Source organism: Paraburkholderia sp. XV, from assembly GCF_020177535.1.
GTDB lineage: Bacteria > Pseudomonadota > Gammaproteobacteria > Burkholderiales > Burkholderiaceae > Paraburkholderia > Paraburkholderia caribensis.
The window spans coordinates 1-57671 of record NZ_JAGUUD010000037.1 but is presented as its reverse complement, the minus strand read 5'-3'; the positions used below and the strand labels follow the sequence as shown (position 1 = coordinate 57671).

Below are 57671 nucleotides of genomic sequence, written 5' to 3'. Positions count from 1 at the left end.
GCATTGGCGCGCTCGTGCGTCCTGTCGGCGGTCTGGTCGCGGATCGTATTTCGGGTGTGCGTGCGCTGGTGATTCTGCTCGCGGCGATTTCGGCGTGCGACTTCCTGTTCGCGGCATGGATGCCGCCGATGTCGGCTGGCATTGCGTTGCTGATCGCGATGTATGTGTGCTTCGGCTTGGGCAACGGCGCGACGTTTCGACTGGTGCCGCAGCGCTGGAAGGGCAAGACGGGCTTGATGTCGGGGATCGTCGGTGCGGCAGGCGGTATCGGCGGGTTTTATCTGCCTGTGATCATGGGCATCGCGAAGGAGGGTACGGGCAGCTATCAGATGGGCTTCGCGACGTTCGGCGTGCTGGCGGCGCTGGCGTTCGGGCTCGTGGTGCTGCATCGCGCGCGGTGGCTGGAATGGGCGCTGCCGAAGGAGGCACATGTGGTCGTCGAGCCGATTCGCGCGGGCGTGCGGGTAGATAGCGGAGTTTGATGCGTTGACCTAGTTTCTGTTCTCACCCGGTGACGCGGACGCCGATACGTCGTTCTGTTGTCGATTGATCCGGCGTCTGCGCAGCATGGCGACCTTCTGTGACGGGAAGGCCGCCATGTTTTTCTTGGGGCAGCCGTTTTTCATTTCCCGGGTGCGATGGTTCTTCTGCAAAGCGTCTTGCGCCCACATAGGGCGATGAAAAGTCCCGAGCTAGATTCGTCCTCTTCTATAAGTTCGTAACGTATGTGCGATAGCTAACACCGTCGCCCGATACGACATGCGATAAAGCACTCTGTTGCGCAGTTACCGGCCCTGCGGCCGGGCTGTCCGCTTTCCCGCGAAAGCGGATGGCGAGTTCCGCTCACTCTGTGGTCTGTCTTCAGTCCGACGCCGAGTCTGCCGAAATGGCATCGCGCACAATTGGTTGGGGTTCAAGCATGTCTGCCGAAACGACGCCCGCCTTGAGATTTCCGACGCCGTGCACCACGTGTGGCGGCGTGCTGTACCAGTATGTCAACTTCTGCCCCTACTGCGGCGTGAGTCGCCCGCTCGAGGCCGACCGGCCAAAGCGTGCCCAGGCGCAATTGAGGGCTGTCCCCGCGCACACTCGCCGGGCACCCGCAGTCGTCGACGACCCGACGGAATGTGCTGCGCCGAACGTCGTGTGGCAAGGGGCAGGGGAGACGGAATTTTCGCTGGACGTGGTGCCCGCGTCGCTGCCACAAGCTGTGTATCGCTGGGTCGTCACGCGGGGCGCGATACCGCTGGCAGGCCTGGTTCTGCTCGGCGTGGTCGGCTATCTGTGGCTTGGGCACGGCCATACGCGGAACACCGAGGGCGGCGAACTGTCGGCAGGCGCGGACGCACCGAGCAGCCCGATACCTCAGTACCTGCCGCCGTCGAAAGAGAGTGTGTCTTCGACGGACGTCAACGGCCAGCCCACCGTCGACAGGATCGCGCAGCCAGTCACATCTCGCGCGCCGGGCGGCGCGCAGTCGCATCGGACGATCTCCGATGCGTTGAGCGACGCAAGGGCAGGTTTCGCGCGAAACGATCTGACGCAGGCGAAAGCAGCCGTGGCGGACGCGCTGTTGCTGGCACCCGGCAACCCTGACGCATTGCGGATGCAACGCGACGTCAAAGATCGGGAAAACCAGCGGGACGTTGCGATAGGCGTGGCGAACAGCTGCGCAAACGACAAGATATGGAGTTGTGTATTCAAACTCTCCAACCAGGCGCTGGCGATCGATGCCGGCAGCGTGGAGGCTCAGGCTTTGCTTCAGCGGGCGGTTCTTTCGACAGGATGGAAGCCGCTAGGCGATAAAGCCGCACCCGCGCCGCGCAAACCGCCGCCCGTCGTTGTCAACAGTGCACCGACGAGATTGCCGACGGGATTGCCGACGCTTCCACCCTTGCCGCCGGGCACGCCAACGGACAGCGCCGCCCGTCCGTCAGCGAACAATGCGGCGCCCGCCGCCTGGGTGGCGCCAGCCCGCGATGGCGGCGATGCGCAGACGAGCGCCATGCACGCGCCGGACGGGGGAAGCGGTTCGCCCGTTGCGTCGGTGACCACGAAGTGAGGGTGTCGCGTGGGCGCAGGGAACTGCGCGCCGCGGTCGGTCTGCTCGTCGCCGCCCGGCAAGTGCGAAACGGCCGCGACGCATAGACGCGGCGCAATCAATCCTATATTTCCCAATCGAACGGCTGCGCGGTCTGACTCTCGGCCGCCAGCCGCTGCCGGCCTTCCCGCGAAATCACGACGTGACTGGACGGCTCGATCGTCATCAGATCGGCCTTTTCGACGTGCGTGCTCGCTGAGCGGCTTTGCTTTCCCTCCCGCAGATACTCCAGGAAGGGCTGAAACTGACGGACGGCATGGATGGCGTTGGTCATCATTCAACCTTTAATGGCTGTATCCGGCTGCATCCGGTTCCATCGGGAAACGGGGTTCCGAGCCGTGTCGTGACGATGTCTGGCGTTCATATGACAGCCGAAAACGGACGCTCGCCTTCCGCGCCGTTTATTTCGGATATCTACGATTTCGGGTCGATCTTATCGATTGCGGTCCGATATACCTGTGCGTCATCGCACAGTATTCGGAAGCGGGATGCGGGGCTTTTCAGACACCGGGTTGCTGGCCGATTTGCACGGTCACGTGGCTTGCATCGGCGCCACTGGCGAACGGGACTCGCGGCGCAAAACGCAGGTCTTGGCTTCGATGTGTGGGGACGGGATCGGGCGGTGAGAATGCGTCAGGCCCCGAACGACGGGCGCTTACGGGATTTCACCTAGACGCCGCTATCTGGAGAGGAGTGCGGCATCCCGGAGCCTTTCCCGCCGTGCTCACAAGCTACTGCATATCAGTAAGTCATTGTTTGTAATGAGTTATTTTTGTCTTGCCGACCTTTTCGAAGTCGGCGGCGAACCGCGCCGACCGACGCATGGGCGATATCATTCTGTCTTCCTCCGTCTCTTCTTGAATTTGTAATCCCTCGTCCATATAATTAGCACTCACCGCACGAGAGTGCTAACAACTCCGCTGGTTGGCGGCGCCAGCCGGCATACCTCAGCGTTCTTCAGTCCCAATCAAGAGAGGATCTATCCATGAACCTTCGTCCTTTGCATGATCGCGTGATCGTCAAGCGTCTGGATCAGGAAACCAAGACCGCGTCGGGCATCGTGATCCCCGAAGCCGCAGCAGAAAAGCCGGATCAAGGCGAAATCCTGGCAGTCGGCCCGGGCAAGCGTGACGACAAGGGCGGCCTGATCGCGCTCGACGTCAAGGTCGGCGATCGCGTTCTGTTCGGCAAGTACGCAGGCCAGACCGTCAAGGTCGACGGCAACGAACTGCTGGTGATGCGCGAAGAAGACATCATGGCCGTTGTCAACAAGTAATCACTTGTCCCGGTTCATTCTCAAGAATTCAAGGAGTTAGAATATGGCAGCTAAAGACGTCGTGTTCGGCGATTCCGCCCGTGCCAAGATGGTTGAAGGCGTGAATATTCTCGCCAACGCAGTGAAGGTCACGCTGGGTCCGAAGGGCCGTAACGTTGTTCTCGAACGCAGCTTCGGCGGCCCGACGGTCACCAAGGACGGTGTCTCGGTCGCGAAGGAAATCGAGCTGAAGGACAAGCTCCAGAACATGGGCGCGCAAATGGTCAAGGAAGTCGCTTCCAAGACCAGCGACAACGCCGGTGACGGTACGACGACGGCAACGGTTCTGGCCCAGTCGATCGTTCGCGAAGGCATGAAGTACGTCGCATCGGGCATGAACCCGATGGACCTGAAGCGCGGTATCGACCGTGCAGTCGCAGCAGCAATCGAAGAGCTGCGCAAGATCAGCAAGCCCTGCACGACCAACAAGGAAATCGCACAGGTTGGCGCGATCTCGGCGAACAGCGACACGTCGATCGGCGATCGCATCGCTGAAGCCATGGACAAGGTCGGCAAGGAAGGCGTCATCACCGTCGAAGACGGCAAGTCGCTGCAAGACGAGCTGGACGTTGTCGAAGGTATGCAATTCGACCGCGGCTACCTGTCGCCGTACTTCATCAACAACCCGGACAAGCAAGTCGCCGTCCTCGACAACCCGTTCGTGCTGCTGCACGACAAGAAGGTGTCGAACATCCGTGATCTGCTGCCGGTTCTGGAGCAAGTCGCGAAGGCTGGCCGTCCGCTGCTGATCATCGCTGAAGACGTCGAAGGCGAAGCACTGGCTACGCTGGTCGTCAACAACATCCGCGGCATCCTGAAGACGGTGGCTGTCAAGGCTCCGGGCTTCGGCGACCGTCGCAAGGCAATGCTGGAAGACATCGCGATCCTGACGGGTGGTCAGGTCATCGCTGAAGAAACCGGCCTGACGCTCGAAAAGGCAACGCTGAACGAACTGGGTCAAGCGAAGCGTATCGAAGTGGGCAAGGAAAACACGACGATCATCGACGGCGCTGGCGAAGCAGCAAGCATCGAAGCGCGCGTGAAGCAGGTTCGCACGCAAATCGAAGAAGCGACGTCGGACTACGACCGTGAAAAGCTGCAAGAGCGCGTGGCCAAGCTGGCTGGCGGCGTTGCAGTGATCAAGGTTGGCGCAGCGACCGAAGTCGAAATGAAGGAAAAGAAGGCACGTGTCGAAGACGCACTGCACGCAACGCGCGCAGCTGTGGAAGAAGGCATCGTGGCTGGCGGTGGTGTTGCACTGATCCGTGCACGCAGCGCGATCGCTGGCGTGAAGGGCGACAACGCTGACCAGGACGCAGGTATCAAGATCGTTCTGCGCGCAATGGAAGAGCCGCTGCGCCAGATCGTCACGAACGGCGGCGAAGAAGCCAGCGTCGTGGTGGCAGCAGTTGCAGCAGGCAAGGGCAACTACGGCTACAACGCGGCAACGGGCGAGTACGGTGACCTGGTGGAAGCTGGTGTCGTGGACCCGACCAAGGTGACGCGTACGGCACTGCAGAACGCAGCTTCGGTTGCTGGCCTGCTGCTGACGACGGACGCAGCTGTCTGCGAACTGCCGAAGGAAGATGCACCGATGCCTGGCGGCATGCCCGGCGGCATGGGCGGCATGGGCATGGACATGTAATTTCCAGGTAACTGGAATGCATGTGAGAGGCGCGCCGCGAAGTGCGCTTCTCATGCCAAAAAGAAAAACCCGCAGCAATGCGGGTTTTTCTTTTGGTGCTTCAGGTTTGGCTAACGGGCATGCAGGCGAAGCGTTCAGCGTTGCAGCAGAAAGTGCTGGCGCAAATGATCGAGCACGCGCGACACGCTATCCGTTTCAGTCAGCGTGGTGGTATCGATAAGCAAATCGGGGTGCGGCGGTGGTTCATACGGTGCCGACACGCCGGTGAACGAATTGATGGTTCCCGCCTGGGCCTTCGCGTACAGCCCTTTGGGATCACGCTTCGCGCAATCGTTTGCTGAAGCGGACACATAAGTCTCGACAAACCTGTCGGTTCCAATTATGCCGCGGGCCATTGCCCTGTCTTCGAACATCGGCGAGATCAACGCGGCGATCACGATCAGCCCCGCGTCGTTCATCAATTGCGCGACGTGCGCGACCCGGCGGATGTTTTCTCGCCGGTCTTCTTTCGAAAAGCTGAGATCGCTTGTCAGGCCGTGGCGGACGTTGTCGCCATCGAGCACGTAGCACGCGTGTCCCATCGACATCAGTTCGCGCTCGAGCCGGAACGCGATCGTCGATTTGCCCGCGCCCGACAAGCCCGTGAGCCACACGGTAACGGGCCTGTGCCCAAGCATCGAGGCGCGGTCGTGGCCGGTGATGGTGCCGTTGAAACGTTGTACAAAAGGCTGAATACGTTCGACGCACGCGCGGCCGTCCTGCTCGTCGCGAGCGACGCGGCCACTTGGCGCGCTGCTTTGCGTGCAGCAGGCGCGCGGCTCGGAAACGGCGGCCGCAGCACTGGGGGGAAGGTCTTCCAATTCGGATTGTCCGGAGGTTCCGTCAGGGGATCGACGGTCTGCCGTTGAGGCTGCCTCGTCGACTGGCGGCGAAGAGGTCTCATCAGACAGTGGTAATAATTACAATCCGTAATTGTAGTATCTAAGAAATAAGATTGCTGTAACGGATAATTACCACTGAAATACTTGATTTGCGAATTGGCGCTTGACTGGAGTCATTCTCACGCCCCTTCGCGGCCTCGCGTGCGCCGCGGGATCAATGCCGCGCCTCACCCGGCGTCGTATCCGTCCCGCCGCCCAGCGGCACCTCATCTTCGCTGCTTCTTGCCCAGAAGAAACGATCCGGGAGATATGCTCCCATCCCCGGCCGAAAGGCGGCCTGCATTGCCTGGAACAGATACTCCTGCGCTTCGCGGACCGCCTCGGCCGGTTCCTGGCCGTTGGCCAGCAGCGCGGCAATCGCGGCGCCGAGCGTATCGGTGATGCCCATGATCCGCTGTTGTCCACGGTCCCACATGTCCTGCCGCAACTGGCCGTCTTCGCTGAACAGCGTGTTGACGAGCCGATGCGTGCCCGTTTCCGTCGACAGGATGTATTCGCAACCTTGCGACAGCAGATGTGAGATCGCGGCGTCGAGACTCGGCGCTTCGGCATCGCCGTCCGGCTGCGCGAGCGCGAGCAGGGCGGTCGTGTCCGCGACCAGCAGCGTGGTTTGCGGCGCGAGCAGATCGGCGATGGCTTCACGCAGTTCGTCGGCGGCGAGCACATGTTCGTCGTCGAGCGTGAAGTCGGGCGCGAGGATGAGCGGGATGTCGTCGTAATCGGCGACCACCTCGGCGATCGCGCTGACCACTTCCGCCCGCGTGGCGGCGCCGACCTTGAAGGCGGCGATGGGCATGTCCTCTAGCAGCATCCTCGCCTGGGTCGCGACGGCTTCCGGGTCGAGTCCGGTGACCTCGTCGCAGCTCGCCGAGTCGCGCACCGTGTAGCCGGTCAGCACGGACACGCCGTGGCAACCCATGCTGGCAAGCGTCATCAGGTCGGCTTGCAATCCGGCGCCGCCTGTCGGGTCCGACAGGCCGAAGGTGAGAACGATCGGAGGGGTGTTGCTGGCCATGAAATTTTTGTGGTCGATGAGCGAAATGTTCGTGGGTCACAACCGGCGCACGACGCGCCCGCGCGGCCCACACAGACGGCTCAATTATGCGGCCTTATACGCGTGTAAGGCATTTTTTCGCATCCGCCGGCGGGTCCCGTCACACATAACGCCGCAAAGCGTCGCGGACCACCGCTCGGACCCCGCATCCGCTAGGCATCGAGGCGGCAACACGGTACCATCATGGCTCCCGTTTCCCCGGACTTTTCGACGCGACTCAAGAATGGAATATAAGAGCTGGATGTGCCTGATCTGCGGCTGGATTTACGACGAAGAAGCCGGTCTGCCAGAGGAAGGAATCGCGCCGGGCACGCGCTGGGAAGATGTTCCCATCAATTGGACCTGTCCCGAGTGCGGCGCGCGCAAGGAAGACTTCGAGATGGTGCAGATCTGATCGACCCGCCTTGCCGTCGGCGGGCATTTGTTGCCCGCCACGCAAGGTCGATCGATCGAAATGAATCGAATACGCGCGCGATGGAACATCGGCGCGCATGGGCTGTCGCAAGATGAATTGTCGCAGCGCTTGGCTTGCACGCTTATGCGTGCGATTCATCACGGTGGTCTGGCAGGTGCTGCTGCGTGAGCATGGTGCTTTCAGCATCGCGAGGTTGCGAACTTGAGCGGCGCCGTTTGCGTCATGTCGTGATCTGAGAAAGCGGCACCGTTTCGGGGCTATGCGGTCGGTGGCCCGGCAATTGCACTATTTTCGCCATAACGGCAGTTCCGGAGGCGCAGTATCGATGCCGCCGGACCATGCCGGCGTTCCTGCAACCTGCTCATGACCCTTCGATCCGCATCGCCCGATACGCTCGACGCTTTACCGAATCCCCGCGGCGGCGCCGTCCGCCCCGCGGAGCAGGCCATTGCCGATGCGCTCGATGCCTTCGAGCAGCGGCGCGACATGACCGCGCAACTGCTGATCGCCGGGCGTGCGTTGCGCGAGGCAGGCTGGCTCGCCGCCCACCGTTTCACCGATGCATTGCTGCTCGTCTCGCCGATGGCGGCAAGCGGTCTCGCCGAAGAGGCGGCCGCCCGCGCGGCGTTCGGCGCGGCGTTGCGCGCGTTTCGTGCGGCGCTCGAACGGCGAAATCTGCGCGAGCTTGGCTGCTCGGGCTCGCTTTTCGAGCATTACCGCGCGCTCAGCACGCATATCGCGCAGCACACGCCCGGCTACAGCATCACGTTCGAAGACGTCGCGCTTGCCGGCCGGCCCGTTCCGCCCGTTTCGCTGCGTTCGCAATCGGCGGCGCGCCTGGCGCATCTGCGGGCGCGTTACGAGCAGGCGCTGCTGCCCGTGCTGCGCTCGAAAGGCCATGTCAGCACGAGCGCGGTGGCGGGCGCGGTCAATGCGGCGCTCGACGATCTCGACGCCTGCCTCGTCGATCTTTCCGGTCCCGATCCATACGATTTCTGGCGTCTCGCCCTGGCGTGCTCGCGCGCGTTGCGCGCGACCGGCCGCTCCGTCGAAGATGCCGACATGCGGCGCTTCTACGCGCGTTGCAACATTGCACTTGCCGATGAAGAGCGCGGCATTCCGCTCGCGCCGCGCTCGCTCGTGCGTGCGACGCTCGCGCTGTTGTGGCGCGACTATGCGCTATTCGGCGCAGCCGCCGAAGACACCGAGCACGTCGAACTGCTGCGCGACTACGGCTTGACGGTCGACTGGCATATCGCGGGCACGCAGGCATCGGAAGCGCTGTGGGAGGCGGGCGCGCACCAGGCGGAGACGCTGGCGGCGCACGTCGCGATGACGCGCGAACTCGGCGTGCTGACGGTCAATGCCAACGCGTATGAAGACTTTTTGCAAACCGCCGACGCCGCGATCGCCGCACTCTCGGATTACGCACGCGCCGCCGACAATCCGCAAAAAGCCGACCCCAGCGCCGCGCTGCAAGCGGGCGATGCGGCCTACCGACTCGGCGCGGCTGCGTCGGCGCTCGGACTCGGGCAGGTCGCGCTGCTCGCCGACGCGTTGGGTCTTGCGTGGCGCCGCCGCGCGCATGCCGGCGTATCGACGCCCGCCGTGCGCGCGCACATCGTGGTCGAAGCGCCCGACGCGCGCTCGCTCGAAGCGGCCGCCGAGGCGTTGCGCGCGATGCTGCACAAGGTCGCGGCAGGCGTCGCGCCGCAGTCGGCGACGAACGCGCTGGCCGCGCTGACGCGCGCCATCGAACAAGGCGGCGGCGCGTAGCGAACCGTCTGGATGCAGGAGAACGGGCGGGATCCTGGCGCTATGCCGTCAGCTGCGCGATAGCGCACGCTCGTCGTTCCCGGCAAGGCGGGAGCGCGTGATAGAGTGCAGTTTCATGGACTGCGATCTCGTCGGCCGCGCGCTTGCAGACAGCCTGCCCGCAAAGACCGGCGAACAGCCCGCTGCACGATTTTTGCGCAACGCACGGGCCCCGCAGTCGCGCACCGTCTTTGCTAAAATTCGACCTATGTCCAAGAGTAACGATCGCATCAATCTGACCAACCAGTTCCTGATCGCCATGCCCAACATGGCGGACCCCACGTTTTCAGGAACGGTGGTCTACCTTTGCGATCACAGCGAGCGCGGCGCGCTCGGCCTCGTCATCAACCGGCCGACCGATATCGACCTCCAGGCGCTGTTCAATCGCATCGATCTCAAGCTCGAGATCGAGCCTCTGCTGCATGTCCCCGTGTATTTCGGCGGCCCGGTGCAAACCGAGCGCGGCTTCGTGCTGCATGACGCTTCGGAAAGCACCTATACGTCGTCGATGCAGGTGCCGGGCGGGCTGGAGATGACCACGTCGAAAGACGTGCTCGAAGCCGTCGCAAGCGGAAAGGGCCCGCAGCGTTTTCTGCTGACGCTCGGCCACGCAGGCTGGGGCGCGGGCCAGCTCGAGGACGAAATCTCGAAGAACGGCTGGCTCACGGTTCAGGCCGATCCGAAGATCGTATTCGACGTGCCCGCCGAAGAGCGCTTCGAAGCAGCGCTCGCGCTGCTCGGTATTTCCTCTTCGATGCTCTCCGGCGAAGCAGGCCACGCATGAGCGGTGTAGCCGGACGTGAAGCGACGCTGCTTGCGTTCGACTACGGCGAAAAACGTATCGGTGTTGCCGTCGGCAATTCGCTCACCCGCAGCGCACGGCCGCTCGTCGTGCTGCAAAACCGCAATCGCGAATATCGCTTCGAAGCCGTCGGCAAGCTGATCGACGAATGGAAGCCCGACGCACTCGTCGTCGGCTTGCCGATGCATCCCGATGGCACTCCGCACGAAAGAACCCAGCTCGCCAAGCGCTTCGGCAACCAGCTGAACGGGCGCTTCAATCTGCCTGTCACGTGGGTCGACGAACGCTATTCGTCGGTCGAAGCGGAGGCGGGTATCCGCGACGGGTCGAGGCAAGCCGGCATGCTCGACGCCGAAGCCGCGTGCATCATTCTTCAGCAATATCTGGACGGACTTTCCGATGAGCTCCATTGACGCTGAGGCGCTCTATCGCGCCTTGCTCGAACAGATCCGCGCTGCCTATGGCGACGCGCTGGGTGGTCCGGACGGCGCGGTGCTCGCCGGCATCTACAGTGGCGGCGCGTGGCTGGCCGAGCGTCTCGCCAAAGACCTCAACGTGCCGACCTTCGGCGTCGTCAACGTCGCGCTGCATCGCGACGACTACGCGAAGAAAGGCTTGCACACGCAGGCCAGCCCAACCTCGTTGCCTTTCGAAGTCGACAACCGCCGCATCGTGCTCGTCGACGACGTGCTGTACACCGGCCGCACCGTGCGCGCCGCGCTGAACGAACTGTATGACTACGGGCGTCCCGCGTCCGTTGAACTCGCGGTGCTCGCCGATCGCGGCGGGCGCGAGTTGCCGGTGGCGGCGCGCTTTGTCGGCGGCACGATCGAGGTGCCGGCGAATGCGACGCTCGTGCTGTCGCGCGACGGCGACAGCCTCGCGTTTCACACCGAGCCGCGCGCGGATTGAGCGCGTGCAACGCCCGCTCAGCCGCGCAACGCTGTAACGATTAGCAGCACATGCAGTCCCAAGTCTGATTCAGGAACACCATGAACACGCCCAACCCGGTTTCCCAAGGTTCCACCGTTTCGGCCGATCACGCCGCGTCAGCGGACCGTTTTCGCTACGGTTTCCTCAAGGGCAATCCGCAGCTCACGAAGAACGGCGAGCTGAAGCATCTGCTGACGATCGAAGGCCTGCCGCGCGCGATCGTCAATCACATTCTCGACACGGCCGAGCAGTTCGTCAGCGTGACCGACCGCGAGGTGAAGAAGGTGCCGCTGTTGCGCGGCAAGTCGGTATTCAACCTGTTCTTCGAAAACTCGACGCGCACGCGCACCACCTTCGAGATCGCTGCGAAGCGTCTGTCGGCGGATGTGATCAATCTCAACATCAATGCTTCGTCGACGAGCAAGGGCGAGTCGCTGCTCGACACGATCAACAACCTGTCGGCGATGCATGCCGACATGTTCGTCGTGCGGCATGCTTCGAGCGGCGCGCCTTATCTGATCGCCGAGCATTGCGCGCCGCACGTGCACGTGATCAACGCGGGCGACGGCCGTCATGCACACCCGACGCAGGGTCTGCTCGACATGTACACGATCCGCCACTACAAGAAGGATTTCACGAATCTGCGCGTGGCGATCGTCGGCGACATTCTGCATTCGCGCGTTGCGCGCTCCGACATTCACGCGCTCACCACGCTCGGCGTGCCCGAAGTGCGCGCGATCGGCCCGCGCACGCTGCTGCCGGGCGGTCTCGAGCAGATGGGCGTGCGCGTATTCCACAACCTCGACGAAGGGCTGAAGGACGTCGACGTCATCATCATGCTGCGTCTGCAGAACGAGCGGATGAGCGGCGCGTTGCTGCCGTCGGCGCAGGAGTACTTCAAGAGCTGGGGGCTGACGCCCGAGCGTCTCGCGCTCGCGAAGCCCGATGCGATCGTGATGCATCCGGGCCCGATGAATCGCGGCGTCGAAATCGACTCGCAGGTGGCGGACGGGCCGCAGTCGGTGATTCTGAATCAGGTGACGTTCGGCATCGCGGTGCGCATGGCGGTGATGGGCATCGTCGCGGGCAACAACGATTGATCCGCGCCCGAATCGGCATTCGAATCAGGCAATGAAAGCACAGGCAGGCATAAAAGGCAGCGCATGAAGATTCATATTCAAGGCGGCACGCTGATCGATCCCGTAGCGGGCACCGAGCAGCAACAGGACGTATTCATCGCGGCGGGCAAGATCGTCGCGCTCGGCAACGCGCCCGCCGATTTCAACGCGGCGAGGACGATCGACGCGAAGGGCCTTTACGTGGCGCCCGGTTTCGTCGATCTGTCGGCGCGGTTGCGCGAGCCCGGCTTCGAGCACAAGGCCACGCTCGAATCGGAGATGGCCGCGGCGCTCGCGGGCGGCGTGACGAGCCTCGTCTGTCCGCCCGACACCGATCCCGTGCTCGACGAGCCGGGCCTCGTCGAAATGCTGAAATTCCGCGCGCGGAATCTGAATCGCGCGCACGTGTATCCGCTGGGCGCGCTGACGGTTGGGCTCAAGGGACAGGTGATCACCGAGATGGTCGAGTTGACGGAGTCCGGTTGTATCGGCTTCTCGCAGGCCGATACGCCCGTCGTTGACACACAGGTCTTGCTGCGCGCGCTGCAATACGCGAACACCTACGGTTACACGGTATGGCTGCGTCCGCAGGACGCGTATCTCGCGAAGGGCGGCGTCGCGGCGAGTGGTCCGCTCGCGTCGCGTCTCGGTCTGTCGGGCGTGCCGGTGTCGGCGGAAACGATCGCGCTGCATACGATCTTTGAACTCGTCCGTGTGACGGGCGCGCGCGTGCATCTGTCGCATCTGTCGTCGGCGGCAGGTGTCGAGCTCATGCGCGCGGCGAAAGCGGAAGGCCTGCCCGTGACCTGCGATGTGACGATCAATCATGTGCATCTGATCGATATCGATATCGGCTACTTCGATGCGCAGTTCCGGCTCGATCCTCCGCTGCGTTCCCAGCGCGACCGCGAGGCGATTCGCGCGGGTCTGCTGGACGGCACGATCGACGCGATCTGCTCAGACCACACGCCCGTCGACGACGACGAGAAGCTGTTGCCGTTTGCCGAGGCGACGCCGGGCGCGACGGGGCTCGAACTGCTGCTGTCGCTTACCGTCAAGTGGGCGGACGAAGCGGGCATCTCGCTCGCGAAGGCGCTGAACCGCATCACGGCTGCGCCGGCCGACGTGCTCAAGCTGCCCGCGGGCCGCATCGAGCCAGGCGCGACGGCTGATCTGTGCGTGCTCGACCGGAACGCGCATTGGCGCATCGAGCCGCGCGCACTGAAGAGCCAGGGGCACAACACGCCGTTCCTTGGCTACGAACTGCCGGCGCGTGTTCGTGCGACGGTCGTGTCTGGGCAGATTGCGTTCGAGCAGCGTTGAGTGCGCCTGCGCATCGGCGAAGAATGAAAAGTTAAGCGGAAGGCACGCAACATGAAGCTCGCGTTACGCAAGGCTCGGCTGGTCGTGCATCTGCTGCACGGCATGTGGACCGTCTGGACACGATTTCCCCGCGCGACGCCACAGCAGCGTCTGGAACTGAACCGCGCGTGGTCGCTTCGCATGCTGCAGTTGTGCGGCATGCGTCTCGTCGTGCACAACGACGGCGCGCGGCTCGACGAAGGCGTGCTGGTCGTGGCGAACCACATTTCGTGGATCGATATTTACGTGATCAACGCGTGGCGTCCGACGCCGTTCGTGTCGAAAGCCGAAATCCGTAAATGGCCGGTGGTCGGCTGGCTCGCGCAGCAACTAGGCACCGTGTTCATTCAGCGCGAAAAACGTAGCGATGCGAAACGCATCATGCACGAACTCGCCAATCGGCTGAACGCGGGCGAACTGATGTGTGTCTTTCCGGAAGGCACGACGTCCGACGGCGTTCAACTGTTGCCGTTTCACGCGAACATGTTTCAGGCGGCGGTGTCGGCGTCGCGTCCGGTGCAGCCCGTGTGCATGATGTACGAGGACGCGCAGGGCCGACAGTCGACGGCGCCGGCGTATATCGGCGAGCTGTCGCTTGGCGAGTCGCTCGATGCGCTGTTGCGCGCGGGTCCGCTGACGGCGCATGTGCATGTCGGTGCGCCGCTCGCGCCGGGTGCGGATCGGCGTTTGCTGGCGGCGGAGGCGCAGGCTTCCGTTGGGGCGGCGCTCGCCGCGCTGCAGGACCCCGAGGCGCGCCGTTCAGGCCAGATCGCGGATCGGACCCAGCAGTTCATCGACGCCGCAGCGGCAGCGAAAAATCCGCAAGAGCCGCTAGCCGATCCGGACGCCGACATGACGCGCCACGCATAGCACTGCATAGCACGTCAGTCAGCCTTCATTCTTCGCGTTCAAGCGACGGCGCGGCAACCTTCGCATTCCACCTGCGTGACCGTGCGTTCGGCTGGCGACTGCGCCAGCCGGACGGCCGACAACTGCTCGCCCCACACGCAGCCCGAATCGAGTCCGATCAGATTGTCGCGGACCATCAAACCGAGCGCGGCCCAATGTCCGAAGACCACGGTAACGTCTTCGGTCTTGCGCCCCGGCACGTCGAACCACGGCATGAAACCCGAGGGCGCCGAATTGATGCCGCCGCTCGACGAGAAGTCCATCACGCCATCGGCATTGCAAAAGCGCATCCGCGTGAGTGCGGTGCAGGTCAGGCGCAACCGGTCGATGCCTTTCAGGCTCGGCTTCCAGCGGTTCGGCTCGTTGCCGTACAGGCCAGCCAGCGTCTCTTTCCAGGTCGGCGCGCGCAATGCGCGCTGCAGCTCGTCGGCGAGTTCCAGCGTCAGATCGACGTCCCACTGCGGCAGTACGCCCGCGTGCACAAGCAGCATGCCATTCTCGTAATGAACCAGCGGACGGTGGCGAATCCAGTGCAGCAGGTCTTCGGCGTCGGGCGCGGCGAGGATCTCATCGATCGTGTCGCCTTTCTTGGACTTTCTGATGCCCGCCGACACCGACAGCAGATGCAGATCGTGATTGCCCAGCACGGGCACGGCGCGATCTCCCAGCGCGATGATGTCGCGCAGTGTCGCAAGCGATTCGCCGCCACGATTGATCAGGTCGCCCGCGAACCAGAGGGGCGCGTCGGCGGGAGGCGCGGCCTTCGCGAGAAGTTGCTGGAACTGGGTGCGGCAGCCCTGCAGATCGCCGAAAGCGAGAGGAGGGAAGCTGGTGGAAACGGTCATCGGCAAGAAGTAGTGGTCCGAAGGACGCGGCGGCGGGGTATGGCCGCGCCGCGAGTCGCCGGGAATTGAGTTCGAAGCTGCTGCAGTCGAGCTGCATTGCACAACACGACATGATAGCGCGCGTTCCCGGGTCCGTCCGGGATCGGCGGCAGGTTGCTGGCGTCGCCGCGCCGTGTCGTACTCCTCGCCATGCAAGCGCTGAATTATTTTGATTTTTTTCGGATTTTTGGGCGATTTTCTGGCGGCCAAACTACGCTTTCACGACCCTTGGCGAATGAACGGGGCCGATTCATTCGTCCGATATAATCGGCCACTGCCAGCGCGACAGGCGCTCAGATCAGGGAGGAAGGGATTTGCGGCATCCGTCTCAGCCAGTCATCCACCGCGTTCTCATCACGGGAGCGAGCGGTTTCACTGGTGCCTACGTGCGCGAAGAACTCGCCGACGCAGGCTATGAGGTCATCGGCACGACGGCTGGCGATGCTCAGCCCGGCGAGCGCACGCTCGACATCACGTCGCTGCCGGATTGCCGCCGCCTGATCGGCGAGCTGAAGCCGGAATTCATCGTGCATCTGGCGGCGATCAGCTTTATCGCACACGACGATCCGTTGGAAATGTACAACGTTAACGTGATCGGCACGACGAACCTGCTGCAGGCGTGCGTCGACGTCGGGCACGAGCCGCGCAAGATCCTGATTGCGAGCAGCGCGAACGTCTACGGCAACGCGGAAGGCGTCGTCGACGAAGATGCGCCGGCTGCGCCCGTCAATCATTACGCAGCAAGCAAACTGGCGATGGAGCACCTAGTGCGGACGTGGTTCGACCGGCTGCCGATCGTTGTCACACGGCCTTTCAACTACACGGGGCGCGGGCAGTCCGAGCGTTTCCTGGTTCCGAAAATCGTTTCCCATTTTGTGCGGCGTCGACCGTTTATCGAATTGGGAAATATCAACGTTGCACGCGATTTTTCGGACGTGCGGATGGTGTCGCGGGCGTATCGGGCGCTACTCGAAGCCCCGGTCGCGGGCGAAACGCTCAATGTTTGCAGCGGCAGTCCGCGTACTCTGACGGATATTATCGATATCGTGCGCGAGGCATCGGGTCACGACCTCGAAATTCGCGTAAATCCCGCCTTCGTCCGGCAAAATGAAGTCAAAGTGCTGGTTGGCTCGGCGAAAAGGCTGAACCGCGTCGTCCCTGACATGCCGGCAATCGGCATTGAAGACACCATCGACTGGATGCTTTCTCTGGCCTGATTTACAAACTGTCTCAGTTTGTTAGTGCGCTGGTGTTTCTCATCGACACCTTTATAATGGCCGGTTACGTACCCACGTGCGCCCGTGTGACGCCCGGTCAGCTTTGCCGGTGGTTTCGACCGGTCAGGCAATAATTGCCAGGTCGCTGCCGCTCCGGCACGCGGTCCACTCGGCCAAGAAAATCTCAAGAAGGAATCCCATGATCCTGGTAACGGGCGGTGCCGGCTTTATCGGCGCCAATTTCGTGCTCGAATGGTTGAACGCCTCGGATGAGCCCGTCCTTAACCTGGACAAGCTCACGTACGCCGGCAACCTGGGCACGTTGAAATCGCAACAGGACAATCCTCGTCATGTCTTCGTGCGCGCCGATATCTGCGATCGTGTCACGCTGGACAAACTCTTTGCCGAACACAAGCCGCGCGCGGTGCTGCACTTTGCCGCCGAAAGCCACGTCGACCGCTCGATCCACGGGCCGGCTGACTTCGTTCAGACCAACGTGGTAGGTACCTTCACGCTGCTCGAAGCTGCAAGATCGTACTGGAACACGCTGAACGATGCAGACAAAGCGGCATTCCGCTTCCTGCACGTATCGACGGATGAAGTGTTCGGTTCGCTCACGGCGAGCGATCCGCAATTCTCGGAAACGACGCCTTACGCACCGAACAGCCCGTATTCGGCCACGAAGGCGGGCTCCGACCACCTCGTACGCGCGTACCACCACACGTACGGTCTGCCCGTGTTGACGACCAACTGCTCGAACAACTATGGCCCTTACCAGTTCCCCGAAAAGCTCATCCCGTTGATGATCGCTAACGCGCTCGGCGGCAAGCCGTTGCCCGTGTATGGCGACGGTCAGAACGTGCGCGACTGGCTGTATGTCGGCGACCACTGCAGCGCGATCCGCGAAGTGCTGGCGCGCGGCGTGCCGGGCGAGACATACAACGTCGGCGGCTGGAATGAGAAGAAGAACCTCGAAGTCGTGCATACGCTGTGCGACCTGCTCGACCAGAAGCGTCCGAAGGCGCAGGGCTCGTATCGCGATCAGATCACCTATGTGACGGACCGTCCCGGTCACGACCGCCGTTATGCGATCGATGCTCGCAAGCTCGAGCGTGAGCTTGGCTGGAAGCCGGCCGAAACGTTCGAGACCGGCCTCGCAAAGACGGTGCAATGGTATCTCGATAACCAGGAGTGGGCCGACGAGGTCGCTTCGGGCGAGTACCGCAAGTGGGTCGAAACGAACTATGCGCAACGCGCGTAAGGGCGGAACGATGGTGCGCAAGGGCATTATTCTCGCGGGCGGCTCGGGCACCCGGCTGTATCCGATTACGCACGTCGTATCGAAGCAGCTGCTTCCCGTGTACGACAAGCCGATGATCTACTATCCGCTATCGACGCTGATGATCGCGGGCATTCGCGACGTGCTGGTCATCTCGACGCCGCAAGATACACCGCGCTTCGAAACGATGCTCGGCGACGGCAGCCAGTGGGGCATGAATATCCAGTACGCGGTGCAGCCGTCGCCGGATGGCCTTGCGCAGGCTTTCATCATTGGCCGTGAGTTCGTCGGCAACGATCCATCGGCGCTGATTCTCGGCGACAACATTTTCTACGGTCACGATCTCGCGAAGCAACTGGAACGCGCCAATGCGCGCACCGACGGCGCGACTGTGTTTGCGTATCACGTGCACGATCCCGAGCGTTATGGCGTGGTCGAGTTCAACAAGCAATTCCACGCGCTGTCGATCGAAGAAAAGCCCGCCAAACCGCGCTCGAACTATGCAGTGACGGGTCTCTACTTCTACGACAATCAAGTTTGCGATATTGCTGCCGATATCCAGCCTTCGGCTCGCGGCGAGCTTGAAATCACCGACGTGAATTCGCGCTATCTGTCCCAGCAGAAGCTGGACGTCGAGATCATGGGCCGTGGCTACGCGTGGCTTGACACAGGGACGCACGATTCGCTGATCGAGGCTGCCACGTTCATCGCGACGCTGCAGAAGCGCCAGGGGCTGGTGGTCGCGTGTCCGGAAGAGATCGCGTACCGCCGCCGATGGATCGACGACGAGCAGTTGCAGAAGCTTGCGAAGCCGCTTGCCAAGAACGCGTACGGCCAATATTTGCTCAATCTCTCGAAGGACCAAGTTGCATGGCCATCACGGTAATCGCCACGGCACTCCCTGAAGTCAAGATCATCGAGCCGAAGGTATTCGGCGATGCGCGCGGCTTCTTCTATGAAAGTTTCAATGCGCGGGAGTTCGCGGAAAAGATCGATGGCAGCGTCCAGTTCGTGCAGGACAACCATTCGCGTTCGGCGAAGGGCGTATTGCGCGGTCTGCATTATCAGATCGAGCATGCTCAGGGCAAACTCGTGCGCGTCGTTGGCGGTGAAGTGTTCGACGTTGCCGTCGATATGCGCAAGAGTTCGCCGAACTTCGGCAAGTGGGTCGGCGTCGTGCTGTCGGCGGAAAATCAACGGCAATTGTGGGTGCCAGCCGGTTTCGCGCATGGATTCTGCGTGACCTCGGAAAGCGCCGACTTCCTCTACAAGACGACCGACTATTGGTTCCCCGAGCACGAGCGCAGTCTGCTTTGGAATGATCCGGCGCTTGGCATCGAATGGCCCGTCGTCGGCACGCCTCAGGTTGCGGCGAAAGATGCGGCCGGGCGCCCGCTGAGTGAAGCCGAGGTATACGCGTGAGAATTCTTCTGACGGGTCGCAACGGACAGGTCGGCTGGGAACTGCGGCGCGCGCTGTCGCCTCTCGGCGACGTGATTGCGTGCGACCGCGAGCGCGCCGATCTGTCGAAGCCCGAAACGCTGGCGCAACTCGTCGCGGACGTGCAACCGCACGTGGTGGTGAACGCGGCGGCTTACACGGCAGTCGATAACGCGGAGACGGACGAGGCGCTTGCGCATCGGGTGAACGCGGAATCGGTCGGAGTGCTGGCCGAAGCGGCACGCAAGCATGGCGCTTTGTTCCTGCATTATTCGACCGACTATGTGTTCGACGGCACGGCCCGCGAGCCGTATCGCGAAGACGCCGCGGTTGCGCCGTTGAATGCATACGGCCGTACCAAGCTTGCCGGCGAGCAGGCCATCGCAGCCGCGGGCGGCGACTGGCTGACGCTGCGTACCACGTGGGTCTACGCAACGCGTGGCCGCAACTTCCTGCGCACGATGCTGCGTCTCGCCGCCGAGCGGGAAACGCTGCGCGTGGTCGCGGACCAGATTGGCACGCCGACACCGGCGCGCATGATCGCTGATCTGACGGCGCATGTCGTTGCGCAGGCTCAACGCGAGCGCGCGGCTGGCAGTTTCCGTTCGGGCATTTATCACATGACGGCAGCGGGCGAGACGTCCTGGCATGGCTTCGCCAGCGCGATCATCGATACCGCCCGAGCCTCAGGCAAAGTGCCCGTGCAAACGACCAGCGTGGAGCCGATTCCTTCCGACGCTTATCCGACGCCGGCTCGTCGGCCCCAGTACTCGGTGCTCGACAACGGCGCCTTCGATCGGCGGTTCGGTTTGACCCGGGCCGGCTGGCAAGATGGCCTCGCCTTGGCACTCGACGATCTCTTCTCGCTTTAATCCGGCGTCACATTCGAATATGGACACCCCACTGGGAACAACGAAACGGCTGGCGCATCCGCTCGCAGTCGTTTATTCGCTCACCAACAACTGGCCGCTGATCGTGCAGTTCGTCAAGCGCGAGGTAGCGGGCCGCTACAAGGGCTCATTCCTCGGACTGTTCTGGTCGTTCATCACGCCACTGTTGATGTTGAGCATCTATACGTTCGTGTTCGGCTTCGTGTTCAAGTCGCGCTGGCGTGCGGAATCGACCTCGCATATCGAGTTCGCGGTCGTGATGTTCGTTGGCGTGCTGTCGCACAACCTCATTTCCGAATGCCTTACACGCGCGCCAATGCTCGTTGTCGGTAATCCGAACTATGTGAAGAAGGTCGTTTTCCCGCTCGAAACGCTGCCGTGGATCGCGATTGGAACGGCACTGTTTCACATGCTCGTGGCATTCCTCATTCTGCTTGTCGCAATCTTCGTGTGGCAGGGACATATCCCATGGACGGTCGTGTTCGTGCCCGTCATATTGCTGCCGTTCGTCGTGCTGATTGCGGGTCTCGTGTGGTTCCTGGCGTCGTTCGGTGTGTTCATGCGCGACCTGGGGCAGGTGATGGGCATCGTTTCATCGCTATTGATGTTCATGGCACCTGTTTTCTATCCGCTGAGTTCGGTACCGCCGAAGCTGCAAGCCGTGATCATGCTCAATCCGCTGACTTTCGTTATCGATCAGTTCCGTACTGTCGCGATCTGGGGCGGTCAAGTCAATTGGGTCGGATTGCTGATCTATTCTGTCGTTGCCTACGTGATCGCCTCGCTGGGGCTGCTGTGGTTCCAGAAAACGCGTAAGGGGTTCGCTGATGTGCTCTGACAGCGTCAAGCAAACGGCTGTCGAGGTACACGGCCTCGGCAAGCGTTACGAAATTTATGCGGCGCCGCAAGACCGTCTGAAGCAGATGGTCTTACCGCGCCTTTCGCGGCTCGTCGGTCGTGAGTCGAAAGAGTATTTTCGCGAGTTCTGGGCGCTACGCGACGTCAATCTGAAGGTTGGCGTCGGCGAGACGGTGGCGATCATCGGTCAGAACGGATCGGGGAAGTCGACGTTTCTGCAACTGGTGTGTGGAACGTTGTCACCGACGCAGGGTGAAGTTCTGCGGCGTGGGCGTATTGCCGCGCTACTCGAACTGGGCGCGGGCTTCAACCCCGAATTTACGGGCGAAGAGAATGTATTCCTGAGCGGGATGCTCTACGGGCTGACGGAAGCGCAATTAAAAGAGCGTTACAAGTCGATTATTGAGTTCGCCGAGATCGGCGATTTCGTGTCGCAACCTGTCAAGACGTATTCGAGCGGGATGTATGTGCGTCTCGCGTTTGCGATTGCCGCGCACGTTGATGCCGATGTGCTGGTCGTCGACGAGGCGCTGTCTGTCGGTGACGTACGCTTTACGCAGAAGTGCATGCGATTTTTGCGGGAGTTCCAGAAGAACGGGACGCTGCTGTTCGTCAGTCATGATGTCGGCGCGGTGACGAGCCTGTGCTCGCGCGCGGTCTGGCTTGATCGCGGCTCCGTGCGGCTGGATGGGCCAGCAAAGGAAGTCGTCGAGGCTTATCTGGCCGAGCAGCATGTGCTGGATCGGAAAGCGCAGGGTGTGACGGTGACGGCAGCCAAGGCGGAACGTGCGCGGGCGAAGATGGCCCAACTTGATGTGATCGACCAGCGGGCCGAACAGCTAAAGGGCAGTAATTCGATCAAGCTGTTCGAGTTCGACGCGGATGCTCATTCCGGTTCGTTTGGTGCAGGCGGAGCCACTATTTCGAACGTCGCGATGATTGATCAAGACGGGCAGGCTCTGCAGATGGTCGAAGGCGGCGAACTCGTCACCTTGGATATCGCGGTGGACATTCACGCCACGTTATCGGGCCTCATTGTTGGCTTCTATCTGAAGGACAGACTGGGTCAGAGACTGTTCGGGGCGAACACGCACCTTAGCCACGAGAATGCTATCGAAGGCGAAGCGAGCGATCAGATTCACGCTTCGTTTCAGTTCCGTATGCCTTATTTGCCGATTGGGGCTTATTCGTTCGACGCGGCGGTCGCGTCAGGAACGCAACAAGATCATACGCAGCAACAATGGGTACATGACGCTCTGCAATTCCGGGCCATTGAAAGTCCATTTAGTCATGGGCTGATCGGTATCCCAATGCTCAAGATCAGCGTAGAGAAAGAGAGGTCAATCGTCTGATGGAATTCACTGGTGAACGCTATATACCGACGGAAGCCGGCGACATCCGCTACGAACATTGGCACCGCTATGGATGGGCCGCGCAGGCGCTGAAGGGCCTGAAGGTACTCGATATCGCGTGCGGCGAAGGGTACGGCTCGAACATCCTGTCGAAGTACGCTGAATCGGTAACGGGCGTCGATATCTCCGACGAAGCCGTCGAACACGCGACGGACCGCTACGGGCACGTTGCGAATCTGTCTTTCCGGCAGGGCAGCGCCGCGGAAATTCCGCTGCCGCACGCGACATTCGACGCTGTAGTGTCGTTCGAGACGCTGGAGCATCTGACGCTGCACGAGGAAATGTTGTCGGAGATTCACCGCGTTCTGAAGCCGGGTGGATTCCTGATTCTGTCGTCGCCGAACAAGAAGGTCTATTCGGACGACCGCAATTTCCACAACGAATTTCACGTCAAGGAACTGTACTTCGACGAACTGGATGCGCTCGTCAAGCGCCATTTCGCTGCCGTCAAGTATTACGGGCAACGGATGGCGACGAGTTCGATCATCCTGCCGACGGAAGGCTTCGATGCGAACTATTCTGCGCTGACGCTCGACGGCGATGTCGTTGACGGGCGCACGCCCCATCTCGATGGGGTGATGTACTTTCTGGCCGTGTGTTTCAAGGAAGGCGGCGCGCTGCCACAACTGCATTCGTCGGTGTTCTTCGAACAAGGCAGCGATCTCTATGCGCGCCAGGAAGAGGTCATTGCATGGGCGACGCGGCAAACCGTCGAAATCGAAGCGCGCGACGACGTCATCCGCAAGCTGCAGGCTGAATTCGAGGAGCGCACGCAATGGGCGCTTTCTCTCGACGCTGAATTGCAGGGCCTGAAGGAGTCGATGACCAACCGCGTGCCTGGCCAGGTTCACGCTATTCTGAACCGCCGATTCGAAGGCATGCGCCACGAACTCGACGAACTCCAGGAGGCCATCGGCGTACTCCAGGCCGAATTGGTGGCGATGCACAATTCGACCTCGTGGCGAATTACGCGTCCGCTGCGCGGCGCCGTACGCGTTGCGCGCGGCGACATTGGGCCGTATGTGCAGAAACTGCGCCCATACGCCAAGCGCTGGGGTTACACGGCATATCGCACGCTGCCGTTCAGCCCACGTGTCAAGGCGCGCCTCGCTGAAATGGTGTTCCGCGTTGCTGGCCCGCTGTTCGAAGGCGTCGTCTATTACGAAACATGGAAGCGCAAGGGCCAGCCCTTGCCGCAGATTCTTGGCCGCGGCCCCATCGCGATCGAGAAGGCCGACGAAGTCATCGCCGGTTTGAGCTTGCCCGAAGTCGCGAACCCGCGCGTATCGGTGATCATTCCGACGTACGGAAACCTGCCGCACACGCTGTCGTGCGTGCGTTCGATCGCCGAGCATATGCCGGCCGTGCCGATCGAAGTGATCGTCGCCGAAGACGTGTCGGGCGACGCGAACATACTGCGCATGAAGCAGATCCCGGGCGTTCGCTTCATCGAGAATCCGAAGAACCTGGGGTTCGTGCGGTGCTGCAACTACGCGGCGACGCATGCGCGCGGCGAGTACGTCTTTTTCCTGAACAACGATACGGAAGTGACGCCCGGCTGGCTCGACACGATGCTCGCGGTCTTCGAATCGCGCGAGGACTGCGGCATGGTCGGCTCGAAGCTGGTCTATCCGGACGGGCGCCTGCAGGAGGCGGGCGGCATTCTGTGGAAGGATGCGTCCGCGTGGAATTACGGACGTCTCGATGACGCGTCGAAGAGCCGCTACAACTATGTGCGCGAAACCGACTATGCGTCGGGCGCGTCGCTGCTGATCAAGCGCGATTTCTTCGACAAGCTGGGTGGCTTCGACGAACTGTACGTGCCCGCGTATTGCGAAGATTCAGACCTTGCGTTCAAGGTGCGTCAGGCGGGCAAGAAGCTCTATTACCAGCCGGCGTCCGTCATCGTTCACTACGAAGGCATCTCTAACGGTACGGACACGGCTTCGGGCGTGAAGGCGTATCAGGTCGAGAACCAGAAGAAGTTCCACGAACGCTGGCGTAGCGTGCTGGAATCGCAGCATTTCGACAACGGAACGAACGTTGCGGCCGCATCGGAGCGCTCGGCACACCGGCAGACCGTTCTGATCGTGGATCACTACGTGCCGCAACCGGATCGCGATGCCGGTTCGCGCTCGGTCGTCTGCTTCATCCGCGTGTTGCTTGAAATGGGCCTGAACGTAAAGTTCTGGCCGCAGAACCTGTGGTATGACGAGGCCTACGTACGGCCGCTGCAACAGATGGGTGTCGAAGTTTTCTACGGCCCGGAGTTTCTGGACGGCTTTGATGCCTGGCTGGAAACCACCGATCTCCGGCTCGACTATGTGCTGCTGAATCGTCCGCATGTCAGCGAATCGTTTATCAAGCCGTTGCGCAAATTCCGGCCTAACGCCAAGCTGCTCTATTACGGCCACGATCTTCATTTTGCGCGCCTGCAAAAGGAATTCGAGGTGTCCGGCAATCAGAAACTGCTGCGCCAGGCTGAGACCGAAAAATCGCGAGAAATGGCCATCTGGAATGCTGTGGATGTGGTCTATTACCCGTCGCAAGCGGAGACCGACACAGTGCTGCAGATGGCGCCCAAGGTTAACGCGCGCACGTTGCCGCCTTACTTCTTCGGCCGTCGTCCCAAGCTCGATACAGCAGAGAGCCTTGTCGAGCGCAGTCATATCATCTTCGTGGCGGGCTTTGGCCATCCGCCGAATGTGGATGCCGCGAAGTGGCTGGTGGGGGACATCCTGCCGCGCATCCGTGCGGCCGTGCCCCACGTTCATCTGATGCTGGTCGGATCCAATCCCACCGACGAAGTGAAGGCGCTCGCTGGTCCGTCCGTCAATGTGACTGGTTACGTTAGCGACGAACGTCTGGCGGAACTGTACGATCTGGCGCGCGTGGCGATCGTACCGTTGCGCTTCGGCGCGGGCGTGAAGAACAAGGTGGTTGAAGCAATGAACTTCGGTACGCCGCTTGTGACGACCGAGGTCGGCGTGCAAGGCATGCCTGGCCTGGACGCGTTCCTGCCGATCTCCGACGATCCCGCCGTGCTGGCCGATTACGTGATCGAACTGTTGCACAATGACGAGCGCTGGTTCGCGGTGTCTGACGCGGGGCGCGAGTATGTCGCGGCCAACTTCTCGAGCGACGCGATCCGCGCAGTCTTCGCACAGGACATGGACAGAAAGGTTGAATCAACACATGGCTAACACTTACATACCCGGAACAGTGCGCGCCCGCGCACCGCTGCGATTGGGCCTCGCTGGCGGCGGCACCGATGTGTCGCCGTATTCCGACGATTTCGGTGGCCTCGTTCTGAACGCCACGATCGACAAATTTGCCTACGCGACCATCATGCCGCGCGACGACGATACGATCGAACTCGTTGCTGCAGACAATTCGATCCAGTGGTCGGGCGCTTCGAGCGCGAAGCTCGAACTCGTCAAGGGACTCGAGTTGCATGTTGGCGTTTATAACCGGATCGTCCGCGACTACAACGACGGCCGTCCACTCGCCGTCACGGTGACGACGCACTCTGAAGCGCCGCCGGGATCGGGGTTGGGTTCTTCGTCGACGATGGTGGTCGCGCTCGTGCATGCGTTCGCTGAATATCTGCAGATCCCCTTGGGCGAATACGATATCGCGCATCTGGCGTATGACATCGAGCGTGTCGATCTCGCCTTTGCGGGCGGCAAGCAGGATCAGTACGCGGCGGCGTTCGGCGGCTTCAATTTCATGGAGTTCTATGGCGATCGCGTGATCGTGAACCCGTTGCGTATCAAGCAATCGATTCGCGCCGAACTCGAATCGTCGCTGGTCCTGTTCTATACGGGTGTGTCGCGGGAGTCCGCGAAGATCATCCAGCAACAGACGGATAGCGTGAAGAGCGGCAACAACACGTCGCTCGACGCCTTGCACCGTGTGAAGCAGGAAGCCACTCGCATGAAGGAAGCGGTGTTGAAGGGCGATTTCGCCAGCTTTGCCGAATCAATGCGACTGTCGTGGGCATCGAAGAAATTGATGGCGACGAGCATCAGCAACTCGAGCATCGATGCGATCTATGACGCCGCGATTGCGGCAGGCGCGCTGGCGGGCAAGGTATCAGGCGCCGGTGGTGGTGGGTTCATGATGTTCGTCGTCGATCCGACGAAGCGCCCGAACGTGATTCGCGCGTTGGAAAAATTCAATGGCCAGGTATTTACCTGCAATTTCACCGAGCACGGTGCATATTCCTGGAGGACGCAATGAAGGACACTATTCGCACGGAAATCTCGAAGGCAATCGAAATCTTCAACGCGATTCACGCCGACGACGCACTGCTCGACAAGGTTGCCGGCTTCGCGCAAACGATCGTTGACGCACTCAACGCGGGTAACAAGGTGCTGATCGCCGGTAACGGCGGTAGTGCGGCTGACGCCCAGCACATCGCGGGCGAATTCGTTAGCCGTTTTAACTATGATCGTCCGGGCCTGCCGGCATTCGCCTTGACGACGGATACGTCGGTGATGACGGCAATCGGCAACGACTACGGCTACGAGAAGCTGTTCTCGCGCCAGGTTCAGGCAGTCGGCAGGAAGGGCGACATCTTCTGGGGCATTTCGACCTCGGGCAAGTCACCGAACGTGCTCGCCGCAATGCACGAAGCGCGCAAGAACGGCCTTTACGTGGCCGGCTTCACGGGAGCGAGCGGTAACGCAATGGCTGAACTGGCTGACGTTTGCATTGAAGTGCCCTCGCGCGAGACGCCGAAGATCCAGGAAGGTCACATCCTGCTCGGCCATATCGTGTGTGCGCTCGTCGAATCCAGCATTTTCCCGCGCACATGATTCCGGCAATCGTTCTGGCGGGCGGCCTCGGCACGCGGTTGCGTTCGGTCGTGCCCGATCTGCCCAAACCGATGGCGGAAGTGGCGGGCAAGCCGTTTCTCTGGTGGGTGCTGCGGCGTCTTGAGCAGCAGGGAATCGGTGACGTGTACCTGTCCGTGGGCTACAAGCGTGAAGTGATCGAAGCGTACTTCGGTGCAAAGTTCGGTACTTTGAATGTGCACTACGTCGTCGAAGACGAGCCGCTCGGTACAGGCGGTGCGATCGCGAAGGCGTTCGATGTAATCGTCGGCGACGAGGCATACGTGCTCAATGGCGACACGATGACGATCGTCGAGTTTGCCGACCTGCGCTCGGCGGCCGCGTCCGATGTCGATCTCACGATGGCGGTTGCCAAACTCGACGACGTCGCACGGTATGGCGCAGTTGTTTTCGATGCCACGTCGATGCGTCGCGTGACGGCTTTTCGCGAGAAAGGGCAGACGGGCGCCGGCTTCATCAATGCGGGCGTGTATCTCGTCAAGCGTGAGGCGCTGAAGCGCTATCCGTTGCCCGAGAAGTTCTCGTTCGAGCAGGATTTCCTGCATGCCCATCTCGCTGATTTGCGCGTGAGTGCAGTGCCGGCCGTGAGCCAGCTAATCGATATCGGTGTGCCGGATGATTATGCGCTAGCGCAAACGCTCGTGCCGGAAATGGTGGCGTGACGATGAGCGCGAAGAAGCGTGCGCTGTTCCTGGATCGCGATGGGGTGATCAATGTCGATATTGGTTATCTGCATCGCAAGGAAGATTGTGTTTTCTTGCCGGGGATATTTGAGCTGGTGCGTCGCGCGCGCCGCGCAGGATTCGATGTGTTCGTCGTGACGAACCAGGCGGGGGTCGCTCGCGGGTATTACACCGAGGAGACGTTCGCCGGGTTCACGGAATGGATGCTGGAGCAGTTTGCTGATGAGGGCGCGCCGATCACGCAGGTTTATTACTGTCCGCATCATCCGGATGCAGGTACGGGCGGCTACAGGATCGCATGCGACTGCAGGAAACCTCAGCCGGGCATGTTGCTTAGGGCAGCGCGGGAACATGATGTCGATCTGACGGAATCTGTGATGGTCGGTGATTCGCTCACCGATATGCAGGCGGCCAGAGCGGCCGGTGTAGCGCACCGATTTCTTTTGGGTGAAGCGCCTCAAATTTTCAATCACGACGACCATATGTTGATCAGTGAATTGAGCGAAGTGGCGGCCAGTCTTCACTGGCTGTAAAGATAGTTGGATTATTGAACTGCGAAGTTTGAAACGCGGCGCAAATGCGGCGCGACAAGGGGTTACGATGAAATGCAGCGTGTGCGGCGGCGAGAGCTTTAGTTCCAAAACGGTTCTTTGGGGCGAACTTGTCGATGACTGGCAATTGTCGAGCACGGAGGCGGCCTATGTGAACCGCCAGCAGGGAGAGACATGCAACACCTGCGGCTCCAATCTGCGCTCGATCGCGCTCGCCAACGCGCTTCGCGCGGCAATGGGTACAGATTCGCTACTGAACGATTTGCCAACGCTCAAGCAAACACGCAACGTTGCTATTCTGGAGATCAACGAAGCGGGCAGTCTTAGCCCCGTGTTGCGCAAATTTCCGGGCTATGTTTTCGGGGCGTATCCAGAGGTCGATATGCACGCGATACCGTATGCCGACGCCACGTTCGATATCGTTGTGCATTCGGATACGCTTGAGCACGTGGAGAATCCCGTGCATGCATTGGGCGAATGCCGGCGGGTATTGAAGCCCGGCGGCGCGCTGTGTTTGACCGTGCCTGTCATCGTGGGCCGCATGACGCGAAACCGGCAAGGGTTGAAGAAGAGCTACCACGGCAACCCCTCGACTTCCGGATATGACTTTGTTGTCCAGAGTGAGTTTGGCGCGGATGCATGGACTTATCTGATGGAAGCGGGGTTTGATAACGTGAAAACTTTTGCGGTCGAATATCCGGCTGCTACTGCATTCCTTGCGTGCAAAAGTTAGCCGGCCCAGATGACCGTGAACTGTAAGCTCGGCAAACCCGTCTTGACGGGTGGAGCTACCTTCAGATAGGCGTGCGGGTCGTGCCCGTTGAGTTGTGCCGAGCGTATCAGGCTCATGATGGCGGCAGCGCGTTGGCGATCCGGCTGCTGTGATTGGCGTGCAGATCGAAGAACTTGCGCCTCGCGTGCGCCGCGCAGCCAATTTCAGTGATGCCTTGCTGAAATTCCGCCTTGTACCCGCTGTAATCGTCGCAAACCAGCTTGCCCTGCCAGCCGGCAAGGAAAGTGCGGGCGTGTTCGCCCGCACGACTGTTGGCGAACTCATAGACCACGCCGCGCAGTGTGCTGAACTGCGCCGGTGTATACGCCCAGAGGTAGGCCCGGTGCGTCTTGCCCGAGCCAGGACTGAGCATCTGCACCGGCGTCTCGTCTGCGTGCAGCACACCCTGTTGCAGGATTTCCTAATGGAGCGCGTCGACCAGCGGTTGCAGCTGCACGCCGCACATGCCGACCCAGGCGCCTAGTGTCGAACGCGGTATCGCGAGACCTGCGCGCGCAAAGATCTGTTTCTGACGATACAGGGGTAAGTGATCCGCGTATTTGTTGACCAGCACCGACGCCAGCAGTCGCGTGGTGGGGATACCCTTGTCAATGACGTGTGCGGGCACCGGCGCCTGAATCAGCGTTTCGCAGTTCTTGCACACCCACTTCCCACGGATATGCCGCTCAACCGTGAAGACGCCTGGCGTGTAATCCGGCTTCTCGCTGATGTCCTCGCCTATCCGTACACGCTCGCAGCCACACTGGCACACGTTGCTATCGGGTTCGTGATGGATCTCTGTGCGCGGCAGCCGTGCTGGCAGCGCTGCGCGTTTAGGCTGCTGGCGCGACGGGTCGGTGGGAGTGTCCGGCTTAAGCTGTTCGAGTTCCAGTTCGATGGCGACCAGATCCGCGTCGATCGCTTCATCCAGCAGGTTCATCTGCTCGCTGCCCAACTGTTCGCTGCGCCGGCCGAACTGCTGGCGCTTCAGGATCGAGATCTCATGAGTCAACTGGTCGATACGGGTCTGCCGGTAACGCAGTTCCCGTTCCTTCTCGTCGACCTCCCGGGTCTTGTCCTGAAGTTCCCGTGCTCTCTGCTGGACCTAGGCAATCAGCTGCTCTGCAAGCGTGCGCAACTGTTCCGGGCTGAGGACGTTGGGATCGGCGGGCAGGTTCATGCAGGCAAGTCTGCCAGAACCCCAGACACCGTGGAAGCGCAACAGTTTACGTCCCTGATGACCTCATACGACGCGGATCACATCGTTCGGGCCGATGCGCTGCCACGGCAAGCCGACCATGAGACCTGCGAGTTGTTCCTGCGTGAGCGCATGATGCTTCTTTTCGCTACCAGAGTAAGGCCACACGAACTGCCCCTCATTCAGCCGTCGCGACGCCAGCCAGATGCCGATACCGTCGTGGACCAGCACCTTCAGGCGGTTGGCCCGCCGGTTGGCGAACAGGTACGCATGGTGCGGGTGCGCAGCACCAAACACCTCGACGACACGCGCCAGTGCCGTATCGAAGCCGGCGCGCATGTCCAGCGGATCGACCGCCAGCCACGCTTCATCAATGCGGATCACGCGAGCCACTCACGCAGCCAGGCGGCGCATTGTGCTGCCTATGATGTCGCCCAGCTAACCGTTATCGACTGATCTCCACGATGAATCTCGATTCGGATCAGCTACACGGTACCCGAGCAACGCATACACGCCAAACGGCCGAGGTCGACCTAGCCAACCATTCGACGTCCTTATTCTCTGCACGAGTTCATCGGCCTGTGAATCTGAGCGAGAACTCCCGCGATTTACGTGCCAGATTGTTTGCGATTCTCGCTGATACTAACGACCTCTTGCGCCGCGGTAATGCTGACGTTTCCTCAAACTTAGTCGTTAATGTAGCGAGCGTGTCGAAACATCATTGCACCCCATCGACATCGCGACGGCTGCTGTCCTCCATCGGGCGCTGAACTGTCCAGGTCGTGAGGCCCGAGCGTCATGATGACTTTCACTTCGGAGTGAGTTCGCCCGAAATGCGATTGGTCGGAGACGGGAAAAGGCAAATTCAGTCGATTCCGTTCGTAACCGAATTCCGATCCTTTATGCATCCTCCTTGATCGACCGTACGGCGGATAGGGCGAGAGGTTCGTCAATACAAGTCCTGTGTGAATTCTGCATACGCCTCGCAGCGACACGCCCCCGCGCACGCAGAGGGGCTTCTATGAAGCGGAAGTTCAGTTCCGTTGCAGAGATTAGAATCGCTAGATAAGTTACTAAAAACCTCAGCGTGTACTGGCCACCAAACTGAGTAGTGAGTGGTACTAAATGCCGCCAGATCGCGATCGTTACGAACATCGCGAGACCATGGATCAAATAGAGGGCAAATGAACGGGTGCCGATCCACAAGAAAATGCTCTTGAGTACCCTATTTCGGATGAAGTAGTTCTGATTGAACGACGCTGTAAAAACCAATGCTGCAGACACCAAAGCAACCATTCCCGTAGAAAAGGGCACAGGATTAATTTTTCCATCCCAGTTCGAAGGCAAACCTGCTAGCAGGAACAACATCAAGGCCAAGAACGCAGCCGAGATCCACCGCTTCTTTAGAAACGTTGGTTCAAGCAATCGATATATGTGACTTGCGCTGAATATTGCAATCAGAACGCCAAGACAAATGGCGTCCGTCCGAATTACCCAACCAAACGACCAGACGGTGCGAGGTATGAATATCTGAACGATTACAGCAGCAATCATCAGATACTTGAGGTTCTTTCGAAGTACGAAGAACGCAATCGGCAGCGCTAGATAAAATTGCTCTTCGAGCGACAAGCTCCACCATGGAGCAGCGCCTCCGCATTCGTTTGCCAAATGGTTTACTTGACAGTGCCAGAAGTGAAAGTTTGCAACCTGCATGACCACGGTAACGAAGTCAGCCAAGTTGCTTGTAAGATGGCCAAACATATGCGACTTGTGGAACACGACGCCTAGGATCGTGATAACTAGGACCCAAAGCCATGATGTGGGCCAGATCCGATAGACGCGACGAATCCAGAAGGCGAACACGGAACGCCAAAACTTTTCGTCACCGTCCGCATTTTCCAGTCGGTGAAGTAAATCACGGGCGATGACAAACCCAGAGATCGCGAAAAACAGATCGACTCCGGTCCATAGGCCAAAGTACTGATCGACGGTGTAAAGGGTGTCGTTTCCCCAAAAAAACAGCGACTTAACATGTCCGATGATTGTGTAGAGCACTGCGAAGGCGCGCAGGACTTCAATGTCGTCGATGCGGGATCCCTGTGGGTCGTTCATGTGATGACTTGTTCATTAAATGTTCGGCCCGCGCATTATATACAGGCTTGAAAGAGTCGGAGATTTGTAAAAATCAGCGCATTGTGGCGCGTGTCCCGACGCACGCAGTCTGTGTAAGGCCCAGCAAGAACAGACCACAGCCGCAGTTCGACAATCGACTACGGTCGCCCATGGAATCGTCCGACCTCACGGATACGCCTAAAAGATGAGTTCCGCTACGAGTCGTTCTGGGAATCGGTCCGCACGACGTGAGGACCTGATGGCACAACCTGGATCCGTATGAAACATACGCGCCAGTTCAATCACGTCAGGTGAAAATGGTGCAGCACTTCTCTCAAAATTCAGATTCGATGGTTCTGCGTTCTGCTATATGGCAACAAGGATCTGATCCCGGAGCGTGGAGAGAGCGTTGTATCGATTCGTGATAAACGACTATCGGCAACCCGGGGGAAGGCGCCAGAAAATTGCGGCCGAAAGTATAGAGTGGTCGGCAACGGCGGATCGGCCGACAGGACTGTGCGTGAAAACGGCGTCATACAATCGGATAGCTTTGTACTCACTCGATTATCACGAGGCCTGGCTGACTCGACACTTTGAGCGCTTCGGGGTGTTTGGCAACCTAAGCTATGGGGTGGCGTACGGATGCAATCAGGGGGGCGGAACTCTATGGAGGCAACCCCCGACCCGACACACTAGGACTTCAATCGTCCGTGACTGGCAGGGCCAGACACTGATGGGTTCTCTGGCTACCGTCTAAATCTGCCCTGCACAACAGCGTTGCATCACAATGGTGGTCGGGGTCCGGGAATCAATAGATAAGCCAGCCGCTTCGCTTCTAGGCGACCTTTTGTTACGGTATCCAGAATCAACCCGCAGACCAGAAACAGAAACCCCACGACACTCAATGCGACACACAACAGAGCGGTCGGCACACGCGGCACCAACCCTGTCTCTAGATACGTTCCCAGCAGTGGTATCGCCAGTCCAACAGCAAGCAGCATGCTGATGACAAAACAGATGCCAAAGAACGCAAACGGCCGTTCCAGCTTGAACAGACGCAGAATCGTCATCAGGATGCGGATGCCGTCGCGGTACGTGTTCAGCTTGCTTTCCGAGCCCTCGGGACGGCTGCCATAACGCGTTTCGATCTCAGCGACGGGCATGCGCAGTTCGAGCGCGTGAACGGCGAGTTCCGTCTCCGTTTCGAAACCATGTGCGTGCGCCGGAAACGATTTTACGTAGCGACGGGAGAAAATCCGATAGCCCGACAGCATGTCCTTGAACGTCCGCCCAAAGATCGTTGCAGCGAAACCCGTCAGCATGACGTTCCCGAAGCGGTGACCCGAGCGGTACGCGGTGAGCTCGTCCGACACACGGCTGCCGACAACCATGTCGAGCCCATCCTCGAGCATCGCCTTGATCAGCGTCGGCGCGGCGCTGGCGTCGTACGTGCCGTCGCCGTCCACCATCACATAGACATCGGCTTCAACGTCGGCGAACATCCGGCGAATCACGTTGCCTTTGCCTTGTAGAGCGACACGCCTCACTTGTGCGCCCACGGAGCGGGCAACTTCCGACGTACCGTCGGTGGAATTGTTGTCAAAAACGTAGATTTCGGCTTCCGGAAGATGGCGCCGGAAATCCTCGACCACGCTCGAGATGGTTTTCGCCTCGTTGTAGCATGGCACGATGACAGCAATTTTTTGACCCACATTCCCCTCGTGAACGAAATAGTTTGGCGCGCGTCCTCGCGCTGAAACCGCGAATCCGGCCGATTGATTGGCTTTTTAAGGCTCGCGATTTTACCTTGCGTCACCGTAAAGCTCCACGAGTTCCTCGCCGCTGGGCAATTTTAAATTGTCGACTTGACGGGGGGTGTATTTAGGGATATGCGCCGCGACTGAGGAGCGGGCCGTGTGGACGCGTACGGAGTACGGCCGGAACGGCTTGCCGAGGAAATGAAAATTATCGAGGCAACGGCGACCGGCACGGGAAAACGGCAGCGTGCGCCGGATGCCGTCAGCGTCCGGCGTGCGATGTTGCGATCAGGCTGTGTGTGTGCGCAACCAATGCCGTGCGCGCCCTAGCAGACCCGCATGCGCGGATTGAACCTCGAAATCCGCATGCGCGGGATGCGCTCCGCGCACATTGGCTTCGCCGTGCGCCAGGACGTGGGACGGATTCGCGCGCAGCCGCTCGATTTCAGCCTGCATCTCCAGCGCCCAGTTCGTGCGTTCGACGACGGTCGCATATTCCAGATAAACGCGAGCTGCGTCCCGGCCAGCGTGATACATCAGCGAGCCTGCGCTGCCGTCGCGCAGAACGGCGGCGTTCTCGCGCAACGGCGACCATAGCCGCTTTTCCAGCAGGGCTTGCGGAGCCTGCTTCCAGTCGTCGGACTGAAACTCGAGCAGAAAAGCCCAATGACGACCGGGGAGCGGAATGACATGGAATCCGTGCGGCTCGAAAATCTTGCGCGCGCCTTCGATCGAATACGACACGACGTGTCCACGGCCCATCGGATCGAGATAATTGGGGTCTTCGTTCTTCACGAAAGCGGGCTGGCCGGAATTGATCAGGTAAAGCGCACCGGGCGTCGAGACCTGCGCCAGCTGCTTTGCGAGGCCTTTCAGCATCGACGGCGTGAGATGCTCGATCACTTCCACGCACACGCCCGCATCAAAGCGTTCGCCAGCGTCGCCGATCGAGCACACCTTGTAGTTCGGATGCGAGGTCCGCAGTGATTGGTCCGGTGGAAACAGTTCTACGCCGTAGAACATGTTTGCGGCGTCGGGCAGCGCCTGCGACGCGGCATCGAGCAGATAGCCGGGACCTGAGCCGATATCGACGAAGCGTTGAATGGGAATTCGGCAATACAGGAACGTTTCGGCTATTCGCTGCAGGGACGAGCCGTACGACCGTTCACGCGCCGCGTGCAATTCCGATTCCCAATACGAATGCTGATAGTTCGATACGCGGCCGCTTTCCAGATCGGACAGAAAAGCCGGATCGGCGAACAACGAGCCGCAGGTTTCACATTCGAAATAATCGACCTTATCGATCGTGCGAAAAGGCACTGCTTTCGAGGAGCACACGGCGCATTGGGTCACAAGACTCTCCAGAGCGGTTCGGTGTGATAGATCATCCTATTCAACTTACAACTTGCGCAACCCTGAAATAACTCGAAATATGTATCAGAGCGTAACGGCGGCAGTGATCATTAATTGGCGTTTTTACCGACTGTTAAACGTCCCGCAAAACTTGCCGATTTGCGCTCGGTCCTACAAATGTCAGAAGATTATCTCGGCAGTTGAACGTTCGCGATTTCCTTGATTTACAAAGCCCTGTGAGGCTCGGTGCAGTCGCGTTGATTGGTGACAATGTCCGCGAATGCACACGCTAATCAAACACTACTGCACTATCTCGGATTGAACTCACGCCCGGGGCCGAGCGCCAGTCGCTCCGCGGAGGGTTCGCATCAATCGATCCCCAAAACGTTCACGCGCTTGCGGGTGCAGGGCCTGGCGAGCCGCCGCAAACATCCTTTTGGCCTGCGTATAAAGCAGAAGGTCTAATGCATTGCACTCAAGCAAATCGCGATACAGTGACTCGCCGAGCTCTGCTTCAATGTGATTTAGCCGCTCGGCTAGCGTCGCATGGCGCCCCGGCGTGACGTTCTGATTGAGATGGTCAATTGCTATATCGCCAATATGCGGCTTAAGTTGCTGCTTGATTCGGACGAGCGACTCGTCAAATTCTTCGACGATGCCGAAAAATGGCAGCGCACTCAGTCGCGCTAGCGCGGTTTCGTAGTCTTCGTGTGTCGCGCGCGCCGTGCGCATGTCGGTTTGCGCGTTTGCCAGGTGAATCACATGGAAGTTACGGCAAACGGCGGTGGCGTCGCTACCGGTGACCCAGCGCGCGAACTCAGCGATGCCGCCGTTGCGCGCGATCGACACGCTCGGGCTCACGCTGTCCTCGGGCTGCCGGCGTTCGAATTCGTAAACTGATGCGAAGCGGTCGATCGGATGCCGGATGAACAGGATTGGGAAAAACCGGATCGACTGATGCTGAGGTAACGGCAAGCGCGCGTGGTGGCTGGAAATAGCTCGTACCGACGGGTTGTTGACTGCGAACTCGAGAACCTGCTCTGGCTGGAGAGTCGACCATGGCAGGGGACCTTCGACATGTCCATGCTCTTCGACGGTGAAGTTTCGTTCAAGGACGCTGTCTACTGTCGTACCGGCATTCTTGAAGAGGTGGTAGTGTACGATGACAGTGCGCATGCTGTTGATGTCGTTCATATTTGTGCTTTACTGCTCGCGAGATTGCGGTAGCAGCCGGCCAGTATTATAACGGACCACAAAAAACTGGCGGTGAGTCGCGGTGAACCCCGATTTAGGATTAATGCCGGGGAAATCAGGAAAATTCAATAATCTAGCGGATTTAAAAAGACTAATAGCGCTTTCGCACTTGCGCGCGTTACGAATTTTTACTCTGAAATATTCCATCCGACACGCAGAACTGCGATCAGCGTCAGCTCACTAAGACGCTCGACGCCGCCACGGCGTGGCTTGCGCGGTCGAAGTCTGTTGGTTTCGCGCCTCTCGGTGTTTTCGAATGCGTGCCGGACGGGTAATATAGCGGGCCTCGCGCTGTGAGGCGGAGCGTGTGAGGAGTTCTCCGGGAAGCTGGCGTCCGAATTGACCAGGGAAGGGCAGGCAACGCAGTGGCAGAGAGCTCCGGTGGTTGCCGACAAGTCGGGCCCGATATTAAAAATTATGCTTATATGAAACAAAAATTCCCAGATGCTGCGGCTATCCTCTTTCTCATGCTGATTTTTTGGGCGGGAATCTGCTATCGCATCACTCTGCCTGGTATATATATGGATGCGGTTAATCCTGATTATATCGCCGCGCGCATCCTGTTTCCAGCGCTCAACAATACCGTGTGGGTTTTGCCAACGATCGCATTCCCAATTCTTGGAAATCTATATCACGGCGTCCAGAATTTATATGTCGATATTGCTGTTTTCAAAATATTTGGAATAAGCATTGAAACTCTTCGCTGTGCGCAGGCCCTGTTCGGTGCGGGAATCGTAATCTTCACGTATGGAATCGGAGTTAGGGCCACCGGCAACCGGATTGTGTCGTTTGCATTTTCGGCACTCCTTGCACTTGATATTGCTTTTATCAGCTCATTTCGTACGCAGTTTTACATCATCCTTGGTGGGGAGATGTGGCTATTCGCCAGTCTCTATGTGTTACTGGGAAACACGAAGAACGGCTTTTTCTGGTCCGGCGTTTTCTACGGTTTGGCCATTTACGGATACTTTGTGTTGGGTTTTTTTGCGCCCGCCATGGCCATACTCGTTCTAAGCAGACCGGATGCACGGCCGGTTCGCTGGATTGCTGGATTCGTCATGGGAATGCTGACGTATGTGGTCGGATATGGATCCCTTGCGCTTCGCTTGGGCGGCGTTCACGAAGCGCTCGAGTGGATCGCGGGCGCGACCCGGAACCTCGCACCATTGTCTTCAAAACTCTCACCGATCGATAGTATTCAGTATACGATTCAAACCGCCTATTACGGTCTGACCAATGTCGGCAACGAATTCATGATTTTTGGCACCAGTCAGCAAAGCTGGTGGGTAAAAGTTAAGGTTGCTTTCTTTATTATCGTCGCTCTGGTGGCTCTGATTCGACTGCGCCGCTCGAAAGCTGTGCTTCTTCTGGTGCTTCCGGTCTCGTACGTGGCAGTTGCAGCACTGTTGGGAAACAGGCTCTGGGTGCATCACTTCAGTGTCCTCGTGCCTATCTTCTATTTGCTTTGCGTGGCCGTCTTCGGTGAATTGACCCGCACGAGTGTTTCGCGCGCGGCGATTATTGCTGTGTGCGTGCTCGTTGCCGCCGGAAATATCTGGCAAAGCAGTGCGTTTTACCGCGAACTTGAGATTACGGGCGGAACGAATAGAGCGACGAGCGCACTCAGTGATTTAGCCGCCGATGCCGTTAAGCATGCTGACACCTTGTATGTATTTCCGGACTGGGGTTTCTTCATGTCGTTTGCGCTGTTGACCAAAAATCAAATTCCATACGTCATCGATCTCGATCAGATTCGCGCCAGAAAGGGGGCCTCCCGGCATATCGAAGTCGCGTTCTGGTCGAAAGACGATACTGAAAAATATACCAACGCCCTCGCTCAAAACGGCGCGGTGAATATTCACAGCGCGTCATACCCGACTCGGAATGGAAAAGAAGCCTTCTTTACTGTGACGGGAGATATTCAGCCTTAAAAGTAGGCGGGCGGCAATGACACATTCCGCTCGCCCCAAACTGGTGCGTAACATTTCGAAAACCCTGTTGCCGAATGCCCATCTTTTCAGCAAACTGCTATCTTCGATGTGACCCCGGTCCCAAAACTTAAAGTGTCGCGACAAGACACGTTGCAATTTCCACATGAATACTACGCGTGAGCCGGGTAACGAGATCGAGGGCATCTCCGTGTCCGTGGTCGTGTACCGGCCGGACTTGCAGCAGCTCGCTCAGACGCTGAAAAGCCTTGCCGCCGCTTACGACGCGCTCAAAGGGACGCATCCCGCGTTCACACTGGGCGTCTGCCTCGTCGATAATGGTGGACTGCCCGACATGACGGCTTCGCTCGACGCCTTGCGCGCGCATGGCGCAACGCTTTCGATCATCGCCGGACACGGCAACGTCGGCTATGGCCGCGGCCACAATCTGGCCATCGGTCGCGCGGCGAGCCGCTATCACCTCGTGCTGAACCCGGACATCGATCTCGACGCGAACGCGCTCATCCGCGCCGTCGAGTTCTTCGAGAGCCATCCCGACGTCGGCCTGCTGACGCCGCGTATCGGCGACGAAGACGGCCACATCCAGTATCTGTGCCGCCGGTATCCGACTCTGCTCGACCTGTTCGTGCGCGGCTTCCTGCCGGCGAGCGCGCGCCGCTTCTTCACGCGGCGTCTCGCGCGCTATGAAATGCAGGACCAGATCAACGAGCGGGACATCGTGTGGGATCCGCCCATCGTTAGCGGCTGCTTCATGCTGTTTCGCACGGACGTGCTGAAAAAGCTCGCCGGTTTCGATCCGCGGTACTTCCTCTATTTCGAGGACTACGACCTCAGCCTGCGCACGCATGAAGTCGCGCGCGTCGCCTATCTTCCCACCGTGCGCGTGCTGCATCACGGCGGGGGCGCAGCGCGCAAAGGCTCCGCGCACATCCGCATGTTCGCGTCGTCCGCGCTCAAGTTCTTCAACCGCTTCGGCTGGAAGTGGCTATGAGTCATGTCGTCGTCAGCGGGGCGAACGGATTCGTCGGCCGGGCGCTGTGCCGCGCGCTGCTCGATGCCGGGCATCGCGTGACGGGCCTTGTGCGGCGCGCGGGCGGATGCGTCGACGGCGTGACCGAATGGGTCGACGCGAGCACGGACTACAGCGGCATCGCGCACAACTGGCCGGCTGGCCTCGGTGCCGACTGCATCGTTCATCTCGCCGCGCGCGTGCACGTGATGCACGACACGGCCGCCGATCCCGACGCCGCGTTTCGCGCGACCAACGTCGACGGCACGCTTCGCCTCGCGCTGGCGGCGCGCGAGCATGGCGTGCCGCGCTTCGTGTTCGTCAGCAGCATCAAGGCGGTCGGCGAGCGCGATAACGGACGCGCGCTGCGCGAAGACGATCCGCCGCATGTCGAAGACGCCTATGGCCGCTCGAAGCGCGCCGCCGAAGACGCGTTGCGGCGTCTCTCCGCCGAAACGGGGCTGGAATTGGTGATCGCGCGGCCGCCGCTCGTGTACGGCCCTCAAGTGCGAGCAAACTTCCTGCGCCTGATCGACGCTATATGGCGCGGCATGCCGCTGCCGCTCGGTAGCGCCCACGCCCGTCGTAGCATAGTCTACGTCGGCAATCTGGCCGATGCGCTGATGCACTGCGCGACCGATCCGCGGGCGGCCGGTCAATGCTTCCATGTCGGCGACGGCACTGCGCCGACCATCGTGGAACTGGTGCGGATGCTCGCGCGACATCTCGGCAAACCGGCGCGCCTGCTACCCGTGCCGGCCGCGTGGCTGGGCGTGGCAGGGCGGTTGATGGGCCGCTCGGCGCAGGTCGACCGTCTGATCGGCAGTCTGCAGGTCGATACGTCGCACATTCGCGACGTGCTCGGCTGGCAACCCCCGTTCTCAACCGACGAAGGTCTGGCCGCAACCGCCGACTGGTATCGTTCGACTCATTGAGCCCGCTCATGCAGATGCAAGAATCACTGATGGCTCCATGGACACTTCCGCTCATCGCTGGCGCGGCCGTCTGCGCATGCGCGGCGATCCTGTTTGTCTTGCTGAAGACCGGCCTCGCCTGGCGCCTCGCAACCGATATCCCGAATGACCGCTCGCTCCACGTGCGCCCGACGCCGCGCGTCGGCGGCTGGGGCATCGTGCCCGTCGCCGTCGTAGCGATGCTGCTGGTCGCGCCTTCCCTCTGGTTCGCCGCGCTGGCGACGGCGTTCCTCGCTGCCGTCTCGCAGGTCGACGACCGCCGCGGATTGCCTGCGCGCGTGCGCTTCGCCGCGCATCTGATCGCCGTCGCCGCGCTCGTCGCGCTGTTTCCCGCAGCCGTGCCGTGGTGGGCGCTGTGCGCGCTGGCATTCTTGATGATCTGGCTGGTGAATCTCTACAATTTCATGGATGGCGCGGATGGCCTCGCGGGCGGCATGGCGCTGTTCGGTTTCGCCGGCTACGCAGCCGGGGCGCTCCTTTCTGACCATCCGATGCCAGAACTGGCCCTGGCGTCGCTGGCGGTATCGGGCGCCGCGCTTGGCTTCCTGTTCTTCAATTTTCATCCGGCCCGTATTTTTCTCGGCGACGCGGGCTCGATCTCGCTGGGTTATCTGGCGGGCGCGCTCGGTTACTGGGGCTGGCGCGGCGGCGCGTGGCCCGTGTGGTTTCCGGCGCTGGTGTTTGCGCCGTTCATCGGCGATGCGTCGGTGACGCTGGCGCGGCGCCTCGCGCGCGGAGAAAAGTTCTGGCAAGCGCATCGTGAGCATTACTATCAGCGCATGGTGCGTTCGGGCGTCGGCCATGCGGGCACCGCGTGGGCCTGGTACGCGGTCATAATTGTCGGCATAGCGCTTGCGTTGTATGTACTCGGCCGCTCCCCGGCCGTTCAGTGGGGCACCGTCGCAGGGTGGGCCGCCGTGCTGGTCGTCATCGGATTCATCGTCGACTTGCGCTGGCGCCGGTTCCAGTCAACACAGTCCCAACAATCCGAGGTATGACGCTGATGCTCAGATCCAAAGCCAGCTGGCTGTCTTTCAGCGCTTTCCTTTTCGATCTTGCTGCTGTCACCGGCGCGTGGCTCGTCGCCTATGTGATCCGCTTCAATGGCGTCGTGCCCGCCGAGTTCCGCGACGGCGCGCTGCACGCGCTCATCTGGGTGTTGCCCGTCTACGGGGTGATGTTCCGCATTTTCGGCCTGTACCGCGGCATGTGGGTCTTCGCGAGCCTGCCCGACCTGATGCGCATCTCGAAGGCGGTCGCGACGGGCGCCTTGCTGTCGATGATTCTCGCGGTGATGATCCAGCCGGTGCCGATCGTGCCGCGCTCCGTGCTGCTCGTGTCGCCGCTGTTCCTGTTCCTCGCGATGGGCGGCTCGCGCGCCCTGTATCGCGCGGCCAAGGAGTTCTACCTGTATGGCGGCCTCGTCGCGCAGGGTAAGCCGGTCATCGTGATCGGCGCAGGCACGGCAGGCGCGATGCTCGCGCGGGAGCTGTCGCGCTCGAGCGAGTGGCGGCTGATCGGCCTGCTCGACGACGACGTCTCGAAGCAGGGCCGCGAGATTTATGGTTACAAGGTGCTCGGCCCGATCAACAAGCTGCCTGAAATCGCCGAAGCGACAAAGACCGAATACGCGATCATCGCGATTCCGTCGGCGCCCGTCGAGCAACAGCGCCGTGCAGCCACGCTGTGCGTGCGCGCCGGGGTGCGCGCAATGGTGCTGCCGGCGCTGACCGATGTCGGGGAAGGCCAGGCGTCGCTGTCGCGCGTGCGCCACATCGACCTCGAAGACCTGCTCGGCCGCGAGCCGGTCCATATCGACACGCCGCACGTCGAAGCGCTGCTGCATGCGCGCGTCGTGATGGTGACGGGCGCGGGCGGCTCGATCGGCTCGGAACTGTGCCGTCAGATCCTGCGTTTCAAGCCTGCGCAATTGATCGCCTTCGATATCTCCGAGTACGCGATGTACCGGCTCGTCGAAGAGTTGCACGAACGCTTCCAGGGGCTGTCCATCGTTCCCGTGATCGGCGACGCGAAGGATTCTCTGCTGCTCGATCACGTGATGGCCCGCTATACGCCGCACATCGTCTACCATGCAGCGGCCTACAAGCACGTGCCGCTGATGGAAGAGCAGAACGCGTGGCAGGCGGTGCGCAACAACGTACTCGGCACGTACCGCGTAGCGCGCGCGGCGATTCGTCATGACGTGAAGCGCTTCGTGCTGATCTCGACCGACAAGGCCGTCAATCCGACCAACGTGATGGGCGCGAGCAAGCGGCTCGCCGAGATGGCCTGTCAGGCGCTGCAGCAGACGAGCGAGCGAACGCAGTTCGAAACCGTGCGCTTCGGGAATGTGCTCGGCAGCGCGGGCAGCGTGATTCCGAAATTCCAGCAGCAGATCGCGAAGGGCGGCCCCGTTACCGTCACGCATCCGGAAATCACCCGCTTCTTCATGACGATTCCCGAGGCCTCGCAGCTCGTGTTGCAGGCGTCGAGCATGGGCCATGGCGGGGAGATATTCATTCTCGACATGGGCGAGCCGATGAAGATCGTCGACCTCGCGCGCGACCTGATCCGGCTCTACGGCTTCACCGAAGACCAGATCCGCATCGAGTTCACGGGCCTGCGGCCGGGCGAGAAGCTGTACGAAGAACTGCTCGCTGACGAGGAAACGACCACGCGCACGCCGCATGCGAAGCTGCGTATCGCGTTGGCGCGCGGCGTCCCCGACAATCTGCTCGACGAGTTGCTGCCGTGGCTGATGCAGCATCGCGTGCTGACGGACGACGAAGTGCGGCGCGATCTGCGTCGTTGGGTTGCCGAATATCAGCCGACGCTCAGCGCGCCGCCGCTGCGCAGCGTACCGCCGCCTCCGGGCAAGCGGGCTTCGATGTGACGAAAAAGGCGCCGAGGCGCCTTTTTCGTCTTCGCCGTGCAGTCGGGTGCCGCTACATGTGTGCGATAAAATAGCCGCGCTCTGCGTGTGCGCCTGTCACGGGCGAAGCCCATCATCCATCACCCTGCCGATGCCTCCTTTATGATTCGCTTTTTCTACATTCCGGCAGCAACGACAGTAGCGCCTACGACATTCGCAGGACGGGCCGTCGAATGAAGCGCGAACTACTGCGCTTCGCCATCGCCGGCGTGATCGGCCTCATCGTCGACGCAGGCGTGCTGTACGGGATGCTCGCGCTCGGTGCAGGCTATTTCGTCGGTCGCGCAGTCTCGTTTGTCGCGGCTGTCTGGTCGACGTGGCAGTTCAATCGACGCTTCACGTTCGTCCAGGGCAGCAACAAATCCGCGTGGGCCGAGTGGTGGCATTACCTGTTCGCGATGCTGGGCGGCGGCGTCGTCAATTACGCAGCTTATAGCGCGACGGTCCTGCTGCTGCCGAAGAGCGCGCTGCTGCCGCTCATCGGCGTTGCCGTCGGGGCGCTCGCGGGCATGACGGTCAACTTCGTCAGCGCGAAGCTGTGGGTGTTCAAGGCTCGCCCGTGACGTCCGACCCCGTGACGCCCCTTCTTCAAACGAGTGCCGCGTTGTCCACCGCGCGCCGGCGCATCGTCGATCTCCGCTCGCGTCGCGCGATGATGGCCGCATGCGTGATCGTGCCGTTGCTGTTCGGGCTGTACTCGTTGCTGCTCGGCGCCGACGCGAACTGGGACCTCTACAACTATCACCTGTACAACCCGTTCGCGTGGCTGCACGGCAAGCTGCAGACCGACCTCGCTCCGGCGGGCATGCAATCGTATTTCAACCCGCTGCTCGACACGGCGCTGTACCTGTTGAATACGCATTTGCCATCGCGTGTCGTCGGGTTTCTGCTCGGCGTGTTGCATGGCTCGACGTTCGTGCTGATCGTCGCGATCGCACGCGAAGTATGGCCGTCCGCGTCCAGCGACGATCGCTACCGACTGCCCGTTCTGATCGCCGGGGCCGGCTGCCTCACTGCGAACTTCCTGTCCGGCCTCGGCAATTCGATGGGCGACGACACCACGGCGCTGCTCGTACTTGGCGGTCTGCTGACGGCGCTCTCGAACTGGCGGCGGCTCGGCGAGCCCACGGCGGGCGCCTTCGCGGCGTCGATCCTGAGCGGCCTGCTGGTCGGTTGCGCGACGGGCCTGAAGCTGACCAACGCGGTCTTTGCCGTCGCGCTGTGCGTGAGCCTTCTGAGCTATCCGGGCACGTTGGGCATACGCGTGCGCATCGCGTTTCTGTTCGGACTTGGCGTGCTGCTCGGCATGGCCGCGACGACGGGCTTCTGGATGCTGCATCTCTGGCAGCAGTTCGGCAACCCGCTCTATCCGCAGTTCGGCAAGTTCTTTCCGAACCCGCTGACGACATCCGCCGCGCAAGGCGACGTGCGCTGGCTGCCGCGCAATCTTGTCGAGATGCTGCTGTGGCCATTCATCATCGCAGCGGATTCGAAGCGTGTCGGCGAAACGCCAATCCGTCAGATCATCTGGCCGATCGTCTATGTCGTGCTCGTGTGGTGGGTGTTCGCGCGTATTACGCAGCGCTTCAAGGGTCAGTCGCGCGCCGGTCTCGAACCGAAACAGCGGCTCGTGGTGCTGTTCGTCGCGCTCGGTTTCGTTGTGTGGATGAAGCTGTTCAGCATCTATCGTTACGTCGTGCCCATCGAAGTGCTCGCGCCGATGGTGCTTGTGCTGCTGCTCGACCGGCTACTGCCCGCCCGTAATGCGCGGCGCGCAGCGGCGTGGGCGCTTATCGCCGCCACGGCTGTCGTCGTGACGGGCGGCGCTCGCACGTGGGGACACGAAGGCTGGGCCGATCCGCTCTATCACGTGCAGCTTCCGCCGCTTGCGCAGCCGGAGCGCACGACGGTCGTCATCCGGAGTACCACGACGGGCTGGGCATGGATCGCGACGCGCTTCCCCGACACTGTCGCGTTCACGCAGATCGACAGCAGCTTTCCCGCCAGCGACGCGTTTCGCGCCCGCATCGTGGCGCTCGCGCGCGAACGAGGCGGCCCGACGTTCGCGCTGATCGACGGTGCGCACAACTGGCGCGAGGACAATGTCAACGACGTGAACGAGGTTACCGCCACGCTCGGGCTGACGCGCTCGGAGCGCGGATGCCATGCGTTGCGTTGGGCGGTGTCGAAACTGCATCTGCATGCGGCCGTCGAAGGTCCGCGCGACGCGTCCGAACAGTGCCGGCTCGGTCTGCGCGCCGACGACCGGTTCGATCTCACCGCCCGCAACCGCCAACTCGCCGCCGATGCCGCTGGTGCTTTCGAGCGCGCCGGCTTCGGCTTCGATGCGAACTCGTGCGCGCCATACGAGGCCGGCATCGGGAAGGGCGTGCTTGCCTGGCAGTGGTGCCGCATCAGCCCGCGCTGAAGTTCACGCAGGGGTTCGCGCCAGGCGTCCGCTGCCTGTCGACAAGTCCTCCACATACTTCAGACAGGTCGCGGTCTCGTCTGAGCACTGCGGCGCGCGAACTCATTCTGGATCGACTTCACGCGCACACCGTTGCTAATTTCATTAGCTATGCCGTCTTTTCCGCACGACTAGCCATTTCGGCGCCTTGAACCGGACGATGCTGACATAAAGCCACACGTAGGTCAGCGCGAATACGACGACAAAGCAGAACAGATGCAGCGTGTGCCGCCAGAACAGCGTCGCGGGAATTACGGCGATCAGACACAGCAACCACAAATAAGGCGACGTCAGCGAATTGCGCCGCGTCAGTTCGCGCGCCGTCCTCGCGCCCACCGCCCACCGCATAAGCCGCTTATAAACGAGCATATGCAGATGCACGCCATCGGGAATCCCAGGCGACATCCCGCGAATAAACTTCTTCCGGTAGATCGAGAAGCAGGTCTCGAAGATCGGATACATAAAGAGCAGCACGGGATACCACGCCGATACATCGCGATTGCGCATCACGAGCATGATCGACAGTTCGCCGAGCATGAAGCCGATAAAGTACGCGCCGCCGTCGCCGAGAAAGATCAACCCGGCCGGGAAGTTCCAGATGAAGAAGCCCATCACCGCGCCCATCATGATGAGCGATGCCGACAGCACGATCGGGTCATGCACCTGAAACGCCACATACGCCAGCGACGCGAACATCATGAACGCGACCATTGACGCCAGCCCGTTGAAGCCGTCGATGATATTGATCGCATTGGCGAGCGCCGCGACTGCCAGCACCGTCACCGCGCAGGAAATGGCCGCATACGAGAGCAGAAAATCGAGTGGCGGCACGCTGATGCGCGTGACGGCGATTCCCAGCACGAAATAAGCGAGCGCTGCCGCGACCATCGTGCAGATCAACCGGGCCAGAGGCGACACCTTTTTCGTCAGGTCTTCGATCAGACCCGAGGCAAACGCCGGAAGCCCGCACGCGACAATGCCGAGAATACCCGCCGAAACGGCCGGATACGCGCCATACAGCTGGATTGCCGACACGATCAGCCCGACCAGAATCCCCGTTCCGCCGATACGCGGCACCGGCCGTGCGTGGAATTTCTGCACACCGGCGAGATCGGTGTCCGCAAACGTTTCATGCAGATGCGCATACCGCACGATCACGAGCGTGATCAAGAGTGAAACGATAAAGCCGAGCGCGAAACTGAGCATGAAAGTCGGGGCCGGAAAAGCAAACGGTGGATTATACAAATGAAACGCAGCGGGCCCGGAGGGGTTGACGGCTCGGCGGCAAGCGGCGCCGTTTTCGCCCATAATGCGCTGCATATTCAAGCCGTACGGTCGAAGATGCGTATCTCTCTTCTTGCATGCCTGAGCGCGGCCCTATTCGCGCTGCCGCTGGCATCCATCGCAGTCCCCTCATCGGTGCCCGTATCGATGATGGGTAGCGCCGACAGCGGCGACACCGTCGAGCTTCGTTTCGACGGTCCGCCTTCGAAAACTGCAACGCTGCAGATTAAGGGCGACAGGTCAGGATCCGCTCCGAAAACCATTCCCTGTACCTACGAACTCGAACCCGTCCAGAAGGGCGCGCTCGAGAGCCCGATCGTCAAGATCACGTTCAACGACAAGCAGACGATGACGATCGCTTGCGATCCACTGTCGAACAACTGTCACGCTGACAGCTACCCGACGGTCGGCGGTACCAGCTTCTCCGTCCTCTGGCACATCACGCGTGCCGACATGCAGGCCGCCAATACAAAAGTCCGGCCTCCACGGTAATAAAGCGAGCAGACCGTCCTCCGGGGGCGCAGAGCGCGCCATCCCACATGCTACGTCATGGATTGTCCCTATTCGGAGTCCGTCCCGCGTTGCCGATAGCCATCGATGGGGCTGCCATCCCGGCTGGCCGACAGCACGTCACGGACACTCATGCTCAAAAACATCACCATCCGGCAAGGACTGACGCTCGTCATCGGCATCTTCGCGGCCTTTCTCCTGATCGTGATCGGCGTCGGTTGGGGCGCGCTGAAATTCACCAACGATGGCCTGCAAAACGTGCAGCAGACATCGGCGGCGATGAACGCGCTGACGTCGAGCTCGGAAAAACTCCTGCAGGTGCGCCTGTCGCTCGGCAGCTACGAGACGCTTTTCAGCGTCGGCAAGGACACGGACGGACTGCTCGCCGCCGCGCACAAGCTGCTGGAGTCGTCGAACGAGGATTTCCGCGTCTACATGGCGGGCCCCTTCGGCAGCGAAGAAGAGGGCAAGCTCGCGCAAACCGTGGCGCAGGCTCGCGCCGCACTCGTCAACCAGGCGATCGAGCCGGAGCACAAGGCGCTCGTCGACAACGACTTCAATACGTTCCGCACGATCCAGGGCGAGACGGCGGACCGCTTTTACGGTGTCTACGCAAAGGCGATCGACGCGCTCAAGCGCGCGCAGGCCGATAACCGCCAGCGCGAGGCCGGCAAGTTGAGTCGGCGCTTCACACTCTCGACGGGTCTGTTCATCGCGATCGGCGTGGCCGCCGTCGTAATCGGCGCGTTAGCGCGCGCGGGCCTGTCGTCGGCTGTCGTGAAGCCGGTGAACCAGACCATCCGCCACTTTCGCAGCATGGCCGAAGGCGACCTGACGACCTCGGTCAAGGTGCGCTCGCGCAACGAGATGGGCCAACTGCTGCAGGCGCTCTCGCAGATGCGTGACGGCCTCGTCGACACGGTGTCGAAAGTGCGCGGCAGCACCCATTCGATCACGCTCGGCGCCAACGAAATCGCCGCCGGCAACGCGGACCTGTCGAGCCGTACCGAACAGCAGGCCGCCGCGCTTCAGGAAACGGCGGCGAGCATGGAAGAACTGTCGGCGACCGTCAAGCAGAACACCGACAACGCGAAGCTCGCAAGCCGCCTTGCGCAAGGCGCGCTCGACACGGTGGTGCGCGGCAGCGACGTGGTCGCTCGCGTGACGCAGACGATGGACGGCATCACCGCGTCGTCGCGCAAGGTCGGGGAGATCATCGGCATCATCGAAGGCATTGCGTTTCAGACCAACATCCTCGCGCTGAACGCAGCCGTCGAGGCGGCGCGCGCGGGAGAGCAGGGGCGCGGCTTTGCCGTCGTCGCTTCCGAAGTGCGCGCGCTCGCGCAGCGCTCGGGCGCGGCGGCGAAGGAAATTCGCGAACTGATCGGCGATTCGACGGCGCAGGTCGCGCAGGGCGCAACGCTCGTCGCTGATGCGCGCAAGACCATGGAGGAAGCGATGAACTCCGTGCAGCGCGTGACGGGCATCATGACGGAGATCGAAGGCGCCGCGCATGAACAGAGCGACGGCATCGAGCAGATCAACAAGGCGATCGGCCAGATCGACGAAGTCACGCAGCAGAACGCGGCGCTCGTCGAGCAGGCCGCGGCCGCTGCGAAAGCGCTCGAATCGCAGGCCGTCGTGCTGCGCGAGGCGGTCGCAGTGTTCCGCCTCGAGGCCGGTGCGAGCGTCGCCTAGCGTTCAGGTACCCGTGCGCCCGTACTGATCGTCAAACCGCACGATATCGTCCTCACCGAGATAGCAGCCCGACTGCACCTCGATGATCTCGAGCGGCGTCTTGCCGGGGTTTTCCAGCCGGTGCAGCGTACCGAGCGGGATATACGTCGACTGGTTCTCGGTCAGCAGGAACGATTCGTCGCCGCGCGTCACGCGCGCGGTGCCGCGCACGACGATCCAGTGTTCCGCGCGATGGTGATGCATCTGCAGCGATAGCCGACCGCCAGGCTTCACGACAATGCGCTTGACCTGGAAGCGCTCGCCCTGATCGATTGAGTCATAGCAGCCCCACGGCCGCTCCACCTTGCGATGCACCTTCGCTTCCGTATTCTTCGCCGCGTTCAGGCGGTTCACGATCGCCTTCACGTCCTGCACGCGGTCTTTCGCGGCGACGAGCACGGCGTCGGCCGTTTCGACCACCACGATGCCTGTCACGCCGACACACGCGACCAACCGTCCCTCCGAGTGCGCATAGGTATCCGTCGAACCTTCGAACAGCACGCGGCCGCGCGCGACATTGCCCGAGACATCCTTCTCGCTGATGTCCCAGACGGCGTCCCACGCGCCGACATCGGACCAGCCGGCCGTCAGCGGCACGATGATCCCCATCAGCTTCGGATCGTCGCCGATGTGTTCCATCACCGCGTAGTCGATCGAATCGCTCGGGCAGGCGGCGAATGCGGCGCGATCGAGTTGCAGCGAGCCGTCGCTCGCGATGCTCGCATGTTCGTACGACGCCCGGCACGCCGCGGCGATGTCCGGCCGGCACGCCGTGATCGCCGCGAGCCACACCGACGCGCGCATCACGAACACGCCGCTGTTCCACCAATATTCGCCCGAGGCGACGTACTGTTCCGCCGTTTCCTGCGCGGGCTTTTCGACGAAACGCTCGATGCCGCGCGCGCCGCGTCCGTCGGCGGGCAGGCCGGTCTTGATGTAGCCGTAGCCCGTTTCCGCGCGCTCGGGCGGCACGCCGAGCGTGACGATCGCGTCGCGCAGCGCGTGCTGGATGGCCTGCTGCAACGTGTCGACGAAGGCGGCGTCGTCGCTGATCAGATGGTCGGCGGGCATCACGACGAGAATCGGGTCTTCGCCGTGCGGCGCATCCGCGAGCGCCGCCAGCGCGGCGATCGTCAGCGCGGGTGCCGTGTTGCGCGGCGCCGGCTCCAGCACGACGCGGGATTCGCATGCGCAGCGCTCGAGCCGCTCCTTGGTCGGCAGCTTCAGCTCCTCGCTGCAGACGACGAGCGTCGGCTGTGTCCTGACGATATGCGGCGCGGGATGCTCGTGAGTCGGCGCGCGCAAGCCCTGGGTTCGGCGCAGTGTTGCTTCGAGCAGCGATTCGTCGCCCGTCAGACCGATCAGCTGTTTCGGGCATTGCTCGCGCGACAGCGGCCACAGGCGTGTCCCGGACCCGCCCGCCAGCACGACGGGCTGGATGACGCAGGCAAGGTGGGTTTCGTGATCGAGGATATCCTGTGCAACCGCTTCTGCAATGACGTTCATTGTGCCTCCCGGGACGCCGGGTCGGAATGAACGACGCAGCGCCAGTGTATGAGCGCCTATTGAAGCAGCGGACGGGAGGCGTTTCTGTGCGTCGGAGCACAGAAAGGAGGAAGGGGGAGGGGCCGGGGCTAGTGGCCGCCCGTTCGACAGGCGGGATGCGCAAGCGCATCCCGCGCGTTTCGTGGGTTTCGCGAGTGTCGCGAGTGTCGCGCGGCGGACTTATTCGAATCCGCGCGGATTCTGCGCCTGCCAGCGCCAATGGTCGGCGCACATGCGCTCGATGCCATATTGCGCCTCCCAGCCGATCACCTCCAGCGCCTTAGCGGGATTGGCGAAGCACTGCGCGACGTCGCCGGGGCGGCGCGCGACGATTTCATACGGCACCGGCTTGCCCGACGCCTTCTCGAACGCCTTCACGACGTCGATCACGCTATAGCCCTGACCGGTGCCGAGATTCACGACGAAGCTCGCGTCGTGCCTGACGAGCGCGTCGAGCGCCGCGATATGGCCGCGCGCCAGGTCGACGACGTGGATGTAATCGCGCACGCCCGTGCCGTCCGGCGTGTCGTAGTCGCCGCCGAACACGCGCAGCTTTTCCAGCTTGCCGACGGCGACCTGCGCGACATAGGGCATCAGGTTGTTCGGCACGCCGCCGGGATCTTCGCCGATCAGGCCGCTTTCATGCGCGCCGACCGGGTTGAAGTAGCGCAGCGTCGCGATGCGCCACGATGCATCGGAGACTTCGAGATCGCGCAGGATCTGCTCGGCGATCAGCTTGCTCTGGCCATACGGATTGGTTGCCGAGAGCGGGAACGATTCGTCGATGGGCGAGCTTTTCGGCACGCCATACACGGTCGCCGACGAGCTGAACACGAACTGCTTCACATTGCGCGCGCGCATCACGTCGAGCAGCACGAGCAGGCCGTCCATGTTGTTGCGGTAGTACTCGAGCGGCTTCGCCACCGATTCGCCCACCGCCTTCAAGGCCGCGAAGTGAATCGCGCCCGTGATGGGATGCTTGTCGAAGATCGTGTTGACGACGGCTTCGTCGCGCACATCCGCTTCGTAGAACGCGACCTGCTTGCCCGTGATCTTCTCGACGCGCGCGATCGATTCGCGCTTGCTGTTCACGAGATTGTCGATCACCACCACGTCGTAGTCGCTGTTGAGCAGTTCCACGCACGTGTGCGAACCAATGAAGCCTGCACCGCCCGTTACCAGAATCGTGCCCTTCGTGGTCATGCTGAACTCCCTTTAGAGTGATATGCCCGTCAACTGCTGGATCAGGCCTTTATACCGTTCGACGACAACCCGTTCGTCAAATTCCCGCGCGACTTTCTCGCGGCCGCGCTCGCCCATCGCGCGACGTTCGTCGTCGCTCATGTCGAGCATCTGCGCGAGCTTCGCTGCGAGGCTGTCCACATTACGCGCCTCGCATAACAAGCCGTTGACACCGTGCGCGACCACTTCGCGGCAGCCCGGCACGTCGGTGGCGACGATGGGCCGTCCCATTGCCGACGCTTCCATCAGCGTGCGCGGCACGCCTTCGCGATACGAAGGCAGCACGACGCAATCGGCGGCGGCGATCAGCGGGCGCACGTCGTGCGCTTCGCCCAGATAGTCGATCACGCCTTCGCGCACCCATGCGTCGACTTCGGCCTGCGAAATCGCGCTGGGATTGTCGACGCCGACGGGCCCTAGCAACTGGAAGCGCGCGTGCGGATACTTCGCGCGCAACTGCCGTGCGGCCTCGACATATTCGCCCACGCCTTTATCCCACAACAGGCGGCCGATTAATACAAAAGAAAATGCATCCTGCCTGTTTTCACGCACATGCAGGGGCGTGAAAGAAAACTGCTCGAGATCCACGCCTTCGCCGTGCAGCAGGCGCGCGCGCTCCGGATGCGCGAGCAATTGCTGGTCGCGAAACGCAGCTTCATCGTCCTTATTCAGAAACCATATTTCGCGCGGAAAACGGAATGCAAAACGGTACAACAGCTTGGCGATTTGCGCCGCACGGCTCTTCTGGATGAAAACATAGCCGAGGCCCGTCGTGACGGCAACCGAATCGACGCCTGCCAGTTTCGCCGCAATCGTTCCGTAGATGTTCGGCTTGATCGTGTAGTGAAACACGACATGCGGACGAATCTCTCGATAAAGCCGGTACAGCGCCCATAACGTGCGCAGATCGTCGCGCGGATTCGTGCCTTTCGATGCGACATGCAGCTCGATGCAGCGGCAGCCTATCTGCTGGAGCAGATCGAAGGTGCGGTCGCGCGGCGCGATCACCGTCACGTCGACGCCACGCGCGACGAGCGTGCGTATCAGCCCTTGCCGGTAGGTGTAGATCGCGAACGCGGTGTTGCAGACGAGCGTGATGCGCAGCGCGCCGGCGGATTGGGTGGGTTGCTTCATGCTTGCGTTGCAGGTTGGACGGGCGGTGTTCAGAGGCTCGCACGCGGCGCGTAGAGCCGCTTCTTCACGCGCTGAAGCGTCTGGTACGGCGTGACGAAGTGCAGCAGGTTCTTTGCGAGGCCGAGCCAGTCGTATGGATTCAGTACGTTGAAGTAGCGCATCTGCAAGCGCAGCGTCGAGGCGATCTGGCGGCGCCGCTTCGTCGCGCTGATGCCGCCTTCGTTCAGCTCGTAGTACAGGCCGAGTTCTGGCAGGTTCGCGCAGTCGTAGCGCGCCATCAGGCGCAGGAACAGATCGAGGTCTTCAGCCGCCTTGTAAGCCTCGCGATAGTTGCCCACGGCGAGCACGGCGTCGATGCGCAGCATCATCGACGGATGCACGAAACACGCGCGCATGAAGCGCACGCGGCGGATCGCGCGCGGCTCCGCGGGCGGCGTCAGCATAAAGAGCGGCTTGCCGTCGCGCGACACCACCTGCGTCCACATGCCGAGTCCCGCGACCTGCGGATGCGCTTCGAGATACGCGCGCTGACGCGCAAGCCGCTGCGGCACGGTCAGGTCGCCGGCGTCGATGCGCGCGGCGTAGCGAAAGCCGCGCGCCGCCAGCGCTTCGATACCCGCCTGCAGCGCGCGTTCGATACCGCCGTTCTTCGGCATGCGCAGCACCTCGATCGACAGGTTCGGCAACGCGGGCGCGACGATGGGCGGCGTGCTGCCGTCGTCGACGATCAGCACGTGGATGCGCGCGTCCTCGCCGAACGAGGCCAGCGTGCGCTCGACGTCCGCCTGGCCGTTGTAGGCGGGCATCAGCACGGCGACGTCGTCGAGCGGCGCAGCGCCCACGGGCGGGAATGAAGAAGACGTCATGGGCGCAGCTTGTAACGGATGTAATAAAAATTGACGGAAGCCGCGGCGAGATAGCCGGCGGCAAGGCCGATCAGCGCGCCGTACGCGCCGAAACGCGGAATCGCCAGCAGATTGACGATGCCCGCGACGGCGAGCGCCAGCAGCCACTTCGACAGCAACACGAACTTCGCCTGATACTTCAGGACCACCAGGTTGCCGATCGCCTCGATGCCGGCGGGGACGGACAGCCACACGGCCCAGCGGAAGATATCGACGGCTTCCTCGAAATCCGGCCCGAACACGCGGCGGATGATGAAGCCTGCCAGCAGATCCAGCACGAACGCGCCGGCGATCATCAGAACGGCTGTCATGGCCGTGAGCCGCCACATGTTGCGGCGCAGCTGCACGGCGTCCTGGACGCGGTAGACGAAGGCGGGCGCAAGCGTTTGCGCCAGCATCAGCGCGAGCGTGATCCAGTTCTCGTTGAGCTGTTGCGCGGCCGAGTAGCGGCCGAGGTCGGCGAACGAGATTGCGCGCTCCAGCATCAGGCGGTCGAGCTTCAGGAACAGGTACATGCAGATCAGGCCGAGCCAGAACACGGTGCCCGCCGTCGCGAAGTGGCGGAACAGCGCGCGGTCCACGCGCCAGCCGAGTTTCCCGCCGTGCCTTTGCATGAAATAGACGACCAGCACCGCGCCGATCGCGGCCGATTCGAGCGCCCACAGCCAGCCGAAGCGCGACGGCGCGGCGGCCGCGCGCACCAGCAGCCAGACGAGGATGGCCTTGGCGATGGCCGTCGTCATGCTGGTGAGCAACTGCGGCTTGCTGTAGGTCATGCTTTGCAGCCACGCGTTGATCACGCCGACGAACGGCTCGCGAAACAGCATCGTGACGGCCAGTCCGGCGAGCATCGCGCCGACGACGGGATCGGTGACGCCCGCCGCAATCCCTGCCCACGTCAGCAACAGCGCGACGGCCGACACCGAGAGCCGCAACGCGAACGCGCTGCCGAGCACGGTGCCGAGTTGTTCAGGCGGACGATGTACGATGGTCGGCACGAGAATCTCCGCGCCGCACACCCATGTAATCGGCGACAGGACGAGCAAAAGCGTGTTGGCGTATTGCCATTTGCCGAACAGGTCGGCACCGAAGTAGCGCGCCAGCACGCCGCTGATCGCGATCGCCACGCCGATCTGGGTGAGGCGTTCGAGGCCAAGCCAGACAAGGTTTGCGACAGCGCGCGTGACGTCGGGATTCGTAAAACGCTTAAGCGCCGGCATCCGCATGGCGACCGTTTGCTGTCTGCGGGCACGGGAGGTGCATGTAGTCTGTATCTTGGCGTGCCCAGCCGAACGAACGATGCGGCAACTTTGTGAGCCCGGGGCATCTAAGCATTAGAATGGTGCCAGTAAGGCGACGCTGAAAAGCGCAATTATAAGTTGTATCCGGACCGCTTCCGGCAAGGCACAGTGCCATGACCACGCTGTGTCATCCAAATTTTCCATTGCACGTAAGTGAGCCAATCCATGATCTCGCAATCCATATTCAAGGCATATGACATCCGCGGAGTGATCGGCAAGACGCTCGACGCCGAGACTGCGCGTTCGATCGGTCGCGCATTCGGCAGCGAAGTTCGCGCGCAGGGCGGCGATGCCGTCGTGGTCGCGCGCGACGGCCGGCTTTCCGGTCCCGAGCTGATCCAGGCGCTGTCGGACGGACTGCGCGCGGCGGGTGTCGACGTGGTCAACGTCGGCATGGTGCCGACGCCCGTCGGTTATTTCGCGGCCAGCGTGCCGCTCAAGCTCGATGGCGGCGAACGCCGCGTCGATTCGTGCATCGTCGTCACGGGCAGCCACAACCCGCCCGACTACAACGGCTTCAAGATGGTGCTGCGCGGCGCTGCCATCTACGGCGAGCAGATTCAGGGGCTGTACAAGCGCATTACTGAAAACCGCTTCGAAAGCGGCGCCGGAACTTATCAGGAGTACGACATCGCCGATGCGTATCTTGATCGCATCACGAGCGACATCAAGCTCGCGCGGCCGCTGAAGCTGGTCGTCGATACGGGCAATGGCGTCGCTGGCGGTCTCGCGCCGCGCCTGTTCAAGGCGCTGGGCTGCGAGCTGGTCGAGCTGTTCACGGAGATCGACGGCAACTTCCCGAATCACCACCCGGACCCGGCACACCCGGAAAACCTGCAGGACGTTATCCGCGCGCTGAAGGAAACGGATGCTGAGATCGGCTTCGCATTCGATGGTGACGGCGACCGTCTGGGCGTGGTCACGAAGGACGGCCAGATCATTTATCCGGATCGCCAGTTGATGCTGTTTGCGGAAGAGGTGTTGTCGCGAAACAAGGGCGCGCAGATCATCTATGACGTGAAGTGCACGCGCAATCTGGCGACGTGGGTGAAGGCGAAGGGCGGCGAGCCGTTGATGTGGAAGACGGGGCATTCGCTCGTGAAGGCGAAATTGCGGGAGACGGGCGCCCCGCTGGCGGGCGAGATGAGCGGTCACGTGTTCTTCAAGGACCGCTGGTATGGGTTTGATGATGGGCTTTATACCGGTGCGCGGTTGCTGGAAATCCTTGCCCGTGTGGCGGATCCGAGCAAGCTGCTCAATGACCTGCCGAATTCGCATTCGACGCCTGAATTGCAGTTGAAGCTGCAGGAAGGCGAGAATTTTGAGCTGATCGCGCGGTTGCAGAAGAGTGCGACGTTTCCTGACGCGGATCAGGTTGTGACGATTGACGGGTTGCGTGTCGAGTATCCGGATGGGTTTGGGCTCGCGCGGTCCTCTAATACGACGCCTGTCGTTGTTATGCGGTTTGAGGCTGACAATGATGTCGCTTTGAAGCGGATTCAGGAGGATTTTCGGCGTGTGATTCTGGCTGAAAAGGCTGACGCCAAGTTGCCGTTCTGAGCATTTTTTTGTCTGCGACGCTGGGGTGGGGGTTTTTCGCCTTTGCGTCGTGGTTGATGCTTGGTTTGGTTTTGGTTTGGTTTTGGTTTGGTTTTGGTTTGGTTTTGGTTTGCTTGCGTTTGCGCTGGCATCCGCGTGTTGTTAGCTTGCTTCAGGCGTCGCCCCTGTGCGGGGCGGCACCTACTTTTCTTTG

The 57671-nt window shown here is 61.3% G+C and carries 51 protein-coding genes and 1 pseudogene (1 of these 52 running past the window's edge); 36 read left to right on the top strand and 16 right to left on the bottom strand.

Translation table 11 applies throughout. From position 1 onward, the window contains the following. Both KFO72_RS19130 and KFO72_RS19125 read left to right on the top strand, forming a co-directional pair. A protein-coding gene (locus KFO72_RS19130) for an MFS transporter (RefSeq protein WP_225032768.1) crosses the window boundary here: on the top strand, positions 1-482 show its final stretch. The gene continues 916 nt to the left of window position 1, outside the view; only the last 482 of its 1398 coding nucleotides appear in the window; its start codon lies beyond the left edge, outside the window; the stop codon is at positions 480-482. 437 nt (positions 483-919) lie between these two features. After that, positions 920-2062, top strand: a complete 1143-nt coding sequence (locus KFO72_RS19125; RefSeq protein WP_225032767.1) for a hypothetical protein — start codon at positions 920-922, stop codon at positions 2060-2062. A gap of 103 nt (positions 2063-2165) precedes the next feature. Here the strand turns inward: KFO72_RS19125 and KFO72_RS19120 are convergent, their stop codons facing one another. Next, complete coding sequence (locus tag KFO72_RS19120) at positions 2166-2378, bottom strand: hypothetical protein (protein ID WP_062915704.1); 213 nt, start codon at positions 2376-2378, stop codon at positions 2166-2168. Positions 2379-3086: 708 nt separating this feature from the next. Here KFO72_RS19120 and KFO72_RS19115 point away from each other — a divergent pair. After that, positions 3087-3377, top strand: coding sequence for a co-chaperone GroES (locus tag KFO72_RS19115; protein ID WP_036003158.1), 291 nt, complete (start codon positions 3087-3089; stop codon positions 3375-3377). 43 nt (positions 3378-3420) lie between these two features. Then, the gene (gene groL, locus KFO72_RS19110; RefSeq protein ID WP_036003161.1) at positions 3421-5061 is read left to right on the top strand and encodes a chaperonin GroEL; all 1641 of its coding nucleotides are present in this window, start codon (positions 3421-3423) and stop codon (positions 5059-5061) included. A gap of 134 nt (positions 5062-5195) precedes the next feature. On the opposite strand, the gene cysC is transcribed toward groL, so the two are convergent. Next, on the bottom strand, positions 5196-5795 hold the full coding sequence (gene cysC / locus KFO72_RS19105) for an adenylyl-sulfate kinase (RefSeq protein WP_412101787.1): 600 nt from the start codon (positions 5793-5795) through the stop codon (positions 5196-5198). A 361-nt stretch (positions 5796-6156) separates the two neighbouring features. Next, entirely contained in the window at positions 6157-7017 is an 861-nt protein-coding gene (locus KFO72_RS19100) for a hydroxymethylpyrimidine/phosphomethylpyrimidine kinase (protein ID WP_036003164.1), read from the bottom strand. A 262-nt stretch (positions 7018-7279) separates the two neighbouring features. On the opposite strand from KFO72_RS19100, the gene KFO72_RS19095 reads away from it, so the two are divergent. From KFO72_RS19095 to KFO72_RS19060, 8 genes are all read left to right on the top strand, one after another. After that, complete coding sequence (locus KFO72_RS19095; protein WP_004186709.1) at positions 7280-7450, top strand: rubredoxin; 171 nt, start codon at positions 7280-7282, stop codon at positions 7448-7450. A 384-nt stretch (positions 7451-7834) separates the two neighbouring features. Further along, on the top strand, positions 7835-9247 hold the full coding sequence (locus KFO72_RS19090; RefSeq protein ID WP_176054628.1) for a hypothetical protein: 1413 nt from the start codon (positions 7835-7837) through the stop codon (positions 9245-9247). 247 nt (positions 9248-9494) lie between these two features. Further along, complete coding sequence (locus KFO72_RS19085) at positions 9495-10070, top strand: YqgE/AlgH family protein (protein ID WP_054928782.1); 576 nt, start codon at positions 9495-9497, stop codon at positions 10068-10070. Further along, complete coding sequence (ruvX, locus tag KFO72_RS19080; protein ID WP_107200832.1) at positions 10067-10501, top strand: Holliday junction resolvase RuvX; 435 nt, start codon at positions 10067-10069, stop codon at positions 10499-10501. Before KFO72_RS19085 ends, ruvX begins: the two co-directional genes overlap by 4 nt. Further along, positions 10488-11000, top strand: a complete 513-nt coding sequence (gene pyrR / locus KFO72_RS19075) for a bifunctional pyr operon transcriptional regulator/uracil phosphoribosyltransferase PyrR (RefSeq protein WP_054928780.1) — start codon at positions 10488-10490, stop codon at positions 10998-11000. The genes ruvX and pyrR overlap by 14 nt, the downstream gene beginning before the upstream one ends. 80 nt (positions 11001-11080) lie before the next feature. After that, positions 11081-12121 carry an aspartate carbamoyltransferase catalytic subunit gene (locus KFO72_RS19070; protein WP_054928779.1) on the top strand — a complete coding sequence of 347 codons (1041 nt, stop codon included), beginning with the start codon at positions 11081-11083 and terminating at the stop codon, positions 12119-12121. Positions 12122-12184: 63 nt separating this feature from the next. Then, positions 12185-13462 carry a dihydroorotase gene (locus KFO72_RS19065; RefSeq protein WP_036003175.1) on the top strand — a complete coding sequence of 426 codons (1278 nt, stop codon included), beginning with the start codon at positions 12185-12187 and terminating at the stop codon, positions 13460-13462. 51 nt (positions 13463-13513) lie between these two features. Beyond that, entirely contained in the window at positions 13514-14371 is an 858-nt protein-coding gene (locus KFO72_RS19060) for a lysophospholipid acyltransferase family protein (protein ID WP_225032766.1), read from the top strand. 38 nt (positions 14372-14409) lie between these two features. On the opposite strand, the gene KFO72_RS19055 is transcribed toward KFO72_RS19060, so the two are convergent. Continuing rightward, positions 14410-15255: a symmetrical bis(5'-nucleosyl)-tetraphosphatase gene (locus KFO72_RS19055; protein ID WP_060599813.1), complete on the bottom strand. Its 846-nt coding sequence runs from the start codon at positions 15253-15255 to the stop codon at positions 14410-14412. A gap of 353 nt (positions 15256-15608) precedes the next feature. Here KFO72_RS19055 and KFO72_RS19050 point away from each other — a divergent pair, with 353 nt between their 5' ends. The 13 genes from KFO72_RS19050 to KFO72_RS18990 all read left to right on the top strand — a co-directional run bounded on the left by KFO72_RS19050 (position 15609) and on the right by KFO72_RS18990 (position 29216). After that, positions 15609-16511, top strand: a complete 903-nt coding sequence (locus KFO72_RS19050; RefSeq protein WP_225032765.1) for an NAD-dependent epimerase/dehydratase family protein — start codon at positions 15609-15611, stop codon at positions 16509-16511. A gap of 199 nt (positions 16512-16710) precedes the next feature. Next, a complete protein-coding gene (gene rfbB / locus KFO72_RS19045; RefSeq protein WP_176054631.1) occupies positions 16711-17772 on the top strand; it encodes a dTDP-glucose 4,6-dehydratase in 1062 nt (353 codons plus the stop codon). Between the two features lie 10 nt (positions 17773-17782). Continuing rightward, positions 17783-18676, top strand: a complete 894-nt coding sequence (gene rfbA, locus KFO72_RS19040) for a glucose-1-phosphate thymidylyltransferase RfbA (RefSeq protein WP_225032772.1) — start codon at positions 17783-17785, stop codon at positions 18674-18676. Next, positions 18661-19212 (top strand): dTDP-4-dehydrorhamnose 3,5-epimerase, encoded by a 552-nt coding sequence (gene rfbC / locus KFO72_RS19035; RefSeq protein ID WP_225032764.1) that lies wholly within the window; start codon positions 18661-18663, stop codon positions 19210-19212. The genes rfbA and rfbC overlap by 16 nt, the downstream gene beginning before the upstream one ends. After that, positions 19209-20102, top strand: coding sequence for a dTDP-4-dehydrorhamnose reductase (rfbD, locus tag KFO72_RS19030; RefSeq protein WP_225032763.1), 894 nt, complete (start codon positions 19209-19211; stop codon positions 20100-20102). Before rfbC ends, rfbD begins: the two co-directional genes overlap by 4 nt. Positions 20103-20121: 19 nt before the next feature. Further along, a complete protein-coding gene (locus KFO72_RS19025) occupies positions 20122-20958 on the top strand; it encodes an ABC transporter permease (RefSeq protein WP_051454170.1) in 837 nt (278 codons plus the stop codon). After that, positions 20948-22330 (top strand): ABC transporter ATP-binding protein, encoded by a 1383-nt coding sequence (locus KFO72_RS19020; RefSeq protein WP_225032762.1) that lies wholly within the window; start codon positions 20948-20950, stop codon positions 22328-22330. The genes KFO72_RS19025 and KFO72_RS19020 overlap by 11 nt, the downstream gene beginning before the upstream one ends. Continuing rightward, positions 22330-25593 carry a methyltransferase domain-containing protein gene (locus tag KFO72_RS19015; protein WP_082624852.1) on the top strand — a complete coding sequence of 1088 codons (3264 nt, stop codon included), beginning with the start codon at positions 22330-22332 and terminating at the stop codon, positions 25591-25593. The genes KFO72_RS19020 and KFO72_RS19015 overlap by 1 nt, the downstream gene beginning before the upstream one ends. After that, complete coding sequence (locus tag KFO72_RS19010; RefSeq protein WP_036003198.1) at positions 25586-26632, top strand: dehydrogenase; 1047 nt, start codon at positions 25586-25588, stop codon at positions 26630-26632. Before KFO72_RS19015 ends, KFO72_RS19010 begins: the two co-directional genes overlap by 8 nt. Next, positions 26629-27210, top strand: a complete 582-nt coding sequence (locus KFO72_RS19005) for an SIS domain-containing protein (RefSeq protein ID WP_036003201.1) — start codon at positions 26629-26631, stop codon at positions 27208-27210. The genes KFO72_RS19010 and KFO72_RS19005 overlap by 4 nt, the downstream gene beginning before the upstream one ends. Next, the gene (locus KFO72_RS19000) at positions 27207-27911 is read left to right on the top strand and encodes a nucleotidyltransferase family protein (protein ID WP_225032761.1); all 705 of its coding nucleotides are present in this window, start codon (positions 27207-27209) and stop codon (positions 27909-27911) included. Before KFO72_RS19005 ends, KFO72_RS19000 begins: the two co-directional genes overlap by 4 nt. A gap of 2 nt (positions 27912-27913) precedes the next feature. Next, entirely contained in the window at positions 27914-28465 is a 552-nt protein-coding gene (gene gmhB, locus KFO72_RS18995; RefSeq protein WP_225032760.1) for a D-glycero-beta-D-manno-heptose 1,7-bisphosphate 7-phosphatase, read from the top strand. Positions 28466-28532: 67 nt separating this feature from the next. Then, positions 28533-29216, top strand: coding sequence for a class I SAM-dependent methyltransferase (locus tag KFO72_RS18990; protein ID WP_225032759.1), 684 nt, complete (start codon positions 28533-28535; stop codon positions 29214-29216). A 133-nt stretch (positions 29217-29349) separates the two neighbouring features. On the opposite strand, the pseudogene tnpC reads toward KFO72_RS18990, so the two are convergent. The 6 genes and pseudogenes from tnpC to KFO72_RS18960 form a co-directional block, all read right to left on the bottom strand. Further along, positions 29350-30429, bottom strand: a pseudogene (gene tnpC, locus KFO72_RS18985) (IS66 family transposase); the annotation flags it as partial. Between the two features lie 69 nt (positions 30430-30498). Next, positions 30499-30792: an IS66 family insertion sequence element accessory protein TnpB gene (tnpB, locus tag KFO72_RS18980; RefSeq protein WP_098016042.1), complete on the bottom strand. Its 294-nt coding sequence runs from the start codon at positions 30790-30792 to the stop codon at positions 30499-30501. Positions 30793-31353: 561 nt separating this feature from the next. Beyond that, positions 31354-32565: an acyltransferase family protein gene (locus KFO72_RS18975; protein ID WP_051454171.1), complete on the bottom strand. Its 1212-nt coding sequence runs from the start codon at positions 32563-32565 to the stop codon at positions 31354-31356. A gap of 782 nt (positions 32566-33347) precedes the next feature. After that, positions 33348-34277: a glycosyltransferase gene (locus KFO72_RS18970; protein WP_225032758.1), complete on the bottom strand. Its 930-nt coding sequence runs from the start codon at positions 34275-34277 to the stop codon at positions 33348-33350. 333 nt (positions 34278-34610) lie between these two features. Next, positions 34611-35642: a methyltransferase domain-containing protein gene (locus KFO72_RS18965; protein ID WP_036003213.1), complete on the bottom strand. Its 1032-nt coding sequence runs from the start codon at positions 35640-35642 to the stop codon at positions 34611-34613. A 357-nt stretch (positions 35643-35999) separates the two neighbouring features. After that, positions 36000-36869, bottom strand: coding sequence for a sulfotransferase family 2 domain-containing protein (locus KFO72_RS18960; protein WP_225032757.1), 870 nt, complete (start codon positions 36867-36869; stop codon positions 36000-36002). A 425-nt stretch (positions 36870-37294) separates the two neighbouring features. On the opposite strand from KFO72_RS18960, the gene KFO72_RS18955 reads away from it, so the two are divergent. From KFO72_RS18955 to KFO72_RS18925, 7 genes are all read left to right on the top strand, one after another. After that, entirely contained in the window at positions 37295-38860 is a 1566-nt protein-coding gene (locus KFO72_RS18955; protein ID WP_225032756.1) for a glycosyltransferase family 39 protein, read from the top strand. 163 nt (positions 38861-39023) lie between these two features. Then, complete coding sequence (locus tag KFO72_RS18950; protein ID WP_036003222.1) at positions 39024-39869, top strand: glycosyltransferase family 2 protein; 846 nt, start codon at positions 39024-39026, stop codon at positions 39867-39869. After that, a complete protein-coding gene (locus tag KFO72_RS18945) occupies positions 39866-40822 on the top strand; it encodes a UDP-glucose 4-epimerase family protein (protein ID WP_225032755.1) in 957 nt (318 codons plus the stop codon). The genes KFO72_RS18950 and KFO72_RS18945 overlap by 4 nt, the downstream gene beginning before the upstream one ends. 8 nt (positions 40823-40830) lie before the next feature. Beyond that, complete coding sequence (locus KFO72_RS18940; protein WP_225032754.1) at positions 40831-41859, top strand: MraY family glycosyltransferase; 1029 nt, start codon at positions 40831-40833, stop codon at positions 41857-41859. Positions 41860-41864: 5 nt separating this feature from the next. Next, a complete protein-coding gene (locus KFO72_RS18935) occupies positions 41865-43754 on the top strand; it encodes a polysaccharide biosynthesis protein (protein ID WP_054928791.1) in 1890 nt (629 codons plus the stop codon). Positions 43755-43966: 212 nt separating this feature from the next. After that, on the top strand, positions 43967-44356 hold the full coding sequence (locus KFO72_RS18930; protein ID WP_054928746.1) for a GtrA family protein: 390 nt from the start codon (positions 43967-43969) through the stop codon (positions 44354-44356). Then, positions 44353-46221 carry a hypothetical protein gene (locus KFO72_RS18925; protein ID WP_225032753.1) on the top strand — a complete coding sequence of 623 codons (1869 nt, stop codon included), beginning with the start codon at positions 44353-44355 and terminating at the stop codon, positions 46219-46221. Before KFO72_RS18930 ends, KFO72_RS18925 begins: the two co-directional genes overlap by 4 nt. 144 nt (positions 46222-46365) lie before the next feature. Here the strand turns inward: KFO72_RS18925 and KFO72_RS18920 are convergent, their stop codons facing one another. After that, on the bottom strand, positions 46366-47466 hold the full coding sequence (locus KFO72_RS18920; protein ID WP_036003235.1) for an MraY family glycosyltransferase: 1101 nt from the start codon (positions 47464-47466) through the stop codon (positions 46366-46368). Positions 47467-47505: 39 nt separating this feature from the next. On the opposite strand from KFO72_RS18920, the gene KFO72_RS18915 reads away from it, so the two are divergent. Both KFO72_RS18915 and KFO72_RS18910 read left to right on the top strand, forming a co-directional pair. After that, positions 47506-48036: a hypothetical protein gene (locus tag KFO72_RS18915; RefSeq protein WP_225032752.1), complete on the top strand. Its 531-nt coding sequence runs from the start codon at positions 47506-47508 to the stop codon at positions 48034-48036. A gap of 150 nt (positions 48037-48186) precedes the next feature. Beyond that, positions 48187-49752 (top strand): methyl-accepting chemotaxis protein, encoded by a 1566-nt coding sequence (locus KFO72_RS18910; protein WP_225032751.1) that lies wholly within the window; start codon positions 48187-48189, stop codon positions 49750-49752. 3 nt (positions 49753-49755) lie between these two features. Here KFO72_RS18910 and KFO72_RS18905 read toward each other — a convergent pair whose 3' ends face one another. The 5 genes from KFO72_RS18905 to KFO72_RS18885 all read right to left on the bottom strand — a co-directional run bounded on the left by KFO72_RS18905 (position 49756) and on the right by KFO72_RS18885 (position 55837). After that, complete coding sequence (locus KFO72_RS18905) at positions 49756-51297, bottom strand: mannose-1-phosphate guanylyltransferase/mannose-6-phosphate isomerase (protein WP_225032750.1); 1542 nt, start codon at positions 51295-51297, stop codon at positions 49756-49758. A gap of 219 nt (positions 51298-51516) precedes the next feature. After that, the gene (gene galE / locus KFO72_RS18900; RefSeq protein WP_054928740.1) at positions 51517-52539 is read right to left on the bottom strand and encodes a UDP-glucose 4-epimerase GalE; all 1023 of its coding nucleotides are present in this window, start codon (positions 52537-52539) and stop codon (positions 51517-51519) included. Positions 52540-52551: 12 nt separating this feature from the next. Beyond that, on the bottom strand, positions 52552-53712 hold the full coding sequence (locus KFO72_RS18895; RefSeq protein ID WP_225032749.1) for a glycosyltransferase family 4 protein: 1161 nt from the start codon (positions 53710-53712) through the stop codon (positions 52552-52554). Between the two features lie 29 nt (positions 53713-53741). Then, positions 53742-54578 carry a glycosyltransferase gene (locus KFO72_RS18890; RefSeq protein ID WP_225032748.1) on the bottom strand — a complete coding sequence of 279 codons (837 nt, stop codon included), beginning with the start codon at positions 54576-54578 and terminating at the stop codon, positions 53742-53744. Continuing rightward, a complete protein-coding gene (locus KFO72_RS18885) occupies positions 54575-55837 on the bottom strand; it encodes an oligosaccharide flippase family protein (protein WP_224100006.1) in 1263 nt (420 codons plus the stop codon). The genes KFO72_RS18890 and KFO72_RS18885 overlap by 4 nt, the downstream gene beginning before the upstream one ends. Before the next feature lie 246 nt (positions 55838-56083). Between KFO72_RS18885 and KFO72_RS18880 the strand changes: the two genes are divergently transcribed. Together KFO72_RS18880 and KFO72_RS18875 are read left to right on the top strand one after the other, a co-directional pair. Next, positions 56084-57478, top strand: a complete 1395-nt coding sequence (locus KFO72_RS18880) for a phosphomannomutase/phosphoglucomutase (RefSeq protein WP_054928737.1) — start codon at positions 56084-56086, stop codon at positions 57476-57478. An 8-nt stretch (positions 57479-57486) separates the two neighbouring features. Continuing rightward, positions 57487-57671, top strand: a 185-nt coding sequence (locus KFO72_RS18875; protein ID WP_225032747.1) for a hypothetical protein, incomplete at its 3' end; no start/stop codon positions are given.

Coding starts and splice junctions, on each gene's coding strand:
- KFO72_RS18960 (WP_225032757.1), bottom strand. CDS start 36,869: ATGAACGACATCAACAGCATGCGCACTGTCATCGTACACTACCACCTC.
- KFO72_RS19055 (WP_060599813.1), bottom strand. CDS start 15,255: ATGACCGTTTCCACCAGCTTCCCTCCTCTCGCTTTCGGCGATCTGCAG.
- KFO72_RS18895 (WP_225032749.1), bottom strand. CDS start 53,712: ATGAAGCAACCCACCCAATCCGCCGGCGCGCTGCGCATCACGCTCGTC.
- rfbB (WP_176054631.1), top strand. CDS start 16,711: ATGATCCTGGTAACGGGCGGTGCCGGCTTTATCGGCGCCAATTTCGTG.
- KFO72_RS19060 (WP_225032766.1), top strand. CDS start 13,514: ATGAAGCTCGCGTTACGCAAGGCTCGGCTGGTCGTGCATCTGCTGCAC.
- KFO72_RS18885 (WP_224100006.1), bottom strand. CDS start 55,837: ATGCCGGCGCTTAAGCGTTTTACGAATCCCGACGTCACGCGCGCTGTC.
- rfbC (WP_225032764.1), top strand. CDS start 18,661: ATGGCCATCACGGTAATCGCCACGGCACTCCCTGAAGTCAAGATCATC.
- KFO72_RS18975 (WP_051454171.1), bottom strand. CDS start 32,565: ATGAACGACCCACAGGGATCCCGCATCGACGACATTGAAGTCCTGCGC.
- KFO72_RS19070 (WP_054928779.1), top strand. CDS start 11,081: ATGAACACGCCCAACCCGGTTTCCCAAGGTTCCACCGTTTCGGCCGAT.
- groL (WP_036003161.1), top strand. CDS start 3,421: ATGGCAGCTAAAGACGTCGTGTTCGGCGATTCCGCCCGTGCCAAGATG.
- KFO72_RS19005 (WP_036003201.1), top strand. CDS start 26,629: ATGAAGGACACTATTCGCACGGAAATCTCGAAGGCAATCGAAATCTTC.
- KFO72_RS18905 (WP_225032750.1), bottom strand. CDS start 51,297: ATGAACGTCATTGCAGAAGCGGTTGCACAGGATATCCTCGATCACGAA.
- KFO72_RS18910 (WP_225032751.1), top strand. CDS start 48,187: ATGCTCAAAAACATCACCATCCGGCAAGGACTGACGCTCGTCATCGGC.
- KFO72_RS19100 (WP_036003164.1), bottom strand. CDS start 7,017: ATGGCCAGCAACACCCCTCCGATCGTTCTCACCTTCGGCCTGTCGGAC.
- KFO72_RS18935 (WP_054928791.1), top strand. CDS start 41,865: ATGCTCAGATCCAAAGCCAGCTGGCTGTCTTTCAGCGCTTTCCTTTTC.
- KFO72_RS19095 (WP_004186709.1), top strand. CDS start 7,280: ATGGAATATAAGAGCTGGATGTGCCTGATCTGCGGCTGGATTTACGAC.
- KFO72_RS19025 (WP_051454170.1), top strand. CDS start 20,122: ATGGACACCCCACTGGGAACAACGAAACGGCTGGCGCATCCGCTCGCA.
- KFO72_RS19020 (WP_225032762.1), top strand. CDS start 20,948: ATGTGCTCTGACAGCGTCAAGCAAACGGCTGTCGAGGTACACGGCCTC.
- KFO72_RS19010 (WP_036003198.1), top strand. CDS start 25,586: ATGGCTAACACTTACATACCCGGAACAGTGCGCGCCCGCGCACCGCTG.
- KFO72_RS18890 (WP_225032748.1), bottom strand. CDS start 54,578: ATGACGTCTTCTTCATTCCCGCCCGTGGGCGCTGCGCCGCTCGACGAC.
- gmhB (WP_225032760.1), top strand. CDS start 27,914: ATGAGCGCGAAGAAGCGTGCGCTGTTCCTGGATCGCGATGGGGTGATC.
- pyrR (WP_054928780.1), top strand. CDS start 10,488: ATGAGCTCCATTGACGCTGAGGCGCTCTATCGCGCCTTGCTCGAACAG.
- KFO72_RS18990 (WP_225032759.1), top strand. CDS start 28,533: ATGAAATGCAGCGTGTGCGGCGGCGAGAGCTTTAGTTCCAAAACGGTT.
- KFO72_RS19125 (WP_225032767.1), top strand. CDS start 920: ATGTCTGCCGAAACGACGCCCGCCTTGAGATTTCCGACGCCGTGCACC.
- KFO72_RS18930 (WP_054928746.1), top strand. CDS start 43,967: ATGAAGCGCGAACTACTGCGCTTCGCCATCGCCGGCGTGATCGGCCTC.
- KFO72_RS18920 (WP_036003235.1), bottom strand. CDS start 47,466: ATGCTCAGTTTCGCGCTCGGCTTTATCGTTTCACTCTTGATCACGCTC.
- KFO72_RS19120 (WP_062915704.1), bottom strand. CDS start 2,378: ATGATGACCAACGCCATCCATGCCGTCCGTCAGTTTCAGCCCTTCCTG.
- KFO72_RS19015 (WP_082624852.1), top strand. CDS start 22,330: ATGGAATTCACTGGTGAACGCTATATACCGACGGAAGCCGGCGACATC.
- ruvX (WP_107200832.1), top strand. CDS start 10,067: ATGAGCGGTGTAGCCGGACGTGAAGCGACGCTGCTTGCGTTCGACTAC.
- KFO72_RS19115 (WP_036003158.1), top strand. CDS start 3,087: ATGAACCTTCGTCCTTTGCATGATCGCGTGATCGTCAAGCGTCTGGAT.
- KFO72_RS18950 (WP_036003222.1), top strand. CDS start 39,024: ATGAATACTACGCGTGAGCCGGGTAACGAGATCGAGGGCATCTCCGTG.
- tnpB (WP_098016042.1), bottom strand. CDS start 30,792: ATGCGCGCCGGCTTCGATACGGCACTGGCGCGTGTCGTCGAGGTGTTT.
- KFO72_RS19065 (WP_036003175.1), top strand. CDS start 12,185: ATGAAGATTCATATTCAAGGCGGCACGCTGATCGATCCCGTAGCGGGC.
- galE (WP_054928740.1), bottom strand. CDS start 52,539: ATGACCACGAAGGGCACGATTCTGGTAACGGGCGGTGCAGGCTTCATT.
- KFO72_RS18945 (WP_225032755.1), top strand. CDS start 39,866: ATGAGTCATGTCGTCGTCAGCGGGGCGAACGGATTCGTCGGCCGGGCG.
- KFO72_RS18880 (WP_054928737.1), top strand. CDS start 56,084: ATGATCTCGCAATCCATATTCAAGGCATATGACATCCGCGGAGTGATC.
- rfbA (WP_225032772.1), top strand. CDS start 17,783: ATGGTGCGCAAGGGCATTATTCTCGCGGGCGGCTCGGGCACCCGGCTG.
- KFO72_RS19000 (WP_225032761.1), top strand. CDS start 27,207: ATGATTCCGGCAATCGTTCTGGCGGGCGGCCTCGGCACGCGGTTGCGT.
- KFO72_RS19090 (WP_176054628.1), top strand. CDS start 7,835: ATGACCCTTCGATCCGCATCGCCCGATACGCTCGACGCTTTACCGAAT.
- KFO72_RS19085 (WP_054928782.1), top strand. CDS start 9,495: ATGTCCAAGAGTAACGATCGCATCAATCTGACCAACCAGTTCCTGATC.
- KFO72_RS18940 (WP_225032754.1), top strand. CDS start 40,831: ATGCAGATGCAAGAATCACTGATGGCTCCATGGACACTTCCGCTCATC.
- KFO72_RS18915 (WP_225032752.1), top strand. CDS start 47,506: ATGAAACGCAGCGGGCCCGGAGGGGTTGACGGCTCGGCGGCAAGCGGC.